Origin of the sequence: Kitasatospora sp. NRRL B-11411 (genome assembly GCF_000721345.1) — a bacterium.
Lineage (GTDB): Bacteria > Actinomycetota > Actinomycetes > Streptomycetales > Streptomycetaceae > Kitasatospora > Kitasatospora cineracea.
In genome coordinates, this window is record NZ_JOGH01000037.1 from 1 (window position 1) to 55,279 (window position 55,279).

Here is a 55,279-nt window from a genome sequence, read left to right on the forward strand (position 1 = left end):
GCCATCGCGTGCAACCGCCTGAAAGCCATACCCGGCGCCTCTGGATCTCTGGACCTTACGACGGCCCGTCCAACCCACCAACAACGTAGGACCGCCTGAAGCCTGAAGCCTGAAGCCCGAAGCCCGAAGCCCGAAGCCTGAACGCCTGAAGCCGCACCCGCGGGAACCGCCAGGGGGCTCACGGCCCGTTGGTGACCGCGTTCTGGATCGCGCCGACCTGCAGCTGGTGGTCGTTCAGCACCTGGTCGTAACTGCCGTCGGTGATCAGCCGGTTCATCGCCCGCATCAGGACGTCGCGCAGCTGCTGGTCGTCCTTGCGCAGCGCGATGCCGAACGGGCGGGGCTGCAGCTGCGGGCCGCCGACCTGCAGGGTGTTGCCGTTGTCGACGGTCTGCGCGGCGTACGTGACCTTCGGGTAGTCGGTGACGAAGGCGTCCGCGCGGCCCTTCAGGTTGTCGACGGCGGCGCCGTCGCTGTCGGTCTCCATGACGGTCAGCGGCTTGTTGTTGTGGTCGCAGACCGTCTTCTGCCGGCTCACCAGGTCGGCGTGGGTGGTGCCCTTCTTGACCGTGACGGTGTGCCCGCACAGGTCGTCGATCTCGTGGATGTTCTGCGGGTTGCCCTTGTCGACGGCGATGCCGATGCCGGCCATGAAGTAGTCGACGAAGTCCACGCCGGGGTTGACCTGCTTGCCGTCCTTGTCGACGCCCTGCTCGCGCTCGCGGGTGTCGGTGATCCCGGACATGGCGATGTCGTACTTGTGGTCGAGCAGCCCGGGCAGCACGTTGGCGAACGGCCCGACGTCCTGGAACTCCATCCGGACCCCGAGCAGCGCGCCCAGCTTCTGCGCCAGGTGCGGGTCCAGCCCGTCCGGTTCGTTGCGGTCGTTGCGGTACACCACCGGCGCGGCCGTGAACGAGGCGCCGACGGTCACCACCCCGGCCTTGCGCACCCGTTCGGGCAGCAGCGCGCGCAGGTCCGCGGGTCTGTGCGGGTCGTCGCCGATCCCGGCGATGCCGCAGCCGCTCAACAGCAGCGTCCCGCCCATCACGGCGGCGAGCGCGGCGCGCCCCCGCCGGTTCCACTGAGCCATGTCGTCTCTCCCCGTGGTCGACGCGGAACACGACAAGCCCAGGGACGACGGACGGCACGGCGGCATGGCCGCGGAACGCGGCATGGCAATACCGAGGAAGACCCCTCGGCCGGCCGCCGTTCCGGCTAGATCGTTCCGACTATAGCCAGCATGGTCACGACAGCCCAACGCCGACCGCCAACTACTCTCCGTCAACCCCGGTTTGACGCCCGATCAGCACCCATCGGCCCCGTTTCGTCCCGCCGCCGCCCCACCGCGGCCCCAGCACGGGGGGTGCGCGGGGTCAGGACCAGGCCGGGTCCTCGAAGGACGGCATGGTGTCGGGGCCGCCGTCCTTCGCGGTGGGCAGCGGGCTCGGGGCGGGCCCGAACGGGGCGGTGGTGCGCGGGTCCTGGACCCAGGCGTCCGCCACCACCGTCACGTTGCCGGGCACGCCGATGGTGACGGTCACCCCGGTGCCGTCGGGGGCGGCGGCGCTGATCTCGTCCGCCGAACCGCCCTCGTTCAGGGTGTAGCCGCGGCCCTTCCAGTACGCCTCGACCTGGTCCAGCAGCCGGGACCGGTTGGCGTCCGAGATCCGGGTCAGCACGTACCGGCGGAGCGTCAGCTGCGCGGTGCCGTCGTTGCCGCGGGCCGCGTTCTCGTGCGGCACCGCCCGGAACGCGTCGTCGGCGTACCGCACCGCGGGGCTGAGCGCCCCGGTGGTCCCGGCCACCAGCTCCTGGAGCCGGGCCCTGGCGGTGTCCAGCGCCACCACCGTGCGGCCCGAGCCGCCCGCCGCCCCGCCACCGCCGGACGACCCGCAGCCCGCCGCGCCCAGGCCCAGCACCAGCACCGCGACGGCACCCGCCACCCGCAGCCTCATCCGACCTCCCGCTCCCCACCGATTCCGGCCCGTACGATCCCTCCGGCCCGTCCGGACCGGCCCGCCCCGCCCTGTCCCCGACCCTAGACCGACCAGAACGGGTCCTGCCGCCGGGGCATGGTGTCCATCGCCCCGTCCGGCCCGATCGGCACCGTGCTGTCGCCGCCGAACGGGTACGAGGTGTCCGGCGCGGTCAGCCCGTCGACCCGGGCCAGCAGCGTGCCGTTGCCCGCGAAGCCGATCCGGAACTCGGCCGTCCCGTGCCCGGACTTCGCCCGCAGCAGCGGCAGCACCGGGTCGTCCTCGCCGTCGACCGTCCAGCCGCGCTCCCGCCAGGCCCGGCCCAGCTGGGCGAGCAGTTCGGGGTAGCGGTGCTCGGCCACCCGGGTCAGCAGGTAGCGCCGCTTCTCCAGGTGCGCGGTGCCGTCCGGCTCGCGGGTGAAGGCGTGCTCGTGGGCGACCGCGACGTACGGGCCGTCCGCCCAGACCGCGGGCGGGGTGAGCGCGGGGGGAGCGGAGTCCAGCAGCTCGTCCACCGCGGACCGCGCGGCGAGCAGCTCGCGCGCCAGGTCGTCGTTCATCGGTACTCCTGTCCGGACACCCGGTCGCCGTGGCCGGAGACGATCAAGCCCATGTTGCGCAGCGAGTGCCCGTCCCGGCCGTCGCCCTGGTTCCAGTAGTCCGAGTGCGACTCGAAGCCCAGCGGGCCGTCCGCGACGTCGAAGCGGTGCGCCCCGAACTCGCTGCTCGCCGGGTCCTGGCCGAACCACAGCTCGTGCGGGTCGTCGTGCCCGGCGATCTTGTCGCCGATGAACCCGCCGGCCACCGCGCCCAGCGGGCCGGCCAGCACCCCGCCGATGCCCGCGCCGATGCCGATGCCCTTCGCCTCGCTGTGGCTGGGCAGGTGCGAGACCGGGTCGTGCTCGGCCGCGCCCACCCACACGTGGTCGGCGCCGACGCCCAGCTGCCCGGCCTGCTGCGCGCCGGTGCCGGGCGAGCCGACCAGCACGATGTCGTCCGCGGGGATGCCGCCGGGGCGCTGCGCGGCCTGCCCGACGGTGAACGAGCCGTACGAGTGGCCCAGCGCGGTCAGGTGCGCGGGCTGGCCCTCGTGCGAGGCGCGCAGGCCCTGCAGGAAGCCCTGGTACGCCTCGCCGCCCTGCTTGGCCCGGTCCTCGCCGGCCACCGCGAACATGTCCGCGCTGATGCCCTTGACCTGCGGGGTGTCGTAGCCGAGCCAGGCGATCGAGGCGGTGGAGCGGCTCGGGTCGGTGTCGTGCGCGGCCTGCCACAGGTCGCGGGCCCGGTTGGCGTCGCCGCCCGCCATGTTCTTGACCTCGGTGTTCAGGCCCGGCACGTACGCCACCACGTCGTCCGCGGTGTCCGGGTTGCCGTACGCGATGGCGGCCCGGCCCTGGCCCTGGTCGCCGATCACCATCAGGTAGGCGGGCGGCTGCTTGCCCTGGTCGTCGCGGAGCCGGCCCTGGATGGCCTTGAAGCCCTCCAGCTTCTTCTTGTCCCAGTCGGAGAGGTCCTGACGGGAGGACAGGTCGGCGACCATCCGGTCCAGGTTGATCCGGTTGGCCTGGTCGCGGGCCGGGGTCGGCATGCCGTCGCGGTTGCCGAGCTCGGCCGGATACTTCTGGATCAGGCGCTGCTGCTCGTCCGGCGGCAGCGACTTCCACCAGGCGTTGACCTCGGTCGGCGGGGCGTCCTTGCCGGGCATGCCCGCGCGGACCAGGTCCTCGTCGCCGCCGAACGGGTTGAGCGCGTCCAGCACGGCGCTGTTCAGGCGCATCGCGGCGGTGCCCGGGTCCAGGCCGGCGCCGGTCCGGGCGTCGTTGGTGTACTGGCGCAGGCGCTGCGCGGTGACCTGGTCGGCGTGCGCGGCCTCGGAGAGCGCGTCGGCGATCCGGTCGCGCAGCTCGGTGCCCTGCCGGGAGCGGTCGGGGGCGTCGGGGTCGTGGCGTTCGGCGGCGCTCGGCGGCGGCCAGGAGATCCCGCCGTCGTCCGAGACGGTGAAGCCGCCCGCGTCGGCGTCGGCGAGCGCGGCCCGGAGCTTGGAGCGGGCCAGCAGGAACGCCTCCGCGCCCTCCCGCAGGACGGGCGCGATCCGCGCCAACTCCAGGTGCGCGGCGGTCAGTTTGCCGGTGGTCCGGGCCAGCGACTGCTGGGCGCTGTCCGCGGCGGTGCCGCGCCAGCCGGAGTTGCGCACCCGGCCGTCCACCCCGTCCCGCCAGGTGTCGGCGTGGCCGGAGAACGCGGCGGCCAGCGAGGCGTACGCGTCGGCGGCGGTGAACAGCCGGTTCGGGTCCGCGTCGCGGAGCGTGGGGATGTCCATGGTCACCGCCCCGCCAGTCCGGTCGCCACGTCCTGCTCGGCGCGCCGGTAGTTCGCGGCGGTCTGCCGCAGGTTGCCGCCCTGCCGGTCCATCTCGGCGGAGAGGCTGTCCAGCAGCCGCTTCCACTCGTCCGTGCAGGAGTTCAACTCACTGCCGGTGGTCCAGCCGCGCAGCCCGGCCTCGGCGTCGTCCGAGGCCCCGAGCACCTGCGAAGTGCTCGGCGGCACCTGCTCGGCGACGTTCCCCGCGGTCTGCCCCGCCCCGTCCAACTCGCCGGGCTCCACCTGGAATCCGCCGCCGCTACCGCCGCTGCCGCCCGGGCCCACACTCAACACGCCATCCCCCACCACCGGTGTCGGTCCGACCACTTGAGCGCGCCATGCTAGCGAACCGGAGGCCCGAAGACCCAGCCGTTCACCACCAGTTGGTGCTCTTCCCGCAATTTCTGCACTTGGCAGTGCCTTTGTTGTTCCATTACCCGATCGGGTGATGGTGGGCTGCTGGACGCTGCGACCCGGCCCGGAGGGCGGTGGGGCGTCCCCGTGGAGTGCCGACGGAGGCGGGCGGGGCCGGAGGGTTCCGGCCGGGGCGGCCGGAACCCGTGCGGTGATTGTGGAGGATACGTGGGCATTTTGGCGGCGTTCCGTCATGTCCGACATTCATCGCATGCGATATTTATGAGTGAAATAGATGTGGGTGGTGCCGGAACTTGTGCTTGACACTCGGCGGTGTGTATCGGGAGGATCCGTCGGCGGGTCGGGGGCGAGTGATCGTTCGGGAGGGGGCGGCGGGGTCGTTGCCCTTTCCTTTACGGATGGGTGGGGCGTGCGTTGCGAAGAGGCCGGGGAATCCCGTCGGGTTTTCGGGCGCCTCTGGCCTTCCGCGTCTGCGTCGATCCCCGTTTCGACGGCCCGGATCCGTTTTCCGAGAGGGTGGCCGATTTTGGGGAGGATGCACGTGCGATATCCGATGGCGCGACGGAGGGTGCTGGGCCCGCGTCCGGTGGCGAGGTGGAGGGCGGTCGCTGCCGCCCTGTTCGCCTTGGTGGCACCTGCGGGACTGGTGGCGTCGGCGGTCCCGGCCGCGGCGGAGGAAGGGTACTGCTGGCAGTCGGACTGCGACGGCAAGTCCCCGGTGAACACGAACTGCGCAAACGACATCATTGTCATCGAAGAGAAGACGTTCTCCACCTCGATCAATATGAAGCTCGTCTACTCCTGGCTCTGCGAGTCCTACTGGGCGCACGTCCAGGTCGATCCCACCTCGATCACCGTTCCGATTTACGGCGGCGTTTTCTACGTGCCGCAGCTCGGTGGTGTCGAGCAGGTCAAGAATTCTTTTGTCACCTGGGAGAACGTGGGTGCCGCCACGCCGATGGTGAGCTCGCTGAATTCCGTGAAGGCCTGCTACACGGATATGGGAAGTAATTTCGACCCACTCCCGGACACCGGTGGGGCGAGCACGCACGCGGGGCAGTGCACCCAATGGCACTGAACGGCGGGACAAGGAGAGGGGAAGTCCACATGAAGCGGAACGGGTCGACCGGCAGGCGGTCGTCCACCTACGCCTGGGCCGCAGTCGCCGCGCTCGCCGCGAGTCTGCTGCCGACCACCGGTTTCGCCGCAGCGGCGGCACCGGTCTCGGACCGGGCTCCGGGCCAGTTGTTCGCGAAGCCCGACGACAGCCTCGGTCGCAACTGGCGCAACGGCTCGGACGTCTCGGTGATCGGCACCGGCGACACCGCAGGCTTCCACATCCTGCGGGCCGACGAGTCCTCGGCGTTCGCGTACAAGGAAGTGGCGCTGCTCGGCGAGGACGCGCTCAGCGGCATCGGCCTGTGGACCGGGTACGTGTGCACCACCGGCTCCGGGCGCTACGCGGCCGCGGTCTACGCGCCGTCGATGGTCACCAACAAGCCCGCCATGATGGGCAAGGACGCGTTCGGCGCTGTGGTGGACCTGGCCACCGGCCGGGTGACCAAGGCCGTCACCGGGGTCGAACTGGCCTACTTCTCTCCGGGGTGCGGCAGCACCGACGACGTGGTGTTCACCCGCAGCGGCGTCGGCGACAACGGCAAGGGCGACACCACCGTCTACGACGTGGCCGCCGCCACCGGCAAGGTGCTCCGCACCACCACCGTGGACGGCCAGTTCACCAACCCGCTGCCCGCTGCCGACGGCAAGGACCTGGGCGTCCTGAACGGGCACCTGGTGAAGCTGAACGGCAAGGAGCGCCCGACCACCCTGGCAGCCCTGTCGGGCCAGGTCTTCGGGTTGGCGCAGTCCTCCGGCGGAGCAATCGACCTGGCCCTGGTGCAGGACGACAAGGACGTTGTGCACCGCTGGGACGGCAAGTCGATGAGGAAGCTCGGCACCGCCCCGCTCGGGTCGCTCGGCCTGTTCCCGCAGGCGGGCGGCGGAGACCTGGTCGCGGGCGCGGTCGACGGCATCGACACCGCCGGAGCCCCGGGCCTGGAGAAGGCCGTTGCCCCGGTCAAGCCCGTCGCTGCCTCCCGGTCAGGCCGGCTGCTGACCACCGCAGCGGCCTCGACCCAGCTCAAGGGCGTGATCTCGAAGGTCGGCCCGGTCGCCGACGACTCCGAAGCCGGCCGGATCGAGGTCACCGCCCTGGCCACCGCCACCGGCGCCACCGGGACCACCCGACTGGCGGCGGCGACCACCGCGACGGCCACCACGGGCAACGACGACCAGGAACCGTTGATCGACGGCACCAAGGAGCGCGACTTCCTGCGGACCACCGGCGTCCAACTGGAGGACCCGAACCCCAACACCCACTACTCGAACTGCATCGTGCCGCGCAACGCCGTCGACGCGCAGGCCCTGCAGCCGAGCACCAACATGGTCGAGTGGGCCGTCGACCAAGCCGTGCACGGCCAGTTGACGGTCTCCCGCCCGGCTGACTACTTGGCCACCGGGCAGCCGGCCTACACCCCCCAGGGCATGTTCCCGCGGGTCGCGCTGGCCGGGGGTGGGACCATCCCGGCACAGGTGATGCTGGGCATCGTGGCGCAGGAGTCGAACCTGAAGCAGGCGTCCTGGCACGCGATGCCGGGTGACGCCGGAAACCCCACGCTGGGCGACTACTTCGGCAACAGCGACAACATCCACACGTACCCGCTCTACGGCCGCGGCGACTGCGGCTACGGCATCGCCCAGGTCACCGCGGGCATGTCGTCGTCCAGCGGCGGCTCCACCTACTCGTCGCCCGAGGCGTACGCCATCGCCACCGACTACGCGGCAAACATCGCAGCCGGCGCCCAGATCCTGTCCCAGAGCTGGAACCAGCTGAAGTCGATCAACATGAACGTCAACAGCGGCGCCTCGAACCACATCGAGAACTGGTACATGGCGCTGTGGGGCTACAACAGCGGCGTGTACACCGACTCCTCGCTCAACGGCGGCCACGTCGGCGTCGGCTGGTTCAACAACCCGGCCAACCCCCGCTACCCGGCTGACCGCAAGCCCTTCCTGCGTGCCACCTACGACGACGCGCGGACGCCCGGCAACTGGACCTACCAGGAGAAGGTGCTGGGCTGGGCGGAGACCCCGCAGCTGACGTACAACGCGGCCCCGTCCTACGTGAAGCCGTACTTCCCGATGGCGCCGCTGCAGAGCACCGTGCTCAACCTGAGCACCAACCGCTTCCTGTTCTGCGGCTCAGACAACGCGTGCAAGCCCAACCAGACCCCGGATCCGTGCCCGGCCGAGGACAGCTCCTGTTGGTGGCACGGTTCGGTCAGCTGGTTCACCGACACCGACACCACGGCGTCCACCGAGAACCTGGCCTTCGCGCTGGGCAGCGGGGAACCGCCGCTGAACCGCAAGTACCCACAGCCGCCCTGCAACACGGCGCCGGGCACCCTCAGCACCATCGTCATCGACGACCTGCCCAATCCCGACCACAACGTGTTCGGCTGCGAGGAGAGCCGCCTCCCCCCGAAGGGCAAGTTCACGTTGCGGCTCGGCGACAACGTCGTGCACACCCGCGAGGACGGCAGCGTCCGGGCGACCGGTGACATCTCGACGATCGACGTACACCAGATCGGTGGCGGCTACGACGGCCACTTCTGGTTCACTCACGGCTACTCGGACGCCAACAGCAACCTGTTTCACAAGGTGACCGCGACTTGGGCGATCGATCCGGACCAACTGCCGAAGTCGAACGAGCCGGGAGAGCGCTTCAACATCTACATCCACTTGCCCGACCACGGCGCCCAGGGCATTGTGCCGTACACCGTCAACCCGGGCGCCAACTCCGCTGGGGAGCCCAGCCGCACCTGCCGCCTCGCACAGACCCACAACAACGGTGCCAACACCTGGTGGGACATGGGCACGGTGCAGCTGTGGGCCGGCGCCAACATTCAGGCCGACAACGTGTCCGAGACCAACTACACCACCAATGAGGACATCGCCTTCGACGCGATCGCCTTTGTACCGGTGACGGCCAAGTCCACGACCGCCGCCTGCTGGAAGTACTGACATACCATCACCTCGCCCGGGTCGGCCTTCGGGCCGACCCGGGCGGCCCCGGGCCCGGGAGGTGCCGACCGCCCCCCGCGACCCTCGCGATCACGATCACGGGAGCACAGCATGAGTCTCGCCGGTGCCGTACGGCGTTCCGTTCCGGCCGTCGCGCTCCTTGCCGTTCTGGCAGGGTGCTCGGCCCCGTCCCACCACGATGCTCCGACCGGAAGCGCCTCCCTGCTCCCGGGGGAGGGGCCGGTCAGTGGGTCGCCGGCGGCCCCGGAGCCCGCGGCATCCGGCTCGGCAGCCGCGAAACCGTTCAACCCGTCGGACTGGCCCACCGAGCCGGCGCCCGTGGCCGGCAGGCAGGGCCCGGTGGCCGTGGCGGTCGAGGCCGGGTACAGCGGGGAGGCGTACCTGCAACGGCTCGCCGCCACCTGGGGCGTGACGATGGAGGAACGGGCGAAGGTCGACTTCCCCGGCCGGCCCGCGGTCTGGCACCGGACCGGCCGCCGCACCGCCGACGGCTCCGCCCTCAGCATCAGCGCGACCTGGACCGAGGGCGGTGACCTCGAACTGGCCGGTTGCACGGCGGCCTTCAGCGCTCCCGGGGCGGCCGAATTCCTCGCGGACTGCGCTCGACTCGACTACCCCGGCGCCGATCCGGCCGCCTCCGCGGACTGGGTGCGGGGCATGCTGCCGCGCCTGCACAGTGCCTTCGAGACGGCGAAGGGCGCCGCGGTGGACAGCCCGCTGCGGCAGTCCGGCCCGGTCGCCCTCCTGCTCCAGGAGAACGCCGACCCGTCGCCCGGCGGGGACAACCGCACGGTCTACCTGATCGGCACCGGCCGGAAGTGACGCCTGCTCGAAGCGTCCGTCCGGTCAGGCCGCCCCGGTCAGCGCCGGGGCCCGGTCGGGGGCCGGGGCGGCGGCGGGGGCGGGGCGCAGCAGGACGGCGACCAGGGCGGCGGTGACGGCGAGGGTCGCGGAGCCGCAGCGCAGGGCGAGGTGCAGGGCGTCGACGAACGAGGCGTCGACGGCGGCCCGGACGGGAGCGGGGGCGGGGGAGGCGCCGGTGGCGGCGGCGCGGCCGGTGAGGGCGGCGACGGCGTGTGCGGCGCCGTCGGCGGGCAGGCCCAGGCGGTGCAGGGCGGTGGTGAGGCTGCCGGTCAGCCGGGCGGTCAGGACGGCGCCGAGGACGGCGATGCCGAGCACGCCGCCGAGTTCGCGCAGCGTGTTGATGGTCGCGGAGGCCATCCCGGTCTGCGCCGGGGCGACCCGGCCGAGCACCGCGATCGACACCGGGGTGAAGGTCAGGCCCATGCCGAAGCCGAGCAGCACCAGCGTCCAGGCGTACGACCAGTAGTGCGCCTGCGCCGGGTACAGCGACAGTCCGCCGAGGCCGACCGCGCACAGGGCGATGCCCAGCACCAGGGGCGGGCGGACCCCGTGACGGGTGGTCAGGCGGCCGGACAGCGGCGCGGCGAACATGATCACGCCGCTCAGCGGCAGCCCCGCGTACCCGGCGGCGGTCGGCGTCCAGCGCATCACGCCCTGCAGCATCAGCGGCAGGAAGAACATCGCGCCGAACATCCCGAAGCTCACCATCAGCCCGCTCAGCAGCGCCCCCGCCAGCACCCGGTCGCGGAACAGCCGCAGCTCCACCATCGGTTCGGCGGACCGCAGTTCGACCGCGGCGAAGAGCGCCAGCAGGACGGCCGCGGCGGCCCCGCAGCCCAGCACCCGGGTGTCCGTCCAGCCCCGGCCCGGGCCCTCGACCAGGGCGTACACCAGCGCGCCCAGTCCGCCGGCGGAGAGCAGCAGGCCGGGCAGGTCGATCCGCCGTTCGCGCGGGGCGATCTCCGGCAGCACCCGGTGGGCCAGCAGCAGGCCGACCGCCCCGACCGGGACGTTGATCCAGAACACGCTGGCCCAGCCGAACGCGTCCACCATCGGGCCGCCGACCACCGGCCCGACCGACAGGCCGAGCGCCGAGACGCCCGACCACAGGCCGATCGCCCGGGCCCGTTCCCGCTCGTCGGTGAACACCTCCCGCAGGATCGCCAGGCTGCCCGGCGTCAGCAGCGCCGCCCCGACGCCCTGCAGCATCCGGGCGGCGACCAGCGCCCCGGTGCCGCCCGCGAGCGCGGCCGCGGCCGAGCCGAGCGTGAACAGCGCCAGCCCGAGCCGGAACACCCGGGTGCGGCCGTACCGGTCGCCGAGCGTGCCGCCGGTCAGCAGCAGCGCCGCGTACACCAGGCTGTAGCCCTCGGCGACCCACTGCAGGCCGCTGATGCCCGCGTCCAGGTCCCGGCCGATCCGGGGGAGGGCGATGTTGACGATGACGTTGTCCAGCATCGCCATGAACATCGTGACGCAGAGCGTGGCGAGCGCCTGCCGCTTGCGCCGGGCGTCCTTGCCGTTTCCCGCTGTCTCCACCGATCCCCCTCCGGGCACGCCGAGTACCCCCTAACGGTGTTAGGGGGCGCGATTGCGCACTCAGCATCGCCCTAACGGTGTTAGATTGCAAGCGCGAACCGTGCCCGCCGCCACCCCGAGGAGCACCCGTGGCCCCGAACCCCGCCACGTCGGACACCGCCACGCCGAACCCCGCCACCCCGCCGGACGCCGCCCTGCCGGACGCCCCCGTGCCGGACGCCCCGGCCCGCGCCCTCACCCGCGCGTGCATCGCCGCCGCCGCGCTGCGGGTCCTCGCCCGCGACGGCCTGGCCGGCCTCTCCATGCGCAAGGTCGCCGCCGAGGTCGGGGTGAAGGCCGCCTCGCTCTACTGGCACGTCCGCAACAAGGAGGAACTCCTCGACCTGCTCAACGACGCGCTCGTCGCGGGCGCCGAAATCCCGCCCCGCACCGGCGACTGGCGCGCCCAGTACCTCGAGTACGGCCGCCGCTACCGCGCCCTGCTGCTCGCCACCCGCGACGCCGCCCGGATCGTGGCCGGCCGCCTCGCCACCGGCCCGCACATCCTGGCCGTGCTGGAGGACCAGCTCGACCGGCTGCGCGGCGCCGGCTTCACCGACGCCGACGCCGCGATGGCCTCCTACCTGCTCTCCGCCTACGTGCAGGGCTTCGTCCTGCAGGAGCAGTCCCCGCTCTCCGCCGCCGAGGCGGCCGGCGCCACCCGCGGCGAGGTCGCCCACGCCGCCGGGGAGGTCTTCCGCACCCTGCCCGCCGAGACCCACCCCAACCTGGTCGCCCTCGCCGCCGACCTCACCGACCCGGACATGGACGCCCGCTTCGAGTTCGGCCTGCACCGCCTCGCCGACGGCCTCGCCACCCTGCTCCCGACACCCCGTCAGACGCCCGGCCGGGAGCCCCGCTAGCCGCCCGGCGCGTCCAGGTACGGGCTGTACAGCGCCGACAGGAAGCGGGTGGCGAGCCGGTCGCGCAGCTGCGGGGGCAGGCCGTCGAGCAGGCGGTTGACGCCCGCCATCCGGGTGCCGGCGCCGGGGGAGAGGTCGAGGCCGGCCGCCGGGAGCAGGGCGGCGAAGGACGCGTCGTCCAGGGTGGTGAAGTCGAGCTGCCCGAGCAGGGCGAGGAGCTCGGCGGGCGGGGCGACCGGCCCGCGGGCGCGGACCGCGGCGACGCTGTCGCGCAGCACCGCGAGCAGCCCGTCGACGCCCTCCCCGCTGACGCCGGTGAGCGTGACGTGCAGGCTGGCGGGCAGCCCGTCGACGCTCAGCTGCGGCTGCAGGAAGAAGCCGCGCCCGCGCGACTCGTCCGCCAACTCCCAGAGGTCCAGCGGGTGTTCGCCCGGGGCGGGATCGGTGCCGATCGCCACCAGCGTGGCGTCCGGCGTGCCGAGCACCCGCAGCCCGTCGATCGCGCCGACGCCCGCGACCAGCCGCCGGGTCGCGTCCAGCGCCGCGCGTCCCAACTCCCGGTAGCCGTCCGCTCCGAGGGCCTGCAGGGTGGCCCAGGCGCCGGCCAGCGGGCCGGCGCCCTTGCTGCTCTGCACGGTGGAGTTGACCACCGGGTAGCCGGGCCACTGCGCGCAGGCGAAGTACGCGGCCAGCCGCAGCGCCTGGTCGCGGAAGAGCAGCACCGACGCCCCCTTGGGCGCGTACCCGAACTTGTGCAGGTCGCAGGAGAGCGAGGTGACGCCGGGCACCGACAGGTCGAACGGCGGCACCTCGGCCCCGGCCTCGGCCAGCCAGGGCAGCAGCCAGCCGCCCACGCAGGCGTCCACGTGGCAGGGCAGCCCGCGCTCGGCCGCCGCCGCGGCGATCGCCGCGACCGGGTCGACCACGCCGTGCGCGTACGAGGGCGCGGAGGCCACCACCAGCACCGTCCGTTCGGTGCAGGCCGCGGCCATCGCCTCGGGGACGGCCCGGAAGGTCTCCGGGTCGACCGGCACCGCGACGACCTTCACCCTCAGGTACGCCCCGGCCTTGAAGAACGCGGCGTGCGCCGTCGCGGGCACCACGATCTCCGGCTCGGCGACCTCCGGCCGGGCGTCCCGGGCGGCCTTGACCGCGAGCAGGATCGACTCGGTGCCGCCGCTGGTGAAGATGCCGGGGGTGCGCTCGTCCCCGCCGAGCCGGGCGGCGACCGCGCCGACCACCTGCCGCTCCAGCGCGACGATGCTCGGGAAGGCCGTCGGGTCCAGCCCGTTGACCTCCAGCATGGCCAGGTACGCGCCCTCCGCGGCGGCCCGCACCCCGGGCCGCCCGGCGTCGTAGGTGTACGCGGTGGTGCGCCCGCCCCGGGTGGGCAGGTCGGCGGCGGTGAGCGCGCGCAGCTCGGCGAGCAGCTCCTCGGCGGGGCGCCCGGAATCCGGGAGCCCGAACTGACGGTCCGTCATGAAACCTCTCCAGCAAGCGAGTCGACGACAACGGCGGGGGCGGCCGCGCGGCGGCGCCCGTACGCGCGCAGGGCGGGCAGCGAGGCCAGCATCAGCAGCGCCGGGACGAGGCTGAAGCCGAGCAGCACGCCCGCCCGGGCGGCCGGGGTCTGCGCGACCGGGTGGTCGGTGGTGGAGGAGGCGAACCCGGCGGCGGCCAGCGCCAGCGAGAACAGCCCCGGACCGGCGGCCAGGCCCGCCGTCTCCCCGGCCGTCCACAGCCCGGTGAACGCCCCGGACTGCAGCCGCCCGGTGCGCGCCGCGTCCGCGTGCACGGTGTCCGGCAGCAGCGACAGCGGCAGCACCTGCAGCGCCGCGTACGCCACGCCCAGCACCGCGCACAGCGCCAGCACCGCGCCGACGCGCACCGCGCCCGCCCCGGCGGCCGGCCACAGCGCGGCCGAGGCCAGCACGAACAGCGCGGTCGCCGCGGTCAGGCAGCGCAGCCGCCCCCACCGGGCGGCGGCCCGGCCCCACAGCGGGACGGCGACCGCGCTCGGCGCGACCAGGCAGACGAACAGCACCGAGGTCAGCCCGTAGCCGCCCAGCCAGTACGTGGCGGTGTACGGGGCGGCCGCCAGCATGATCGCCACCGCGGCGGCCTGCAGCACGAACGCGCCCAGCAGCGCGAAGAACGCCCGGTTCCCGCGCGCGGTGCGCAACGCGGCCCGCAGCCCCAGCGGCTCCGGCCCGGGCCGGGCGGGCACCCGGCGGGCGCCCAGCGCCGGCACCAGCAGCGTCGCCAGCAGCAGGACGGCGACCACGGCGCCCATCACCGCGTACCCGCGCCGCCCGTCCCCGGCCAGCGACACCACGGCCGGGGCGAGCCCGCCCGCGACCAGGATGCCGACGGTCAGGCAGACGATCCGCCACACCATGATCCGGGTGCGCACCTCGGGCCGGTCCGACATCTCCGCGGGCAGCGCCACGTACGGGACCTGGAACAGCGCGAACGCGCTGGAGGCGAGCACGAAGGTGACCGCGACCCAGGCGGCGGCGCCGGAACCGGTCAGCGGCGAGAGGAACATCGCGGCGAACGCGACGGGCAGCGCCAGCGCCCCGGCCAGCAGGATCCGGGTGCGGCGGCCGGTGCGCAGCGCCTCCCGGTCGCTGGCCGCGCCGACGGTCGGGTTGAACAGCGCGTCCCACGCCTTGGGCAGCGCCACCACCAGGCCCGCGACCCCGGCGGGCACGCCCAGCGCGTCGGTCATGAAGTACAGCAGCAGCAGGCCGGGGACGGTCGAGTGGATGCCCGTCCCGACCGAGCCGATCGCGTACCCGGCCAGCTGCCGTCTTCCGATCTCCCCGCCGCTCACCGCCCGCCCCCGATCCCCAGCTCGCGCAGCACCAGTCCGTGCAGGTGCTCCCGGAACCGCGGCACCTGGGCGCGGATCATCGACCGGCAGAAGCCGTGCACCGTCCACAGCACCGTCCACACCGCCAACTCGGCGCGCTCCGGCGGGACTTCCGGCAGCGCGGCGGCCAGCGCGTCGCGCACCGACTCCAGCAGCGGGCGGGTGTACTCCTCCTCCAGCCCGGCGAACTCGGCGGCGTCCGCCAGCCAGCGCCGCATCCACAGCGCGGGGACGTCCGGCCGCTCCAGGCAGAAGTCCAGGTACCGGTCCGCGAACCCGACCGCCGCCCCCGCCGGGTCCGCCCCCGCCCGCGCCCCGAACTCCCGCAGCGCCCCGGCCACCGCCGCCCGCTCCGCCTCGTGCGCCCGCCGCATCACCTCGCGGTACAGGTCGGCCTTCCCGCCCACGTGGTACGCGACCGTGGCCACGTTCAACCCCGCGGCCCCGGCGATCATCCGGGTGGTCGTCCCGTCGTACCCGCGCTCCGCGAACAGCGCGGTCGCCGCCGCGACGATCCGCTCCCGGCTCAGCTCGGCCTGGTTCTGCGCCGCACCCGGCGCCGATGGCTCGGTCATGGCGGGGAGCGTACGCGCGCCGCTTGTCATCAATCAACTGTTTGATTGATGACAGTTGCGTGACATCCGCAGCGGTTCGAACCCATCACCTGAGAACGCCGACAGGCCCGCGACCGCCGACGGGCCCGCGACCGCCGACGGGTCCGCGACCGTCGACGGGCCAGCGAACGCCGACGGGCCCGCGAACGCCGACGGGCCCCGCCGCGCAGTGCGGCGGGGCCCGGACGGGGAGCGCGGGATCGAGCGAGGGGTCAGCAGTGCGCGACGGCCTCGCAGTCCTCCCAGCGGGTGCCGGTGTAGGTGTCCTGGCCGTCGCCCGAGGTCGGGGCGGTCAGCGACTTGACCCGCTGCTGGGCGGTGCCGGCGGGCGCCGCGGCGGGGCCGGTGGCGAGGCGGACGGCGATCGCGTCCAGGAGCGGACGGGGGCTGGTGCCGGCGAAGTCGTTGACCATCACGGCGAAGACCAGCCGGCGCCCGTCGGGGGCGGTGGCGTAGCCGATCAGGTTGTCGACGCCGCCCATCGAGCCGCTCTTGGCGTGCACGTTGTTCTCGGCCTTGGTGCCGCGCATCCGGGCGGCCAGCGTGCCGCCGACCATCCGCTGCGGGTTGCCGGCCACCGGCAGCGCGTTGTACCAGGCGTCGAACCAGGGCTTGCCCTGGACGATCCGGAGCAGGTCGGCCATCTTGGCCGGGGTGATCAGGTCGTAGCGCGACAGGCCGGAGCCGTCGACCTGCCGCCCGGCCGGGGTGCTCAGCCCGTTGGCCTTGAGGAACGCCTGGACCTGGTTGACGCCGGTCGCCCAGTCGCCGCGGCCGCCCTTGACCTTGCCGATCTCCTTGGTCAGGTGCTCGGCGATGCCGTTGTTGCTGATCTTCAGCATCGGGACGATCAGCTCGGCGAGGGTCTGCGACTGGTGCGACACCAGCGGCTGCGAGCTCTCCCGGCCGGTCGCCGCCTGCACGTCGCCGCGCACCACCTGCACGCCGTGCCGGGCCAGCGCGCCCGCGAACACCCGGCCCGCGTAGGTGGACGGGTTCTCGACGGTCACCCAGGAGGTCACCGGCGCGGCCCCGGCCGCGATGCTGCCGGACAGCGCCAGTTCGTTGCTGCCGCGCTTGCGGTCCACGCCGACGGACGAGCCGCTGCCCGCCGCCCCGGTGGCCACCGAGCCGGTGAACGCCATCGGCGCCTCGGCCGGGTTCAGGGTGACCTTCGCGGCCTCCCCGGCCGCCCCCGGGGCCACCGTGACCTGCACGGTGTCCATCATGTACTCGGAGTCGTTGGCGACCGTCAGCCCGGAGATCTGCGGGCTGTACGAGTACGGCTCGTCGTCCCAGGCCCAGCCGGGGCCGAGCGGGGTGGAGTCGTAGCGGCTGCCGTCGGCCAGCACCCGGCCGGTGACGGTGGTGACCCCGGACGCCGCGACCTGGGTGGCCAGGTCGTCGAGGTCCTTCACCAGCAGGCTGGGGTCGCCGCCGCCGCGTAGCACCAGGTCGCCGACCAGGGTGGAGCCGTACCGGGTGCCGGTGGTGCGCACCTCGGTGCTGAACCGGTAGTCCGCGCCGAGCAGGTCGAGCGCGGCGGTGGAGGTCACCGTCTTCATGGTGGACGCCGGGGTGAGCAGCGCCTGCGGCTGGTGCGCGTACAGCACCTGGCCGGTGGCGGCGTCCAGCACCTCGACGCCGGTCTGGGCGTTGGCCAGCCGGGAGTCGGCCAGCAGCGCGTTCAGGTCGGCGGTCAGCGCGGCGTCGGCCGGGGTCGGGTCGTCGGCCTGGGCGGAGCCGGCGAGCAGGGAGGCGGCCAGCACCGCGGCGGCGGCCAGCGGCACGCTGCGGCGGTAGAGGCGGTGGCGGGGCGGACGTCCGGGCAAGGCTGCTCCAGGGTGCGGGTCGGCCGGGGTGCGCGCGTCACCCACGCCCCCGTTTTGCCATGAACATTACCATTTGAGGGGGTATCAGTTGATCTTCCCGAACGCCCGCCCCGACGGCCCCGCCCCGGACCCCGCCCCGGCGGCCCACCCCCTACACACGCACCGGAGCGGCAAAAGGTCGCACCCGCGCCCCGGATAAACTGACCGCCCGCTCGAAGAGCCCCCCGGGGGCTCCCCGCTCGGCCCCCCGCGGGGCTCCCCACCGGACGAGGAACATGGCTGCGCACGCTGGGCTGACGGTCGAACGCATCACCCGCGCCGCCGCCGAACTCGCCGACCGGGTCGGCATCGAGAAGGTCACCGTCTCCGCGCTGGCCCGGCAGTTCGGGGTGAAGGACGCCAGCTTCTACTCGCACGTCAAGAACCTCCAGGAGATCCGGGTCCGGGTCGCCCTGCTGGCCTCCGACGAGCTGAACCAGGCCCTCGCCGCCGCCATCGCCGGCCGCTCCGGCGGCGAGGCGCTCACCGCCTTCGCGGACGCCTACCGGGACTACGCGCTGGCCCACCCCGGCCGCTACGCCGCCACCCAACTGCCGCTCGACCCGGCCGAGTTCACCGACACTGCGGTGTTCGCCCGGAGCGTCGAACTGACCTACGCGGTGATGCGCCACTACCGCCTCGCCGAGCCCGACCTGACCGACGCCGCCCGCCTGCTGCGCAGCACCTTCCACGGCTTCATCGGCATCGAGAGCGCCGGCGGCTTCAACCACCCCCGCGCCGCCGCCGACTCCTGGCGGCGCATCACCACCGGCCTCCACCACCTGCTGGCGAACTGGCCCCCGGCCCCCTGAGCGGCCGTTCCCCGCCGCCGCGGCGCCTTCCGGTCCTCAGTGCGGGGAGCGCCCCCAGCCCGAGCACCAGCGCCGCCCGCACCAGCGCGACCCGCACCACCGCCCGTCGACGGGCGCCCGCACCGGCGGACCACCCGCCCCCGTCCCCGCCCCCGCGCTCGTCCCCGTTCCCGCCCCCGCGCTCACGGCCGCAGCACCCGTTCCAGGAACGCCGCCAGGTTGCCCCTGGCCCGGGCGACCTTCTCCTCGGTGCTCAGGCTCTCCCGCATCCGCACCCCGCCCGCCGAGGCCCGCCGGTGCCCCCGCACGTACAGCGAGCAGGCCAGGTCGCCGCAGAAGTACTCGCCCGCCGAGGCGTACTCGTCCCCGGACGCCCGCCCGGCCTTGCGCGCCGTCAGCAGCGCCACCCCGGACGCGGCGTGCACCGTCAGGCAGATCGAGCACATCGCCCCCTGCCGCGCCCCCGCCCCCGCCCGCTGCGCCCGCCGCAGCGCGACCCCCACCGGCCGCCCCTCGTGCTCGGCCACCAGGTACCCCCGGTCGGGGGCGCCCGGATCCCGCCACCCGAGGAAGTCCAGTTCCTCCCACGGCAGTTCGGCCAGCCCGCGGGGCAGCGCGAGCCGTCCGGCCTCGCCCTTGGTGCAGTTGACGAACGATGCCCGGATCGCCGGTTCGGTCAGTTCCCGCATGGTTCCCGTCCTCGCCTCCACTCGCGCCTAGGACCTCTAGGCTCAAGCCAAGATAGCCTAGGCAGCAGGCCGGGCCAAGCCGGTTTCCCGCCCGCCCCTGCACGCCCCAGCCCACCCCGGAAGCGCCCGAAGCCGCCGCCGGGGCCGGACCGCCGGTGGAAGCCCCCGGCGGTCCGGCCCCGGCGGTCCGGCCCCGGCAGTCGGTCGGGCGGTCAGGACATCGGAACCCGCTCCGGCAGCGCCGCCGCCGAAGCCCCCCGGCCGCCCTCCCGACCGTCCTCCCGGCCCGCCGTCAGCCGCAGCGGCCACCACAGCGCGCGGCCGAGCAGCGCGGCCACCGCCGGGACCACCACCAGCGACAGCAGCAGCGCGGAGAGCAGGATCCCGAGCGTCAGCGCGAAGGCGTTCTGCTCGTTGCCCGGCGTGGTGGCCAGGCTGGCGAACGAACCGCCCAGCACCAGTCCGGCGGTGGCGACGGCGGGCGCGGTGTGCCGCACGGCGCGGGCCACGGCGGCCCGGGCCGGGCCGGGGCGGTGCATCTCCTCGCGGATCCGGTCGGCGATCAGGATGTTGTAGTCGGTGCCGAGCGCCACCACGAACAGGAACAGCAGCAGCGGCAGGGTGAAGGCCACGCCGGGCCGGTCCAGCAGGTGCTGGAACACCAGGACGGAGCTGCCGAGGGTGGCGGCGAACCCCAGCCCGACCGAGAGCAGCAGCGCCACCGGGGCGAGCAGGCTGCGCAGGAGCAGCAGCAGGATCAGCGCGATCAGCCCCGCCGCGACCGGGAACACCACCCGCAGGTCGTGGTCGACCACGTCCGCCACGTCGGCGTACACCGCCGAGGTGCCGCCGACGTGGGCGTGCGTCCCGGCGGGGGAGTGGGCGGCGACGGCGGCCCGCAGCGGGCCGGAGACCAGGGCCCGGGCCTGCTCGCTCTGCGGGTCGACGACGGGGTAGACGTCGATCCGGACGGCCTTGCGGTCCGGGCTGCCCACCGGGTCGGCGACCTGCCCGACGCCCGCGACCTTGCCGAGCTCCCGGGCCAGCCCGGCGAAGGCGGCCGGGTCGACGGCGCCGCCCCCGTCGGCGGTGGCGTACACGGTGGCCGGGTCGGCCGCCCCGGCCGGGAGCGAGCGGGAGATCTCGGCGGCGGTGGCGGCCGAGGGCGTCTTCGAGGGGCCGCCGAGGCCGTAGTCCATCCGCATCCCGACCAGGCCCGCGGCCAGCGCGCCGAGCAGCGCGACGGACGCCAGCAGCGCGGCCGCGGGACGGCGGGCCACCAGCTCGCCGAGGCGGGCGGCGACGCCCGGGCGCGGCTCCCGGCGCAGCGTGCGCGAGGGCCAGAACATGCCCCGCCCGCAGGCGGCGAGCAGCGCCGGCATCAGGGTCAGGCTGCCCAGCAGCATCACCAGCACGGCGACGGCGATCGCCGGGCCGAGCGAGCGGAACAGGCCGAACCCGGCCACGCCCAGGGTGGCGAACGCGGCGACGATGGTCAGCGCGGCCGAGGTGATCGCCGTGCCGACCCGGCCGGACACCTCGGCGGCGACCTGGCGGGCGGGCGCGTCCGGGCGGGCCCGCAGCACCTCGCGGTACCGGAACAGCAGGAACAGCAGGTAGTCGACGCCGATGCCGAGCAGCACCACCGAGATCAGGCCGGGGGTGGAGGCGTCCAGCCGCAGGCCGGTGAGCTCGGCCAGGCCCGCGACCGCGCCGCCCGCCGCACCGCCGACCAGCGCCACCGCGAGCAGCGGCAGCACGGCGGCCAGCACGCTGCGGAACACCAGCACGTTGAGCAGCACGATCAGGCCCACCACCAGGATGCCGCCGACGGTCGCCAGGGTCCGGTTCGCGTCGTTGCTGTCCGCAACCTCGGCCACGCCGCCGGTGAAGCCGGTGCGCATCCCGGCCTCGGCGAACCGCTCCCGGGCGGTGTCCCGGAACGTCCGGTAGACGTCCTGCACGCCCTCGTCGGCGACGCTGCCGGCCAGTTCGACGGCCAGCAGTTCGAAGCCGCCGTCCGGGGCGACCATCGCGGGCGCCACCTTCGGGGTCTGCGAGCGGTCGGTCACCAGGAAGGACGGGTCGTCGGCCTTGCGCGGCATCACCACCCGCTGCCGTCCGAGCCGGTCCGCCTCGGCGTCGATCCGCCGCCGGTCGGCGTCCGTGAGCGGGGCGCCGTCGGCGCGGGCCACCAGCACCGTGACGGTGGTGGCGTCGGGCCGCAGCCCGAAGTGGTCCTCGGCGATCCGCAGCGCCGCCGCCGAGTCGTAGCGGGCGGGCAGGAAGTCCGCGGTGTTGCTCCCGGTGACCTTGGCGAACAGCACCGGCGCCACCCCGGTCAGCGCCACCCCGAGGACCGCCCACACGGCGATCACCTTCCAGGCGTGTCTGGTGGAGAATCCGGTCAGTGCGCGGATCACGGTCGCCCTCCGTCTGCGTTGCTGCTGGTCGGACGACGGTCGCCGTCCGATGAACAGCCCATCAGTCCGGGTGCCCCCGGGGCGTCGGGGCGACGGACGATCCGCACCGGGGCCCGCGGGCCCGCACCGCCCCCGCACCCGGGACCTGGCTCCCAGGACCGCTCGCCCCCGGAGACGACGTCCGCCCCGCCGGGCCGGTGCCAGAATGGAGCATCGGGGCTGGTCAGCGGCAGCGCGGCCCGGAACGAGGCCCAGAACGCGGCCCGGAACGAGGCTCAGAACGCGGCCCGGAGCGAGGCCCGGAACGCGACACGAGCGGGACACCGGCGGAACACGGGGGACGGACATGGGACGACCGCAGCAGCACCCGGACACCGCGGCGGCGCCGGACGGCGCGCCGTGGACCCACACCGACGCCCTGGTCGCCGTGGCCGCGGGCCTGTTCGATGCGCTCGGCGCGCTGCTGTTCGCCGCGCTGGACGGCAACCGGGGGCCGGGCCTGCCCGGCTTCCTGCTCGCGCTGCTGGCCGCCCTGCCGCTGCTGTTCCGGCGCGACCGCCCGGTACCGGCGTTCGCCGCGGTACTGGCGCTCGGCATCGCCGCCGACCTGGCCAGGTCGGGAGCCCCGCACTTCGGGGCGGTCCTGGTGGTCGCGCTGTACTCGGTGGCCCGGGCGAGCACCCTCGCCACGACCGCCGCGGCCGCCCTGGCCGCCTCGGTGACGACCGTCCTCGGCCAGAGCCACTTCCGGACGCCGACCCTGGCCGCGGTGCTGTCCGCCCCGTGCTCCGCGCTGCTGGTGGCCGGGGCCGGCCTCGCGGTCGCCCGCTGGCAGCGCGAGGTGACGGCCAACCGGCAGCTGCTCGCCGACCGCGCGGTGGCCGAGGAACGCCGCCGGATCGCCCGGGAGCTGCACGACGTCGTCGCCCACCACATCACCACCATGCAGCTGATGGCCGGCGGCGCCCGCGCCAACCTCGCCGACCCCGAGGTGGTCCGGGACGCCCTGGTCACCCTGGAGTCCTCCGGCCGCCTCGCGCTGCGCGAGATGCGCCAACTCCTCGACGTGCTGCGGGCCGGCGACGAACCGGACGCCGTCCCGCCCGCCCCGCAGCCCGGCACCGACGACCTGCCCCGCCTGCTGGAGGAGTCCCGCCGGGCCGGCCTGCCCGCCGACCTCACCGTGCACGGCGAGGTCCGCCCGCTGCCGCCCGCCCTCGGCCTGGCGGTGTTCCGGATCGTCCAGGAAGCCCTGACCAACACCCGCAAGCACGCCGGCCCGACCCGCGCCACCGTCCGCCTGACCTACGCCCCGGACCTGCTCACCGTGCACGTCCGCGACCACGGCCCCGGCGCAGGCGCCGGCCCCGGCTCCGGTTTCGCCCGCTCCTCGACCGAGCCCAGCGGCCACGGCCTGATCGGCATGCGCGAACGCGCCGCCCTCCACGGCGGCACCCTCACCGCCACCCCCCACCCCGACGGCGGCTTCGCCGTCCACGCCGAACTGCCGCTCCCCGCCGAGGAACTGACCGACGAGTCCGCCGAACTCCCGCCCCCCGTCGGCGATCCCGCCTCCCCCTCTGCCGAACCACCCTCCCTCGTCGGCGAGTTCGCCTCTCGGCCCGCCGAACCCGCCCGCGCTGCCCGCCCTGCCCGCGAGTTCGCCGAGCCGACCTCCGCCGAGCCGGTCTTCCCCGAGCCGGTCTTCGCCGTCCGCGAGTCCGCCGCGCTCCCCGCGGAGGCCCGCCGATGACCCCGATCCGGATCCTGGTCGCCGACGACCAGCCGCTGGTGCGCCGCGGGCTCTGCCTCATCCTCTCGCCCGACCCGGCCTTCGAGGTGGTCGGCGAGGCCGAGAACGGCGCCGCCGCGGTCGAACTCGCCCGCCGGCTGCGCCCCGACGTGGTGGTGATGGACATCCGGATGCCGGTCCTCGACGGCGTCGACGCGACCCGCGAACTCGCCCGGACGGTCCCCGACTGCCGGGTCCTCGCGCTCAGCACCTTCGACCTCGACGAGTACGTGGTCGCCGCGCTCCGGGCCGGCGCCTGCGGCTTCCTCCCCAAGGACGTCTCGCCGGAGGAACTCGCCGCCGCGATCCGCACGGTCCACACCGGCGAGGCGGTGGTCGCGCCGCGCCTGCTCACCCGTCTGATCTCCACCTACGTCCGCACCACCGCCCCGCAGGCTCCCGCCGCCCCGCGTCCCGTCGCGGCCGAGCTGACCCCCCGGGAGACCGAGGTGTGGCGCCTGATCGCCACCGGCCTCGACAACGACGCCATCGCCGCCGCCCTCGACCTCAGCCGTTCCACCGTCAAGAACCACATCACCTCCCTCTTCGCGAAGCTCGACGTCCGGGACCGGGCCCAGGCCGTCATTGCCGCCTACGAGTCCGGCCTGGTCGCGGCCGGATCCCCGGGCGGCGGGTGAGCGGTGCGCTGCCGTCATCCGACTCCTCGGCGGCACCCTGGTGCTGCTCGGCCTCGGCACCCGCACCACCGCCGCACCCCCGCCCCCGCCCCGGCCGCCACCTGACCGGGGCACCGCCTACCGCCCGCCGCCTACCGCCCGCCGCCTACCGCTCCTCGACCCCGTCGATCCCGTCGAACCCGTCGAGCAGCGCGGGCAACTCGGCCACGCTGTCCAGCACATGGGTGTGCGGGACGGTCGCGAAGTCGGCGTCGCCATGGGTGCCGGTGCGGACCGCGGCGGCGACCCGGGCGCCGGCCCGGTGGGCGGCGAGCAGGTCGCTGGTGGTGTCGCCGACCGCGGCGAGCCGGTGCACGGACTCGGCGCGGGTGCGCAGCAGGGCGGTCAGCAGCAGGTCGGGGGCCGGGCGGCCGCGTCCCGCGTCGGCGGGGGAGAGGGCCAGGGTGACCAGGCCGTCCCAGCCGAGCGCGCGCAGCAGCCGGTCGCGGGTGGCGGGGGAGAAGCCGGTGGTGAGCACCACGTCGCGGCCGGCCGAGCGGAGCCGCTCGATCGCGTCGGCGGCGCCCGGGATCTCGCGGACGCCCGCGCTGTCGACCGTCTCGTCGTACGCGGCCTCGAAGGCCAGGTTGGCGCGTTCGGCCCGGGCCTCGTCGCCCCCGGTGAGGTGGCGGAACACCTCGATCTTCGAGCGCCCCATGGTGTCGAGCGCGTAGCGGACGGCCTCGGCGTGCCCGTCCGAACCGGCGGGGAGGCCGATGGCCGCCAGCGCCCGGTGGAAGGCCGCGAGGACGGCGCCGCCGTCCTCGACGGTGGTGCCGGCCATGTCGAGGCAGACCAGCTGGATCGCGGGGCGGGGTGCGGTGGTCATGAGGTGTCCTGTTCCTGGAACGGGGTCGGTGGGGTGGAGGAAAAGGGGGTACGGCTGCGGTACTTGTCCGGACAAGACGCCGGACGTTCACCCGGAGTACCGCCGGGAGTGGGGGTGGCGACGCGGGGAGGACGGTCTTTCCGCAGTTCACCCGAGTGGCGCAACCTGTCATGACAGGGGCCCGGTCTGCGGCGGACCGGCCACCTGTAGGGTCGGTTCCCGTGAAGGAATCACTGCACGGCGTCGTCGCCGCCCAGCTGCGCCAGCGGATCCGGAGCGGCTCCTTGAAGGTGGGTGAACTCCTGCCCTCGGAGGCCGAGTTGTGCGAGGAGTTCGCCGCCTCCCGGACGCCGGTGCGGCAGGCGCTGGCCACCCTCCGGGAGGAGGGGCTGATCAGCGGGGGCCAGGGCCGCCGCTCGGTGGTGCTGGACGCGGTGCCCTCCCAGCCGTTCGAGTCGCTGCTCTCCTTCACCACCCGGGCCCGGCTGACCGGCCACGTCCCGGGCCAGCGCCTGCAGGAGATCGCCCTGCGCCGCCCGCAGGCGGCCGTCGCCGCGGCCCTGGAGGTCGACCCGGACGCCCTGGTGGTGCAACTGCTGCGGCTGCGCCTGCTGGACGGCCGCCCGGCGATGCTGGAACGGATGACGTACGTCGAGGCGGTGGGCCGCCCGCTGCTGGGCGCGGACCTCGACGCGGGCTCGATCTACGCCCTGCTCACCGCCAACGGGGTGGAACTGGCCGCCGCCCGCCACACCTTCGACGCGGTCGCCGCCGACGAGACCGACGCGCAACTGCTGGAGGTCGAGGTCGGCGCCCCGCTGCTGCGCGAGCGCCGGATCACCACGGACGCCCGCGGCGTGCCCGTCGAGTGGTCGGAGGACCGCTACCGCCCGGACGTGGCCAACGTGACGGTCACCAACACCCGTTCCGCCCGCTCCGCCCAGCTCTAGCCCCACCCGCCGGCCCGTCACCCGCCGACTCCCGTCCGCGCGACCTGCGAGACCTGCGCGGCCGACGAGACCGACGCGGCCCGCGCGGCCGACGAGACCTGCGCGGCCGACGACGCCTGCGGGGCCACTGCCTGCCGGGGCGCCGCGCCGGTGCGGGCCGCCGCGATCGCGTCCTCGATCCGCTCCAGCGGGTGGGCCGCGGCGACCAGCGCGGCGAACGGGAACACCCGGTGACGCTCGCTCAGGAACCGGACGGCGGTGTCCAGGTCGCGCGGCCGGTAGTTGTGCACGCCGACCACGGTGTGCAGGCCGCGGACCAGGCGCTCCGGGTCGAGGGCGACGGCCGGCCCGGGGGAGACCGAGCCGACCAGGACGGCCCGCCCGCCGACGGCCAGCGCGTCCAGGCAGCGCTGGACGGCGGCGGGCCGCCCGGAGAAGTCCAGCGCGACGTCCACCTCCCCGGGCCGAGCCGCGCCCCCGTCCGCCACCCCGTCCCCGTCCGCCTCTCCGCCCGCGTCCAGCGCCTCGGCGGCCCCGAACCGCAGGGCCTGCGCCCGGCGTTCGGGGTCGGGGTCGACGGCGCTCACCCGGGCCCCGGCGGTGGCGGCCATCGCGGCGGCGGTCAGGCCGAGCATGCCCGCCCCGGTGATCAGCACCCGTCGTCCGGCGAGCGGCCCGGCGGCGTCCAGCGCGGCCGCGACGGTGGCGGTGGCGCAGGAGGCGGGGCTGGCGACGGCGTCGGGCAGGCCGGGCGGGACGGCGACCACGGCGGTGCCGGGCAGCACCACGCAGTGGGTGGCGAAGCCGCCGTTCAGCGGGGCCCGCTGGGACCACGGCTCGTGGCCGTACTTGCGCAGCCGCAGGCACTTGTGCGGCAGGCCGCGCCCGCACCGTTCGCACCGGCCGCAGGATGCGGTCACCGACCAGACCACCCGCATGCCCTCGGCGACCGGCGTGCCGTCCACGCACCGCACGCCGCCCGCGCCCACGCCGACCACCGTGCCGACCTGCTCGTGGCCGAGCAGCGAGGGCGCGGGGGAGGGGCGGTGGCCGGTGACGGTGTGCAGGTCGCTGCCGCACACGGTGGCGAGGTCGATGCGCACCAGCAGCTCCCCGGGCCCGGGCGTGCGGGCGGTGGCGGCCTCCAGCAGGGCGAAGGGCTTGTCCACCCCCTCCCAGCGGGCCAGGCGGACCGGAATCGTCTCCGTCGAAACACTCATGCCCCGAACTTGTCATGAAAACCCGCGCCGATCAACCACTTGTCATGACAAGTAGCGCGAAGAGCGGGCGACCAACGGGTGAACCCCCGCTCCCCGCCGGTCGAACAGCGGAGAACGGGGGTCGGCGCCAGCCGGAACCGGGGGCCGGGGCCGGGCCGGAGCCAGGGGCCGGGCCGGAACCGGGGGCCGGAGCCGGGTGCCGGATCTGCCTCCGGCGGCCCTCCGATCAGGCCGGGTGCCCCAACTCGGCCGCCGTGCGCCGGACTTCGAACAGCCGCTTGCCGTCCCGGTCGATCCAGGTGGCGGTGAGCGTGGCCGGCGAGACGGTGGTGTCCGCGACCAGCTTCAGGAAGGTGTACGGCTGGACGGCGCTCGCCACCAGCGCCGGATTGCCCGCGTTCAGGCCGGAGATGGTGCTGCCGTGCAGCGGGCTGACGACGAACTGCCACAGGTCGTAGCCGATCCGCGGCCCGTAGTTCAGCGCCTGCGAGCTGTGGATGTCGCCGCTGACCAGGAAGCAGCCGGGGATCTTCTCGGCGGCCAGGAAGTCGAGGATCGCGTCCTTCTCGTACTGGTAGGTGGCCCAGTCATCGGTCTCCGCGTTGCCCTTGTCGTCCCAGATCATGCCGGAGGCGATGGCCTTGAACGGGGCGGTGCTGGCGCGCAGGGCGGCGCGCAGCCAGTCCCACTGGACCTGCCCGATGCAGGTGGTCTTCGTGGGGTCGGCGAAGCTGGGGGCGGTGGTGCTGAACCAGCGCGGGTCGAGCAGGAAGACCTCGACCGGGCCGCGCCGGAAGGAGGTGTAGACGCCCTGCCCGGCGGTCCTGGTGGTCAGCCGGGTGCCGTCGGCGGCGTGGCCGAAGGAGGCGTTGGCGCGGTAGTCGACGAAGGCGGTGCGGGTGTTGGCCTTCCCGGAGAAGGAGCCGTTGACGCCGTTGGTGCCGAAGTCGTGGTCGTCCCAGGTGAACCAGGTGGGCGTGGTGGCGATCAGGTGGGCCAGCTCCGGCTGGGCGAGGAAGGTGCGGTGCTTGGTGCGGGCCACGGCGAGGTCGCCGGAGTCGATGTAGGGGTTGTCGCCGAGCATGACGAAGCTGTCGCAGCCCTCGTCGACGATCCGCGTCCACACGCTGTTCGGGTCGGACGGGGCGCAGGAGCCCAGCCCCATGGTGACCACCGCGGCCGCGCCCGCCGCGGGCGAGGTGGTGAACGACCCGGCCGGCAGGGCGAACCCGGGCGCGGCCGCCACCGGGGCGATGTCGAACTCGTAGCGGGTGGCGGGCTGCAGGCCCGCGACGTCCACCAGCAGGGTGTTGTCGTTGGCGGTCGAGACCGGGACGTCGACGGCTGTCGACCAGCCGTCGGCCCGGCGCACCGTGCAGCGCCAGGTCGGGTACGCGACCGGGTCCAGGCCCGGCCGGGCCCAGATCCGGGCGCTGCCGGTGTCCACGTGCCCGACCAGCGGGCCGACCGGCGGCTGCGCGGGCATCGGGGTCGGCACCACGGCGGGCGCCGTCCCGGCCCGGACGGCGGCGACGTACCCGGCCAGCGCGGTGAAGAAACCGGTGCTGTCCTGCACCGCGGCGGCGGGCTGGACGGCCGTCCCGGCGCTGTTGAAGCACTTGTCCACGGTCAGGCTGGTCACCAGGAACCGCCCCGTGCCGTGCACGCCCTCCAGCAGCGCCGGGGTCGCCCCGCCGGTGGTGCAGGCCAGCAGCACCCGCATCGAGCGCCAGGAGCCGACGGTCTCCCAGCTGACCCGGATGCTCGTACTGCGCCCGGTCAGCACCCGCCCGCCGACCACCGGCAGCGCCGCGACCAGCGGGTGGTCGGTGGCCACCGGCAGCACCGTGTCGTAGTCGGCGTCGGTGCGCACCGCGGCCAGTTCGGACGGCAGGTAGGTGACCGCGGCCCCGAGCTGGTCGGACTGCGCGAGGTCCAGCACGGTGCCGCCGGCCGCCGCGAAGTCGCGCAGCGAGGCGGCCTGCGCGGTCACGTAACCCGGGTACACCGGGCCGTTGTTGGTGAAGCTGCCGAACGCGATCAGGTCCACGCCCTGGGCGGTCGCGGGCAGCGTCGGATCGAGCGGGACGACGGTGAAACCGGCCCGCCGCAGCAGTTCGGCCAGACCGGTGGCCTTGGTCCACTGGTCCAGGTACTCCAGGACGGCGGCCCGCGGCGCCGCCGCGGTCGCGGCGCGGGCGGTGGCGGTGGTGGCGGCGGTGACCGCGGTGGTGGCGACGGCGGTGGTCAGCGCGGCCGCGCCGCCGACCAGGAAGGACCTCCGGTGGATCCCGTCCGGACTCATGGTGGTGCCCCTCATCTCTGGGTTCTCCTGACGTGTGACGTGCGACCGAAACCGTCGCAGTGTCGAGCACCCGCCAGCAATGACCTGTCACTACAAGTCATGCACTGTTCACCCGGCCCGGCCGCCACCCTCCCACCGGTCCGCCGGCTCCGATCCGTCACCATCGCAGCCCCGATCAGCAGCGATTCCCCACCTCCGGTCGCTCCTCCGCTCCCCTCGCCACCCGCGGCCGAGGCCACCGGGAGATGAACGGCAAATGACTTGTCACAACAAGTGGTTGACCTGGCCCGGCGCAGCTGACAGCGTTCCGGTGCCGGCCCACAGCGGCGCCCCGCCCGGCGATGCCGGGCCGCGCGACCCTGCCCGGCTCCTCCCCGCAGCTCACCCCGGAGCCCACCGTGCGCCTTCGCCCCCTCGCCCTCGCCACCGCCGGCGTCCTCGCCGCCGCCCTCTCCCTCACCGCCTGCGGCAGCGACGGCAGTTCCGCCGGCTCCGCCTCCGGCACCTGTCCCGGCGGGAAGATCCGCTTCGGCGTCGAGCCGTTCGAGGACCCCGCCAAGCTCACCCCGGCGGCCAAGGTCCTCGCCGACGCCCTCGGCGAGCGGCTCAAGTGCCCGGTCCAGCTCACCATCACCGAGGACTACTCAGCCGAGGTCCTCGCCCTGCAGAACGGCAAGCTCGACATCGCCATGTTCGGCCCGCTCGGCTACGTCTTCGCCCACCAGCGGGCCGGCGCCGAGGCCGTCGCCTCCTTCGGCGACAGCACCGGCAAGGTCTCCAGCTACACCGCCGGCATCTGGGTGCCCGCCGACTCCCCCGTCCAGGGCGTCAAGGACCTCGCCGGGCACTCCCTCGCGCTCTCCTCGGTCGGCTCCACCTCCGGCGACGCCCTGCCCCGCAAGGCCGTTGTCGACGCCGGGCTCAAGCCCGAGGACGTCAAGGTCAACTACGCGGGCGGACACGCCGAATCGCTGCTCGCCCTGGCCAAGGGCACCGCCGACGCCGCCGAGATCAACTCCCAGCAGCTCGCCAGCGCCACCGCGTCCAAGACCTTCGACCCCGCCAAGTTCCGCAAGATCTGGTCCTCCGACGCCATCCCCAACGACCCGATCACCGTCCGCGGCAGCCTCGACCCGGCGTTCAAGCAGGCCGTCACCGACGCCCTGCTGCACCTGCCCGGCGACAAGGTCGGCGAGATCGGCGCCCTGCTCGCGGTCAAGCCCGCCGCCCCCCTGGTCGCCGTCGACAAGTCCACCTACCAGCCGCTGTTCGACCTCGCCGACACCCTCCACCTGACCGACAAGGACCTCTGATGCTGGTGCTCTCCGACATCACCGTGCGGTACGGCGACCGGCAGGTCCTGGACGGGGTCCACCTCACCGTCCCGCGCGGCGAGTTCCTCGCGGTGCTCGGCGCCAACGGGTGCGGCAAGTCCACCCTGCTGCGCGCGGCCGCCGGGCTCGAACCGGTGGCGGAGGGCACGGTGAGCGTCGACGGCAGGGCGGGCGACCCGCTCGCCCTCGCCATGGTCTTCCAGCAGATCCACCTGGTGCACCGCCGCAGCGTCCTCGACAACGTCTGCGCCGGCGCCCTCGGCCGGCTCCCGCTGCGCCACTCCCTGCACCCGCTGCTCTTCCCGCGCGAACTGCGCGAGGAGGCGATGGCCTGCCTGGACCGGGTCGGCCTCGCCGACCGCGCCCACGACCGGGCCGGCCGGCTCTCCGGCGGCCAGCAGCAGCGCGTCGCGGTCGCCCGCGCGCTGTGCCAGCGCCCCGCCGTCCTGCTCGCCGACGAACCGGTCTCCGCCCTCGACCCGGCGGCCTCCGAACAGGTCCTCGCCCTGCTCGCCGAACTCGCCCACCAGGAAGGGCTCGCCGTCGTCGCCGTGCTGCACCAGCCCGCACTCGCCGCCCGGCACGCCGACCGGGTGATCGGCCTGCGCGAGGGCCGCATCGTCCTGGACGGCGCCCCCGACCGCGACGTCGACCACCTCTACCAGCCCGCACTCGCCGAGAGCCTGTCATGACAACCGCGCCCCGCGGCCTGCGCCGCCTCCCCGTCCCGCCCCGCCCCCGGCGCCCCCGCACCCTCGCCGCGGCGGCCGCCGTCCTGGTCCTCCTCGCCGTCCTGCACGTGATCGCGTGGAACACCACCGAGATGTCGCTCACCGCCCTCGCCGAGGGCTGGCACGGCATGGCCTCCTTCCTCGACGAGGCGTTCCCGCCCCGCCTCGACTGGTCCGTCCTCAAGCCCAGCATCGACGCCGCCCTGGTCACCCTCTGGATCGGCCTGCTCGGCACCACCCTGTCGATCCCGCCGTCCCTGCTCCTGGCCCTGCTCGCCGCCCGCAACGTCGCCCCGTCCCGCCCGGTCCAGCAGGCCGCCCGCTCCCTGCTCTCCTTCCTCCGCTCCGTCCCCGACGTGGTCTTCGCCCTGGTCTTCGTCACCGCCGTCGGCCTCGGCCCCTTCCCCGGCGTCCTCGCCCTGGTCGTCCACAACATCGGCGTGATGGGCAAACTCTGGGCCGAAGCCCTCGAAGACACCGACCCCGGCCCCGCCCAAGCCCTCCGCTCCGCCGGCGCCACCCGCACCCAGACCGCCCTCCACGCCCTCCTCCCCACCGCCACCCCCCGCCTCGCCGGCCTCCTCCTCTACCGCCTCGACGTCAACGTCCGCGCCTCCCTCATCCTCGGCCTGGTCGGCGCCGGCGGCATCGGCTTCCTCATCAACCAGTCCATCAAGCTCTTCCGCTTCGACGAAATGCTCACCCACATCCTCGTCGTCCTCACCCTGATCATCGCCGTCGACCTCCTCTCCGCCACCACCCGCCGCCGCCTCACCTGACCCCCCGTCACCACTCCGGGCAGTCCAACCCCCGGGGCACCTCCGAGAGGTCGACCCCACCCAGCAACGCCGCCGCGCGGGCCGCTCCGTCCTCCACGTCGTCCGGGTGGACGAGGGCGTCGGAGATGCCCAGCCCCCGCATGAAGGCGCGCACCGAAATGCGGTACGCCCGCCCCACACTGGTCACCGGACAGGGAAACGACCCGTCCCTGATCGCCCGCCGGACGGCAGCCTCGGTGATCCCCATCGCCACCGCTGCCTCCGGCACCCCGATGAACGCGGGCAGGAGGTCGGAGATCCGGTAACAGCCCTTCCGACCCGGTCCGATCCCCCGAACCGCCCCCTCCTCACCCGGAGCCGGAAGGCGCCCGCCGGAGGACACCCCGGCCCGGACACCTTCGTGGAAGGTCCTCGTACGGTTCATGCAGTTGTGCTCGTAGAGCCAGGACCCGTACTGCTCGCCGCGGATGATCGCAGCAATTTCCGGCGATTGCGGATCCGAAACCCTGATGAACGGAGCCCTGCTCCGCGCCGAGAGCCTGCCCGGTGCGGCCGGCAGACGCAGCACCTCCGGGGCTGACTTGGAAGTCTCGCGCACATTGACCCGTGCCCGGCCGTAGGCGGTGGAGAAAGCGGATTTCACCATGACACCCCGGACCTCCTTGGGCGGAAAACCCCGCGAAGTCTCCAGCCACGCGGCGATCGCCGCTTCCACCATGTCCGACTGAACCTCTTCCCGGTCGGCGTAGAGCTCCCGGGAGATCCTCCGGGACCTCGCCCGGAGGACGGGGGAGATGCAGTCCAGGACCACCATCCTCCACTTGTCGTCATCGTCCATGTCGCAGAGCCTTCCCAGCGCGACCATGGATTCCCAGAGGTGGGACCTGCTCTTCGCCGACGACGACTTGATGCCGGAAGCCACGGCGGTTTTCCGGAAGGCGCCGTAGTCCGGATGCTGTTTCACCGAGCAGTCCCGAATGTCCTGGGCATGGACGCAGACAGGCCTTCCTCCCATGAGCTTCTCGACGTAACGGTGGACCCGCTCGAGGACGTCAGGCACGCGCCACACTCCACATTCGGAACCGCTGGTTCGGAAAAAGCATGGCGGCAGAGAATCGGCAAACATCCGACTCCTGGCCCCGGTTGGCCTGATCGGGTGAACGATGTTTGGCGCCAATTTCCCGGCGAACGAGGTCGGCACGGCATTCGAGGGGCCAGTATCCGACCTTTTGCCGAGACGTTTCTCCCGGAAGGAACAACCCGAACGGGAACGGCCCGCCGAGGCGCACCAGCAGCGCGCCCCGACGGGCCGGAAGGTTCCTCTTCAGAGAGGTTCCTACAGGTCGTAGTACAGCTCGAACTCGTGCGGGTGCGGCCGCAGCGCGATCGGGGCGATCTCGTTCGTGCGCTTGTAGTCGATCCAGGTCTCGATCAGGTCGGTGGTGAAGACGCCGCCCGCGAGGAGGTACTCGTGGTCGGCCTCCAGGGCGTCGAGGACGGCGCCGAGGGAGGCGGGGACCTGGGGGACGGCGGCGTGCTCGTCGGGGGCGAGCTCGTAGAGGTCCTTGTCGACGGGCTCGAGCGGTTCGATCTTGTTCTTGATGCCGTCGAGGCCGGCCATCAGCATGGCGGCGAAGGCGAGGTAGGGGTTGGAGGCCGGGTCGGGGGCGCGGAACTCGATGCGCTTGGCCTTGGCGTTGGAGCCGGTGATCGGGATGCGGATCGCGGCGGAGCGGTTGCGCTGCGAGTAGACCAGGTTCACCGGGGCCTCGAAGCCGGGCACCAGGCGGTGGTAGGAGTTGACCGAGGGGTTGGTGAAGGCGAGCAGCGAGGGGGCGTGCTTGAGGATGCCGCCGATGTAGTAGCGGGCGGTGTCGGACAGGCCCGCGTAGCCCTGCTCGTCGTAGAAGAGCGGGGAGCCGCCGGTCCACAGCGACTGGTGGACGTGCATGCCGGAGCCGTTGTCGCCGAAGATCGGCTTGGGCATGAAGGTGGCGGTCTTGCCGGCCCGCCAGGCGACGTTCTTGATGATGTACTTGAACAGCATCAGGTCGTCGGCGGCGTGCAGCAGGGTGTTGAACTTGTAGTTGATCTCGGCCTGTCCGGCGGTGCCGACCTCGTGGTGCTGGCGCTCCACCTCCAGTCCGGCCTTGGCGAGTTCGAGGGACATCTCGGCGCGCAGGTCGGCGAAGTGGTCGACGGGCGGGACGGGGAAGTAGCCGCCCTTGTACTTGACCTTGTAGCCGCGCGCGTCGCCCTCCGCGGAGCCGCTGTTCCAGGCGCCGGCCACCGAGTCGATGTGGTAGTAGGACGCGTTGGCGGAGGTGTCGAAGCGCACCGAGTCGAAGACGTAGAACTCGGCCTCGGGCCCGAAGTAGGCGGTCTCGGCGATGCCGGAGGAGGCCAGGTAGGCCTCGGCCTTGCGGGCGACGTTGCGCGGGTCGCGGCTGTAGGCCTCGCCGGTGATCGGGTCCTGGATGAAGAAGTTGATGTTGAGGTGCTTCTCGGTCCGGAACGGGTCCAGCCGGGCGGTGGCGAGGTCGGGCACCAGGGCCATGTCGGACTCGTGGATGGCCTGGAAGCCGCGGATCGAGGAGCCGTCGAACATCAGGGTCTCGGACGGGTCGAAGGTGTCGGCCGGAACCGCGAAGTGCTGCAGCACGCCCGGCAGGTCGCAGAACCGGACGTCGACGAACTTGATGTCGTTGTCCGCGATGTACTGCTTCACCTCGTCGGCGTTGGTGAACATCCGTACTCCTCCTCGGCGTGCACGGTCTGAGTCTCCGTCAGGGGCGACTGGAGCCCCGGTGCAGGGGGCTCACGATAGGAACGGCCCGTTTCCGGCTCGTGACTCGCTTGTTTCCCACATGTTAACCGGGCCATTCGAACGGACGGCAAAGCGGTACGCTTCCGGGCAAATTCCCGGCCCCGCCGCGCCGCTGATCCGCCACTGGTCCAGACCACTTGCGGCAGCCGGCCGAACGGGGTTCACCCCGACGGGAAACCCGGACGGCGCGCCGCCGCCGGGGCCGCCACCGGGCCCGGCCGTAAGCCCGGTTAGGGTGGATTCGTGGACACCAGAGAAGCACTCGGATCGTGGATCGACGGCCCGAAGGCGGCCGCCGAGAAGATGGGCGCCGAATTCGGCTACCGCGGCGAGCGCCTCGGCCTCCCGCGGACCGGTCCCGGCTCGATGGCCGGCCCCGGCCGCCGGATCGGCGCGCTGTTCGTCGACGGCTGGCTGGTCAGCCTGGTCGCGTACGGCCTGCTGGCGCGCGGCGAGCAGAGCTCCGCGAACCTGTGGACCACCCCGCTGTTCTACGCGGTGACGGTCCTGTTCCTGGCCACCACCGGCACCACCATCGGCAAGCGCCTGTTCGGCCTGCGGGTGGTCCGGCTGGACGGCACCCGCGCCACCATCCCGCAGGTGCTGCTGCGCACCCTGCTGCTCTGCCTGGTCATCCCGGCCGCCGTCTGGGACCGCGACACCCGCGGCCTGCACGACAAGGCCGTCGGCACCGTCGAGGTCCGGATCTGAACCACCCGGCAGCACTGAGCAGCACCAAGCAGCGCCGAGCAGCGCCGAGCAGCACCCGGGAACGCCCGGCAGCATCCGGGAGACATCGAACGGCCCCGCTCGCGGAGGGAAACCTCGCGGGCGGGGCCGTGGTGTGGTGTGGGGGGAGTCGCGCCTCAGCGCATGCCGCCCTTGGGCATCCGGGCGCCCTTCGGCATCGGACCCTTGGGGATCGGCGCCTTGGAGAGCAGGTCGCCGAGCGCGCGCAGCCGGTCGTTGGTCTCGGTGACCTGGGCGGCGCTGATCGCCCGGGGCAGGCGCATCAGGTGGATCTGCAGCTTCTTGAGCGGGATCTCGCCCTCGCCGTTGCCGACCATGATGTCGTGCACCGGGATGTCGCCGACGACCCGGGCCATCTTCTTCTTCTCGGACGCCAGCAGCGGCCGCACCCGGTTCGGGTTGCCCTCGCCGATCAGCGCGATGCCGGCCCGGCCGACCGCCCGGTAGACCGCGTCCTGGCTGCGGGTGACCGCGACCGGGGTCTGGTTCGAGCTCCAGCCGCGCCGGATGTTGCCCAGCACCGCCGCGACCGCGCCCGGCTGGCCCTCCATCTGCCCGAACGCGGCCCGCTCGGCCCGGCGGCCGAACACGATCGCAACCGCCAGCACGGCCACCACGAAACCGAGGATGCCCAGGTAGATCGGGTGGTCCAGTGCGAAGCCGATGGCGAGGAACACGCCGAAGGTCAGCAGGCCGACGCCGGCGATGATCAGGCCGATCTTGGTGTCGACCTGCTTGGTCATGACATATGCCTGGCGGATCTGTGCGAGCCGCCCAGGGGTATCGGATTTTTGCCTCGCCATATTGCTCATGGTACGTGGCGGCACACGCGATCATCCAAGGCGGTGCCGGTTCGTGACCCTGGTCTTTCCCCGAGGGGACCCCGCCGCGGGCCCGGCCCCCACCAGGGGTTCAGGCGCTGCGCCCGAACACCTGCACGGCCTGCTCGCGTTCGCCCGCCAGCCGCCGGTTCTCGCACACCGCCGCCCACGCGTTGCGGCGCGCGCCGCGGATCAACAACAGCTGCTCGGCCCGCCGAAGCGCGGTCCGGATTCCGGTACGCATGACCCCACCAACTCCTCGACCCGGGTACCGCTCCAGCGTCCCGGACGTCCGTTACCGTACGGTGACCCGGCCGTCAATGCCACGTGAAACGTCGACGCCTAGCCCGGACAGCCCCGCACCGGACAGGGCCGCCCCGCACCGCCTGCCGGTACGCGGAAGGGCGGGCCCGTGCGGACCCGCCCTCACCGAGAACGAAACCAAGGCGCAGACTGCCGCCGGCCGCCCTCAGACCGCCGCCGCCCGCTCCCGGTGCTCCAGCGCCTGCCGGTACAGCCGCCCGGCCCGGTACGAGGAGCGCACCAGCGGACCGGACATCACCCCGGCGAAGCCCAGCTCCTCGGCCTCCTGCTGGAGCTCGACGAACTCCTGCGGCTTCACCCAGCGCTCCACCGGGTGGTGGCGCAGCGAGGGCCGCAGGTACTGGGTGATGGTGATCAGCTCGCAGCCGGCGTCCACCAGGTCGGCCAGCGCCTCGCTGACCTCCTCGCGGGTCTCGCCCATGCCCAGGATCAGGTTGGACTTGGTGACCAGCCCGGCCGCCCGGGCCTGGGTGATCACGTCCAGCGAGCGCTCGTAGCGGAAGGCCGGACGGATCCGCTTGAAGATCCGCGGCACCGTCTCGACGTTGTGCGCGAGCACCTCGGGACGGGAGGAGAAGACCTCGGCGAGCTGCTCCGGGACGGCGTTGAAGTCCGGGATCAGCAGCTCGACGCCCGTCCGCCCGGCCTCGCGGGCGGCGGTCATCGCGTGCACCTGGCGCACGGTCTCGGCGTACAGCCAGGAGCCGCCGTCCTCCAGGTCGTCACGGGCGACGCCGGTGATGGTGGCGTAGTTGAGGTCCATCGTGACGATGGACTCGGCGACCCGGCGCGGCTCGTCCCGGTCGAACTCGGCGGGCTTGCCGGTGTCGATCTGGCAGAAGTCGCAGCGGCGGGTGCACTGGTCGCCGCCGATCAGGAAGGTCGCCTCGCGGTCCTCCCAGCACTCGAAGATGTTGGGACACCCGGCCTCCTGGCAGACCGTGTGCAGCCCTTCCTTCTTCACCAGGGACTGCAGGGCGTTGTACTCCGGCCCCATCTTCGCCCTGGTCTTGATCCACTCGGGCTTCCGCTCGATGGGGGTCTCGCTGTTGCGGACCTCCAGCCGGAGGAGCTTCCTGCCGTCGGGTGCGACAGCGGACACGTGCGACTCCTAGAACTAGACGGGGTACCCCTCAGGGTACGCCTGCACTTCAATGGCCTTCGACCGGCCCCGGGCTTGCCTTCGAAAGGCAACGCTCGGCGTGCCGCGCCGATTCCGCTACCGGACGGCGGCGACCGGTCCGCTACTGGACGGCGGTGACCGGTCCGCTACCGGACGGCGGCGACCGGCTCGGGCAGTTCGGCGAACACCTCGGCCAGCTTCCGTTCCACCGCGTCCACCGCGTCCGGCACCGCGAACGGCCGGCCCAGCTCGCCGCTGAGCGAGGCCACCCCGGCGTCCCGGATGCCGCACGGGACGATCTTGTCGAAGTACGTCATGTCGGGGTCGCAGTTCAGCGCGAAGCCGTGCATGGTCACGCCGCGGGCCACCCGCACGCCGATCGCGGCGAGCTTGCGGTCGTCGCCGCGCTGGCCCGCGTTGGACGGCGCGTACTCGGGGCCGGCCAGCCGCGGGTCGATGCCGAGCGGCAGGCCCATCCGCAGGGTCAGCTTGCCGATCTCCACCACCTGGGAGGGGTCGACCACCGCGCCGGGGATGTCCGCGCCCAGCTTCCACACCCCGCTGCGGCCCTCGATCCGGGTGGTGTCCACCCCGAACCCGGCGCAGGCCCGGATCAGCGCCTCCTCCAGCCGCCGCACGTACGCGACCACGTCGATCGGGTCGGGCAGCTTCACGATCGGGTAGCCGACCAGCTGGCCGGGGCCGTGCCAGGTGATCTCGCCGCCGCGGTTGACCTCGACCACCGGGGTGCCGTCCAGCGGCAGGTCCTCGGGGTTGGTGCGCTTGCCCATCGTGTACACCGGGTCGTGCTCCAGCAGCAGCACGGTGTCCGGTATCTCGTCCGCGACCCGCAGCGCGTGCAGCCGCTGCTGCTCCGCCCACGCCTCCTGGTAGGGGACGGTCCGCTCGCCGATCCCCATCCGCACGAACCGCACGTTCTCGCTCACCACGCCACTCCCTGCCGGCCGACCAGCCCAACCTCGCCACTGTACGCCCGCCGCGGGCACGAGCCGCAGGGCCGCCTCGGCCGCCCGCCGCTCCGGGCCGCGGAGCCGCTCCGGCAGTTCCTCAGCCGCCCGCCAACAGCTGCAGCCGCAGCGCGAGTTGCAGCTCCAGCGCCCGCTCCGGCTGGTTCCAGTCGCGGCCCAGCAGCACCTCCACCCGGTCCAGGCGCTGCACTACCGTGTTCACGTGGACGTGCAGCAGGTCCTTGGCCCGGGTCAGGCCGCCGCCGCAGTCGAAGTAGGCGCGCAGGGTGCGCACCAGCTCGGTGCCGCGCTTGGCGTCGTAGTCGAGCAGCGGGCCGAGGGTGGCCCGGACGAAGCCGTCCACGTCGTGCCCGTCGCCCAGCAGCACGCCCAGGAAGCCCAGGTCGGCCGCGCACGCCCCGTCCCCGTCCCGGCCCAGCACCCGCAGGGCGCGCACGCAGCGCACCCCCTCCGCGTACGCGGCGGCCAGCGCGACCGGGCCGCTGGCGGCGCGCCCGGTGCCGACCGTGACCGGGCCGCCCGCCAGCCGGGCCAGCCGTTCCGCGGCAAGCGCGGCCACCGCGCCGTCGCCGCCGCCCTCGTGCGGGACGAGCAGCACCGCGCCCTCGCCGAACTCGGCGCTGATGCCCCGGGAGCCGAACAGGTAGCGGGCCGCGGCCCCGGCCAGCCGGTCCCGGGCGACGGCGTCCTCGGCGACGGCGACCAGGACCAGGTGCGGCCGGTTCAGGTCGACGCCCAGGCGGCGGCCGCGCGCGGTCAGGCCGGCCGGGTCGCGGTCGGGCGCGGTGAGCAGGTCGGCCAGCAGTTCGCCGCGGACCCGGTTCTCGGTCTCGGCGACCGAGCGGCGCAGCAGGAGCAGCAGCGCGGTGACGACGCCGGCCCGTTCGAACACCCGCCGGTCGGCGTCGTCCAGTTCGGGCCGCCCGTGCAGCACCAGCGCGCCCAGCAGCTCCTGCCCGGCGAGCACCGCGCACACCCACTCGGCGCCGTGCCGCACCGCGTGGCCCTCGGCGCGGGAGGCGGCCACCGCGTCGGCCAGGCCGTCGGGGGCGCCGCCGGGGCCGGTGAGCGGGGCGCCCTCGGCGTCGTGCACGGAGGCCCCGCCGTCCAGCAGCGCGGCCACCTCGGCGGCCACGTCGGCCACCTCCGCGCCGCGCAGCACCAGGTCGGTGAGCCGGTCGTGGGCCTGCTCGGCGCGCTGGACGGCCGCGGCGTGGGCCCGGATGACGGCGTTGGCGGCGGCCAGGTCGGCGAGCGCGGCCCGGGTGTCGGCCAGCGACTTGGCGGTGTCCAGGGCGATCGCGGCGTGCGCGGCCAGCGTGCACAGCAGCGCGACCTCGTCGGGGGAGAAGGCCCGCGGCGAGCGGTCGGCGGCGAACAGCACGCCGATCACGCTGCCGCCCAGCAGCAGCGGCACCCCGATGATCGCCACCAGCCCCTCGTCCAGCACGCCCGCGTCGATCTGCCCGGTGTGCCGGAACCGCTCGTCGACCCGGTAGTCGTGGCTGGCGTAGGGGCGGGCGGTCTGCGCGACCAGGCCGCCCAGGCCGTCGCCCAGGCTGAGCCGCAGGGTCTGGAAGATCGGCGAGACCGAGCCGTCGGTGACCCGCATGTACGTGTCGCCGGCCCGCTCGTCGGGGAGGGTCAGGTACGCGGTGTCGGTGCCCAGCAGCATCCGGGCCCGCCGGACGATGGCCTGCAGCACCGCGTCCAGGTCCCGGGAGGCGGCCAGGTCGCCCGCGGTGTCGAACAGCGCGGTCAGCTCGGCCTCGCGTCTGCGGTGCTGGCGCATCGTGCGGTGCACCCGCAGGGCCTGCCAGGTGGCGTCGTCGATCTCGCGCAGCACCTCGGCGGGCGCGCCCCGGCGGCGGGCGTCGGCGAGCACCTCGCCGAAGTCCTCGGTGGCGGCCCCGGTGGCCAGCAGGTCGAGGAGTCTGCGCAGCGCCGGCGCGGCGGTGGTGTGGCGGTCCATGCGGTCTTCCCTTGTCGCTCGTGCCCCCGTGGCCCCCGTGCCCCCGGCCCGCCGCTGGAGAACCGGAGAACGGGCCGGGGCCGCGCCGCCGGATGCCCGGTGGCGCGGCCCTGATCCTGCCGAAGTGCTCAGAGGCTAGCGGGCGCCTTCACGGAGTCCCCCCGAGCGTCCGCCCCGGTGTCCTCCAGGTCGGTGCCGCGGGTCTCCCGGCCGCACAGCACGGCCACCACGGTGATCACCGCGGCGATCGCCACGTACACCGCGATCGGGGTGGCGCTGCCGTAGTCCTTCAGCAGCGCGGTGGCGATCAGCGGGGCGGGCGCGCCGGCCGCCACCGAGGAGAACTGGGCGCCGATCGAGGCCCCCGAGTAGCGGGTGCGGGTGGCGAACAGCTCGGAGAAGAACGCCGCCTGCGGGGCGTACATCATGCTGTGGAAGAACAGGCCGACGGTGACGGCGACGGTCAGTTGGACGAAGCTCCCGGTGTCGGCCATCCGGAAGAACACGAACGCCCAGACGCCGACGCCGACCGCGCCGACCAGGTAGACCGGCCTGCGGCCGACCCGGTCGGAGAGCGCCCCGAAGGCCGGGATCAGCGCGAACTGCACCGCCGAGCCGATCAGCACGGCGTTCAGCGCGGTCTGCTTGGGCAGGTGGGTCTGGGTGACGGCGTACGCCAGCACGAAGGTGGTCAGCACGTAGTACGAGATGTTCTCCGCCATCCGGGCGCCCATCGCCACCAGCACGTCCCGCCAGTGGTCGCGCAGCACCGCCACCAGCGGCGGCCGCTCCGGCTCGGTGCGCTGCTCGGCGGCCGCCAGCGCGGCCTTGAACAGCGGCGACTCGTCCACCGCGAGCCGGATCCACAGGCCGACCATCACCAGCACCGCGGAGAGCAGGAACGGCACCCGCCAGCCCCAGGACAGGAACGCGGCGTCGGACTGGACGGCCGTCATCAGCGAGAGCACGCCCGCCGCCAGCAGGTTGCCGGCCGGCGCACCGCCCTGCGGCCAGGACGCCCAGAAGCCGCGCCGCCGGCGGTCGCCGTGCTCGGAGACCAGCAGCACCGCCCCGCCCCACTCGCCGCCCAGCGCGAAGCCCTGCACCAGCCGCAGGACGGTCAGCAGGACCGGCGCCGCCACGCCGACCTGGTCGTAGGTGGGCAGGCAGCCGATCAGCGTGGTCGCCCCGCCCATCAGCAGCAGGCTCAGCACCAGCAGCTTCTTGCGGCCGATCCGGTCGCCGAAGTGCCCGAACACCAGCGCGCCCAGCGGCCGGGCGGCGAACCCGATCGCGTAGGTCAGGAAGGACAGCAGGGTGCCGGTCAGCGGGTCGGCCTTCGGGAAGAACACGTGCCCGAAGACCAGCGCCGCCGCCGATCCGTACAGGAAGTAGTCGTACCACTCGATGGTCGTACCGATCAGCGAGGCGGCGACCACCCTGGGCAGGGAGGCGGGTCTCGGACCACCGGAGGATGAGGAGAGGAGGGCAGCCATGGCGGATTCCCTTGCAGGTGACGGGAGTTGAGGGGAGTTGAGCGAAGGTCGGGAACTCAGTGCGCGGTCCAGCCGCCGTCCACCGGCAGGCTCGCCCCGGTGATGTACGAGGCACCCGGCGAGCACAGCCACACGGCCAGCTGCGCCACTTCGTCCGGCTCGATCAGCCGCTTCACGGCGGTGCGGTCGAGCATGATCCGCTCCACCACCTCGTCCTCGTGGATGCCGTGCGCCAGCGCCTGCGCGGCGATCTGCTTCTCCACCAGCGCGGTCCGCACGTACGCCGGGTTCACGCAGTTGCTGGTCACCCCGTACGGGGCGCCCTCCAGGGCCACCGTCTTGCTCAGGCCCTCCAGGGCGTGCTTGGCCGTCACGTACGCCGACTTGAAGGCGCTCGCCCGCAGGCCGTGCACCGAGGAGATGTTGACCACCCGGCCCCACTCGCGCTCGTACATGTGCGGCAGGGTGCGGCGCAGGATCCGGAACGGGGCCTCCACCATGACCCGCTGGATCAGCGTGAACCGCTCCACCGGGAACTCGTGCACCGGCGCGACGTGCTGCAGGCCCGCGTTGTTGACCACGATGTCCGCGTCCGCCGGCAGCGCCTCCACCGCGTCCGGGTCCGACAGGTCCGCGACGTGCGCGGTCCCGCCGATCCGGGCCGCCAGCTCCTCGGCGGGGCCGGCCGCCAGGTCGACGACGTACACGTGCGCGCCCGCCGCGGCGAACGCCTCCGCGCAGGCCCGGCCGATGCCGGAGGCGGCCCCGGTGACCAGGGCGGTGCGGCCGAGCAGCGGGGGTTCGGCGGGCGGGGCAGAAGTGGTGTCCATGGCCGAGAACGGTAGGAATCCGCGCGCCCCGCAACGATGTGGGCGGACACCACAGCACGGCCCGCCCTCATGGTTCCCGGCACCATGCGCCCGGAACGCGGGCAGCGGCTCTCGAACTCAAACACGCGACGCCCGTGCTTCCTCACAACGGGCGGGGCTGGTTCACCCGTTCGGAGGATGGGTGGTCCGAATCCACCCATAGCGTCCCAATGCTCGCTACATTCGCGCCGATTCCCGATCAGGGGGCGCCGTCCCGGGCAGGAGGGGCCGGAACGGCGCCTGAGAGGTGTGGACTGCTATGCCCCAACGGCCAGTGATCGACAGCCCCGCGTACCGACCGCTCGACCCGCTCGACCCGCGCCCGACCGGAGCGGCCGAGACTCCTCCGCGCGCGCCCGAGCAACCCGACCCACCGGCCCCCGCGGCCGGGCGCGCCCAGAACCCGCAACTCGCCGCGCTCATCGAGGAGTCCGGCTTCTCGCACGCCGGCCTCGCCCGCCGGGTCGACCAACTCGGCCTGGAGCACGGCCTCGACCTGCGCTACGACAAGACCTCGGTCACCCGCTGGCTGCGCGGCCAGCAACCCCGCGGCGCGACCCCCGCGCTGATCGCCGAGGTCTTCACCCGCCGTCTAGGCCGCCGCCTCACCGCCCAGGACGTCGGCCTCGACGCCTGCGCCCCGGTCTACGCGGGCCTGGAGTTCGCCGAGACCCCGCAGGAGGCCGTCGACATCGTCGCCTCCATGTGGCGCAAGGACAACGGCCCCTACGCCGAACTCCGCAAGATCGCCTTCACCCCCGCCGGACTCGTCGTCCCCAGCCGCGACTGGCTGATCGGCCGCACCGACGAACGCGTCGCCCGCGACGGCACCACCCTCACCCCCGAGGAGCTCCGCACGCCCCCGCAGGGCGCCCGCGTCCCCCCGCAGGGCCCGCGCCGCCCGGCCGGGACCGAACCCGCCGCCGAGAGCCGGGAGACCAGGCCCCCGGTCCGGGTCGGCCGCGGCGACATCGCCGCGATCCGCGCCGTCGGCGACCTGTTCCGCGCCCTCGACCACGCCTACGGCGGCGGCCACGCCCGGCAGGCCCTGGTCCGCTACCTGGAGAGCGAAGCCGAACCCATGCTCCGCGGCCGGTACGGCGAACAGATCGGCCGCGCCCTGTTCGGCGCCGTCTCCGACCTGACCCGGCTGGCCGGCTGGACCTCCTTCGACATCGCCGCGCACGGCCTCGCCCAGCGCTACTTCGTCCAGGCCCTGCGGCTCTCCCAGGCCGCTGGCGACCGCGTCCTCGGCGGCTTCATCCTCACCACCATGAGCCAGCAGGCCGTCCACCTCGGCCACGCCCGCGAGGCCATCCAGCTCGCCCGGGTCGCCCAGCAGGGCGTCGGCACCACCGCCGCCCCCGTCGTCCAGGCCCTCATGCACGCCGCCGAGGCCCGCGGCCACGCCCTGGCCGGCGACGTCCGCGCCTGCACCACCGCCCTGGTCCGCTGCGAACGCGCCCTGGCCACCGCCCGCAGCGCCGACGAAGTCCCGTCCTGGGCCCGGTACTTCGACGACGCCCAGCTCGCCGACGAGTTCGCCCACTGCTACCGCGACCTCCAGCAGTGGCGCCCCGCCGCCCAGCACGCCGAGAAGTCCCTCCGGCTGCGCGCCCCCGCCTACGCCCGCAGCCGCATCCTCTGCCGACTCGTCCTCGCCTCCGCCCGCCTCGGCATGGGCGACGTCGACGAGGCCTGCTCGATGGCCACCGACTCCCTCCGCGCCGCCGGCGAGATGCGCTCCGCCCGCACCGTCGAGTACCTCCGCGACTTCCACCGCCGCCTCACCCCCTACCGCACCACCCCCGCCGCCCGCGCCTTCGAAGAGGCCTCCCGCCAGGCGGGGGTGATCTGACCCTCGCCGCAGGCCCCGCCAAGGTCCCACCCGGGGCCTGCCAAGGTCCCGTCAAGGCCCCGCCCGGGGCCCGTCATGGCCCCGGGGGACGGTGGGCCGATGCTGCTGCCGGTCGGAGCCCATCGAGAAGCCCGTGCTGCCGAGGGCCTTGACCGGCACCCCCGCAGAACCGGACCCCGCCGTCCCCCGGTTCCCGCCCTACGCCGCCTCCGCGACCTCCGCCCCGGCCCGCACCCCGAGGTCGCGCAGCACCGCCTCCGCGGCCCGCCGGCCGGAGACCAGCGCGCCCTGGACCGTCCCGGTGTCCCGGTGGTCGCCGCAGACGTACAGCCCGGCGAGCAGCCGGACGGAGCGGCGGAAGTGGTGCGGCGGCGGCATCGAGACGACCGCGTCGGCGGCGTGGCGGACGGTCAGGAACTCCCACCCCGCGGTGGAGGTCCCGTACAGCTCCGCCAGCCGCCGCCGCACGGCGCCCTCGTCGCCGGCCGGCCCGCCGGAGTCGAAGGCGCGGCGGCCGAGCACCGTGGTGGCGATCAGCGCCCGCCCGTCGGCGGCGTACGAGGGGTCGGCGTCGCTGAGCACCAGCGAGTGCGAGATCCCGGAGCGCTCGGCGTCCAGCAGCAGTACGGCCTCGCCCAGCGGCGAGCGCTCCGCCGCGTGGTAGTAGGTGGTGACGGGGTGGAAGCCGGGCTGCCGCAGGCCCGGCAGCAGGGCGGCCGCCGTCGCGGCGTCGGTGGCGACGACCACCGCCCGGGAGCGGATCCGGCCGTGCCCGGCGGTCTCCACGCCGTCCGTGCCGACCGAGGTGACCTCGACGCCCAGCCGCAGGGCGCCCTCCGGCAGCCGGGCGGCGAGCTGCGCGGGGACGGCCCCGATGCCCGCCGCCGGGACGCAGAGCCGGCCCCGGGCGTACGCGCGCAGCACCAGGTCGGCGACCCGGCTGGAGGTGCCCAGCGCGGGGTCGGACAGCAGCGCGCCGAGCAGCGGGCGCAGGAAGCCGTCGACGGTGCGGGCGGGCAGGCCGCGCTCGGCCAGGGCCCGGGCGGCGGTGGTCTCGGGACGGGCGTGGATCCGGGCCGGGGGCGTCGCGGCGAGCCGGGCCAGGGCGGCGGCCAGCCGGGCCTTCTCGAGCGGGGTGCCGAGCGGCCCGCGGGTGGCGGCCTGCCGGGCGGGGGTGAGCTGCGGGTCGCCGGTCCGGTAGGTGCGGCCGCCGCTGTGCACCAGGACGCCGGGGGCGAGCGGACGCAGCTGCAGCCGGTCGAGGTCGAGGCGGCGGGCGAGTTCGGGGTAGGCGGTGTTGAGCAGGTGGCTGCCGTGGTCGAGCCGGAAGCCGTCGAGTTCGCGGGCGGCCGCCCGGCCGCCGATGCGTTCGGTGGCTTCCAGGACCTGGACGTCCAGGCCCTGGGCGGCGAGCGCGTCGGCGGCGGTCAGTCCGGCTATGCCGGCGCCGACGACGATCGCGTCGGGGTCGCCGGACCGGCCGTGCCGGGCGCGGCCGATGAAGTCCTGTGCGGGCACGAGTGGGTGCTCCCTCCCTGGCGGAGCCCCCCGGCGGCCGCCGCGCGCGGCAGGGCCCGCGGGCGAGCGGGCGGGTGCCGGGGCGGGCAGTGGGGGGCGGACGTGGTCCGCACTGGTGATGCCCCGTCATCCGCGGGTCCAGACCGGTGGGTTCCGCCCAATCGGGTCATCACACCGGGCACGGGCACGCAGCGGGTCCGGACGGTCACCCACCGTGCGCCAAACGGGGCGCGCGGGGCGGGAGCGGGCGCGCACCGTCACCGCCCGCACCCCGCGCGCCGCCCGCTTGCACCCGTGCGCCCCCCGCCGACGCCCCGTCAACTCCCGTAGGCCGCACCGCCCCCGCGCTTACCCGCGGAGCCGCCCGCACCTACTCCCGGCGCCGCTCGCCGCGCCCGCCGACCGCGCCCGCCCGCCGCACCGTCCCCGCCGCAGCGCCGCCCGCCGCGCCCCTACCGCAGCCCGAGCGCCGCCGCCACGACCGCCCCCGCGTCGGGGTCGCGGAACTCGAACCCGGCCTCCAGCAGCGCCTTCGGCACCACCCGGTGACTGCCCACCACCTCCACCGCCATCTCCCCGAGCACGGCGCGCAGCGCCCACTCCGGCACCGCGAACACCGCCGGCCGCCCGAGCTGCCGGGACAGCTCCGCGGTCAGCTCGCGGTTGGTGACGGGGTCGGGCCCGACCAGGTTGACCGGCCCGGAGAGGTCCTGACGCTCGATCAGGAAGCGCAGCGCGGCGACCTCGTCGGCCAGCGAGATCACCGACCAGTACTGCCCGCCGCTGCCCAGCCGCCCGCCCAGCGCCAGCCGGAACAGCGGCAGCAGCCGCGCCCCGGCGCCGCCCTTCGGGTCGAGCACCAGCCCGGTGCGCGGGTGCACCACCCGGATCCCGGCGTCCGCGGCGGGCCGCGCGGCGCGCTCCCACTCCTCGCAGACCCCGGCCAGGAAGTCGCCGCCGGCCGGCGCGTCCTCGTCGATCACCCGGTCGCCGGTCTGCCCGTAGTAGCCGACCGCGGAGGCGCTGACCAGCACCTGCGGCGGCTCCTTCAGCCGGGACAGCGCGGCGGCCAGCGTCTCGGTGCCGAGCACCCGGCTGTCCCGGATCTCCCGCCGGTAGGCGTCCGTCCAGCGCCGGTCGCCGACGCCCGCCCCGGCCAGGTGCACCACGGCCCGCACGCCCTCCAGCGCGGCCGCGTCGATCTGCATCAGCTGCGGGTTCCAGCCGACCCCGACAGTCCCGTCCGGCTGCGGCCCGGTGCGCGAGCGCCGCCGCACCAGCCGCAGCACCTCGTACCCGTCCGCCAGCAGGGAGTCCACCAGCGCGGACCCGATCAACCCCGTGGAACCTGTCACCGCGATTCGCATACCGGCCATCCTCGCAGCCCGCCCCCGCCCACCCGTCCAGAAACCCCGTCCCGGATCGGCCCACCTCCCGCTCCTCGACGGCCGGGGCCGTCGGACGCGGCACTAGCATGACCGCCATGCCCTCCAACGATGTGATCATCAGGCCGGCGCGGGACGAGGACGAGCGCGCGATCCGCGCCGTCGACCACGCCATCTGGTCCCCGCTCAGCGAGGTCGCCCCGCGCGGCCCCGAGGACGCGCCGGTCTTCGACCGGGACCACCGCCCCGACCAGTACCTGCTGGCCGAACTCGGCGGCCGCGTGGTCGGCTACGTCCGCCAGATCCGGGAGATCCCGCTCCCCTCCAACGCCCACGTCCGCCAGATCCAGGGCCTCGGCGTCCTCCCCGAGGCCCGCGGCCGCCGCATCGGCGACGCCCTGCTCACCGCCGCCTGCGAAGCCGCCCGCGCCGCCGGGGCCCGCCGGATGACCCTGCGCGTGCTCGGCCACAACACCCCGGCCCGCCGCCTCTACGAGCGCAACGGCTTCCAGGTCCTCGGCGTCCTGCCCGAGCACTTCCTCCTGGAGGACAGCTACGTCGACGACGTCTGGATGGGCCGCACCCTCGCCTGACCCGGCCGCCCTGCCCCGCCCGTCCGGACGGGGCCGGCCACCGGAGCTGACGCCCCGTCCTGGGCACCGCCCCGCACAGCACCCGGACGGCCGCCACCCGAAAGGCCCGGCCCCGCCCCGGCCCCGCTCAGTCCCCGTACAGCTCCCACAGCCGCGGGTAGCGGGCGGCCATCACCGCCCCGTCCGCGAAGTCGAAGAAGACGCCCTCGGCGGCCGGCGGCTGACGCACCCCCAGCTCCGGCAGCGGCAGCCCGGTCAGCCGCTCGTACGCCTCGTCGGCGGCGTAGCCGAGCTCCTCCGCGTCGCCGTCCTCCGCCTCGTCGAAGTCCGGCACCAGCTCGGCCAGCGCGTCCGGATCGTGCACCGCGCCCTCGAAGACCTCCCGGCCCTGGCCGATCAGCCAGCACCGGAAGTAGTCGAAGCCGTCCTCGGAGGCCCCGCCGAGCAGCAGGTAGGCGGCGCCCCACAGCTCCACCGTGTACGCCCGCTGGAAGCGCGCCTCGAACTGCCGGGCGAAGTCCAGCACGTCGTCCGGGGTGAGCCGCAGCAGTTGCTCGACCAGCGCCTCGGCCTGCTCGTCCGGGTCGCCCTCGGCCGCGTCCCGGGCGTCGTCGACCAGTTGCCAGAATCCCGTCTCGTCCATCACCGCTCCAGCCTCCACGATCGCCGCCCCGTTTGCACCCGATCGGCGGGCCGGTCGGGCCGGAACGCACGGGAGCCCCGCACCGTCCGGGGACGGTGCGGGGCTCCCGCGGAGTGCTTCGCAGCACGGGGCCTTACAGGCCGAGCTCGACCTCGAACTCGCCGGCCTCCAGGATCTCCTTGACCGCGACCAGGTAGCGGGCGGCGTCCGCGCCGTCCACCAGGCGGTGGTCGTAGGAGAGCGACAGGTAGGTCATGTCGCGGATGCCGATGGCGGTGCCGCCGTCGGACTCGATGACCACCGGGCGCTTCACGGTCGCGCCGATGCCCAGGATGGCGACCTGGTTCGGCGGGACGATGACGGTGTCGAACAGCGCACCGCGCGAACCGGTGTTGGAGATGGTGAAGGTCGCGCCGGACAGCTCGTCCGGGGTGATCTTGCTGTCGCGGACCTTCGAGGCCAGCTCCGCGGTCTTCTTCGAGATGCCGGCGATGTTGAGGTCGCCCGCGCCCTTGATGACCGGGGTCATCAGACCCTTCTCGGAGTCCACCGCGATACCGATGTTCTCGGTGTCGAAGTAGGTGATGGTGCCCTCGGCCTCGTTGATCCGGGCGTTGATGACCGCGTGGGCCTTCAGCGCCTGGGCGGCGGCCTTCACGAAGAACGGCATCGGGGACAGCTTCACGCCCTCGCGGGCCAGGAAGGAGTCCTTCGCCTTCGCGCGCAGCGACATGATCCGGGTGACGTCCACCTCGACCACGCTGGTCAGCTGGGCCTGCTCGTGCAGGGCCTTCAGCATGTTGTCGCCGATGACCTTGCGCATGCGGGTCATCTTGACGGTCTGGCCGCGCAGCGCGGACGGCGCGGCGGCGGCCTTCGCCGGGGCGGCGGCAGCGGGAGCGGCGGCGACCGGGGCCGGCGCGGCCTTGGCGGCCTCGGCCGCGGCGATCACGTCCTGCTTGCGGATGCGGCCGCCGACGCCGGTGCCGGCGACGGAGGCGAGCGCGACACCGTGCTCGGCGGCGAGCTTGCGCACCAGCGGGGTGACGTAGGCGTCACCGGCGTCCGCGGCCGGCGCGGCGGCGACCGGCGCGGCCGGAGCAGCCACCGGGGCCGGGGCGGCCGGAGCAGCGGGGGCGGCCGGGGCCGGAGCGGCCACCGGAGCCGGAGCGGCGGCAGCGGGCGCCGGAGCAGCCGGGGCGGCCGGAGCCGGGGCCGGGGCGGCCGGGGCAGCGGGAGCCGGGGCCGGGGCGGCGGGAGCAGCCGGAGCGGCGGCCGGGGCCGGAGCGGCCGGAGCCGAGCCCGCGGCGCCGATCAGCGCGAGCTGGCCGCCGACCTCGGCGGTCTCGTCCTCGCCGACCAGGATCTTCACCAGGGTGCCCGCCACGGGGGAGGGGATCTCGGTGTCGACCTTGTCGGTGGAGACCTCCAGCAGCGGCTCGTCGACCTCGACGGTGTCGCCCTCGGCCTTCAGCCAGCGGGTGACGGTGCCCTCGGTGACCGACTCGCCCAGCGCGGGCAGCAGCACCGGGGTGGCGTCGCCGGCCGGAGCGGCGGCGGCCGGAGCCGGAGCCGCCGGGGCCTCGGCGGCCGGGGCGGGGGCAGCGGGGGCCTCCGCCACCGGAGCGGCCGGGGCGGCGGCCGGGGCCGGAGCGGCCTCGGCGGCGGGCGCCGGGGCGGCGGCGGGGGCGCCGGAGCCGTCGTCGATGATCGCCAGCTCGGCGCCCACCTCGACGGTCTCGTCCTCGCCGACCTTGATCGAGGCCAGGACGCCGGAGGCCGGCGCCGGGATCTCGGTGTCGACCTTGTCGGTGGAGACCTCGAGCAGCGGCTCGTCGATCTCCACGCGCTCACCCTCGGCCTTCAGCCAGCGGGTGACGGTGCCTTCGGTCACGCTCTCGCCCAGCGCGGGCAGTGTTACTGAGACCGCCATGGTTCCAGCGACTCCTATCAAGTCTTGCGTACAGGAATGAACGGGGACGGGGGCGCGATCAGTCGTGCGCGTGCAGCGGCTTGCCGGCCAGCGCGAGGTGGGCCTCGCCGAGGGCCTCGGACTGGCTCGGGTGCGCGTGGATGAGCTGCGCGACCTCGGCGGGCAGGGCCTCCCAGTTGTAGATCAGCTGGGCCTCGCCGACCTGCTCGCCCATGCGGGCGCCGACCATGTGGACACCCACGACGGCGCCGTCCTTGACCTGGACCAGCTTGATCTCGCCGGCAGTCTTGAGGATCTTGCTCTTGCCGTTGCCGGCGAGGTTGTACTTGAGCGTGACGACCTTCTCCTTGCCGTACTGCTCGACGGCCTTGGCCTCGGTCAGGCCGACGGAGGCGACCTCCGGGTTGGAGTACGTCACCCGCGGGATGCCGTCGTAGTCGATCGGGACGACCTTCAGGCCGGCGATCCGCTCGGCCACCAGGATGCCCTCGGCGAAGCCGACGTGGGCCAGCTGCAGGGTCGGGACCAGGTCGCCGACGGCGGAGATGGTCGGCACGTTGGTGCGCAGGTACTCGTCGACCAGGACGTAGCCGCGGTCCATCGCGACGCCCTGCTCCTCGTAGCCCAGGCCGGCCGAGACCGGGCCGCGGCCGATCGCGACCAGCAGCACGTCGGCCTCGATGGACTTGCCGTTCTCGGTGGAGACCCGGACGCCGTTCTCGGTGTACTCCACGCCGGAGAAGCGGGACTTCAGCTCGAACTTGATGCCGCGCTTGCGGAAGGCGCGCTCCAACAGCTTGGAGGAGTTCTCGTCCTCCAGCGGCACCAGGTGCGGCAGGCCCTCGACGATGGTGACGTCGACGCCGAAGGACTTCCAGACCGAGGCGAACTCGCAGCCGATCACGCCGCCGCCGAGGATGATCGCCGACTTCGGGATGTAGTCGAGCTTCAGCGCGTGGTCGGAGGAGATGATCCGGTTGCCGTCGATGTCCAGGCCCGGGATCGAGCGCGGCACCGAGCCGGTGGCCAGGACGATGTGGCGGCCCTCGATGCGCTGGCCGTTGACGTCCACCGAGGTCTGCGAGGAGAGCTTGCCCTCGCCCTGGATGAAGGTGACCTTGCGCGAGGCGACCAGGCCCTGCAGGCCCTTGTACAGGCCGGCGACGACGTCGTCCTTGTACTTGTGGACGCCGTTGATGTCGATGCCCTGGAAGGTGGCGAGGACACCGAACTCGGCGGCTTCCTTGGTCTCGTCCGCGACCTCGGCGGCGTGCAGCAGCGCCTTGGTCGGGATGCAGCCGCGGTGCAGGCAGGTGCCGCCCAGCTCGCCCTTCTCGATCAGCGCGACGCTCAGGCCGAGCTGGGCGCCACGGAGCGCCGCGGCGTAACCGCCGCTTCCGCCTCCGAGAATGACTACGTCGAAAACGGTGCTGGCGTCGTTCGCCACGTCACGTCCTCCATGCAAAAGGTGCGGATCGCCGGGCCGGTCGCGGTCCGGTGGGTGAGTGCCCTCGTAAGGCGCCCAGTCGTGCCGGAAATACATCTTTGCACTTGTTGGCGGCAGGTGGCGTCGGCGGGTGCCCCGGGGCGCCCCCGGTGCGGCCCGCGCGTCGGCGGTATGACCCGTTCTCGGAGGTATCGTCGCAGCTCACGGCCGGGAAAACGGCAAGCGGAGGTACTCCGTCCGGGGGTCTTCGCCAGGCTGGTTCCGCCCTGCGGAATCAATTTTCGCCGGAGGCGAACACAGCCTCGAATTGGTATCGAGTGCTACCGGCTGGTAATGCGCGTGGGGCCCGGCACCCACCGGTGCCGGGCCCCACGCGTCGGATCACTTGCCCGCGGCGGTGTCCTCCGCGAAGCGGACCAGGGTGCGCACCGCGCTCGCGGTGCCGCCCTTCGGGGTGTAGCCGGACGCGCCGCCCTCGTTGAACGCCGGGCCGGCGATGTCCAGGTGCGCCCAGGAGATGCCCTCGGCGACGAACTCCTGCAGGAACAGGCCGGCCACCAGGCCGCCGCCCATCCGCTCGCCCATGTTCGCCAGGTCCGCGACGGTCGACTCGACCATGCCCTTGCGCAGGTCGGCCGGCAGCGGCATCGGCCAGGACGCCTCGCCCACCGCGCCCGCGGTCTCGTGCAGACGGGTGCGCAGCGCCTCGTCGTTGGCCATCACGCCGAAGGTGCGGGTGCCCAGCGCCAGCACCATCGCGCCGGTCAGGGTCGCCACGTCGACGATCACGTCGGGCTGCTCCTCGCCGGCCCGGACGATCGCGTCGGCCAGCACCAGCCGGCCCTCGGCGTCGGTGTTCAGCACCTCGACGGTCTTGCCGCCGTACATCCGCAGCACGTCGCCCGGACGGGTCGCCGAGCCGGACGGCATGTTCTCCGCCAGCGCCAGCCACGCCGTCACGTTGACCTGCAGGCCCAGCCGCTTGGCGGCGACCACGGCGGCGAACACCGCGGCGGCGCCCGCCATGTCGCACTTCATGGTCTCGTTGTGGCCGGCCGGCTTCAGCGAGATGCCGCCCGAGTCGTAGGTGATGCCCTTGCCGACGAAGGCCAGCGAGGCCTTCGCCTTCGGGTGGGTGTACGCCACCTTCACCAGCCGCGGCGGGTTCGCCGAGCCGACGCCCACGCCCAGGATGCCGCCGAAGCCGCCCTTGGCCAGCGCCTTCTCGTCCAGCACCTCGACCTTGAGGCCGTGCTCCTTGCCGGCCGCCTGGGCGATCGCGGCGAAGGACTTCGGGTTCAGGTCGTTCGGGGCGGTGTTGACCAGGTCGCGGGCCCGGTTCATCTCCTCGCCGATCGCCGCGGCGCGCTCCACCGCGACCTTGGCGTCCTTCGAGCCCTTGCGCTCCACCAGCAGCACCAGCTCGGCGACCGGGGCCTTGGCGACCTCGGCCTTGTAGCTGCCGAAGGAGTAGGTGCCGAGCAGGCCGCCCAGCGCGACCGCCTCGACCTCGTCGGCCGAGACCGCCGGCAGCGCCAGCGCGACCTTCTTCGAACCGGCCAGCGTGCGGGCGGCGGTGCCGGCCGCCTTGCGCAGCTCCTCGGCACCGTACGCGCCCTCGGCGGCCGCGCCCAGGCCCACGGCCAGCACCAGCGGCGCCTTGGCGCCGGCCGGAGCGGGAAGCTTGACCGCCTCACCCTCGGCACCGGTGGCGCCCAGGGTGGTGAGGACCTCGGCCAGCTTGCCCTCGAACGCCTCGACGACCGCCTCGGCGCCCGGAGCGACGACCAGGCCCTTGGGCCCCTTCGCCACACCGATCACCAGGGCATCCGCACGCAGGCTCACGGCGGAGGAGGTGCTCACAGACAGTGCAGTCACGACAAATGCGTCCTGTTCTTTTCGCGGTCCACAGCCGGTGACGGCTCCGTTGCCGACCGGCAAAACCCAGGCAGACTCCGCGGCGAAACGGGGCGCAGGGCCAGGGTGCTCACCGCATGGTAGTCCGCATATTGGGATCGCGCCGCCCCGCCTGCCCCGTGCACGAACCGCCGCGAACCGTGACGGTGCGTGAGTTCGCGTACGGGAACAGGGCGGACGCCCGCTCACACCAGCGCGAGCGCCACCAGCGCCGCGGTCGCCGAGGTCTCCACCAGCGCACCCAGCACGTCCCCGGTCACCCCGCCGAACCGCCGCACGCACCGCCGCAGCAGGGCCCCCGCGGCGAGCACCCCGCACAGCACCGCCACCCCCGACTGCCAGCGCACCGCCGCCGCCACCGCGGCCACCAGCACCGTCACCGCCACCGCCACCGCCGGCCGCACGGTGGCCGCCACCATCGCCCCCAGCCCGCCCGGCCGGGCCGCCGGCACCGACCGCAGGCACCCCCACGCCAACGCCGCCCGCCCCGCCACCGCGGCCACCACCGCCGCCAGCGCACCGCGCACCGGCGACACCGCGAACTGCCCGGCCAGTGCCGCGACCTGGGCGAGCATCAGCAGCAGCAGCGTCAGCACGCCGAACGGGCCGATGTCCGACTGCTTCATGATCCGCAACGCGTCCCCGGCCGGCTTCCCGCTGCCCAGCCCGTCCGCGACGTCCGCCACCCCGTCCAGGTGCAGCCCCCGGGTCAGCACCGCACCCACCGCGACCACCGCCACCCCGCTGAGCAACGCCCCGCCCCGCCACGCGACCAGCGCCCCCGCGCCC

The 55,279-nt window shown here is 74.0% G+C and carries 45 protein-coding genes; 14 read left to right on the plus strand and 31 right to left on the minus strand.

Annotated features, from left to right (window positions below; all coding sequences use genetic code 11):
• Window positions 1-178: 178 nt before the first annotated feature.
• The 5 genes from IH44_RS0118635 to IH44_RS41170 form a co-directional block, all read right to left on the minus strand.
• Window positions 179-1,093, minus strand: a complete 915-nt coding sequence (locus IH44_RS0118635; RefSeq protein ID WP_030460738.1) for an ABC transporter substrate-binding protein — start codon at window positions 1,091-1,093, stop codon at window positions 179-181.
• Between the two features lie 283 nt (window positions 1,094-1,376).
• Window positions 1,377-1,958 (minus strand): hypothetical protein, encoded by a 582-nt coding sequence (locus IH44_RS0118640; RefSeq protein WP_030460739.1) that lies wholly within the window; start codon window positions 1,956-1,958, stop codon window positions 1,377-1,379.
• 83 nt (window positions 1,959-2,041) lie between these two features.
• On the minus strand, window positions 2,042-2,539 hold the full coding sequence (locus tag IH44_RS0118645) for a hypothetical protein (RefSeq protein WP_030460740.1): 498 nt from the start codon (window positions 2,537-2,539) through the stop codon (window positions 2,042-2,044).
• Window positions 2,536-4,299, minus strand: coding sequence for an alpha/beta hydrolase (locus IH44_RS0118650; protein ID WP_051817047.1), 1,764 nt, complete (start codon window positions 4,297-4,299; stop codon window positions 2,536-2,538). Before IH44_RS0118650 ends, IH44_RS0118645 begins: the two co-directional genes overlap by 4 nt.
• A gap of 2 nt (window positions 4,300-4,301) precedes the next feature.
• The gene (locus IH44_RS41170) at window positions 4,302-4,631 is read right to left on the minus strand and encodes a type VII secretion target (RefSeq protein ID WP_157852383.1); all 330 of its coding nucleotides are present in this window, start codon (window positions 4,629-4,631) and stop codon (window positions 4,302-4,304) included.
• A 625-nt stretch (window positions 4,632-5,256) separates the two neighbouring features.
• Here IH44_RS41170 and IH44_RS44325 point away from each other — a divergent pair.
• The 3 genes from IH44_RS44325 to IH44_RS0118670 all read left to right on the plus strand — a co-directional run bounded on the left by IH44_RS44325 (window position 5,257) and on the right by IH44_RS0118670 (window position 9,641).
• Window positions 5,257-5,793 carry a DUF2690 domain-containing protein gene (locus IH44_RS44325; RefSeq protein WP_157852385.1) on the plus strand — a complete coding sequence of 179 codons (537 nt, stop codon included), beginning with the start codon at window positions 5,257-5,259 and terminating at the stop codon, window positions 5,791-5,793.
• A gap of 29 nt (window positions 5,794-5,822) precedes the next feature.
• Window positions 5,823-8,798, plus strand: coding sequence for a hypothetical protein (locus tag IH44_RS0118665; protein ID WP_030460743.1), 2,976 nt, complete (start codon window positions 5,823-5,825; stop codon window positions 8,796-8,798).
• A gap of 339 nt (window positions 8,799-9,137) precedes the next feature.
• Complete coding sequence (locus IH44_RS0118670; protein ID WP_030460744.1) at window positions 9,138-9,641, plus strand: hypothetical protein; 504 nt, start codon at window positions 9,138-9,140, stop codon at window positions 9,639-9,641.
• Between the two features lie 24 nt (window positions 9,642-9,665).
• Here the strand turns inward: IH44_RS0118670 and IH44_RS0118675 are convergent, their stop codons facing one another.
• On the minus strand, window positions 9,666-11,222 hold the full coding sequence (locus IH44_RS0118675; RefSeq protein ID WP_030460745.1) for an MFS transporter: 1,557 nt from the start codon (window positions 11,220-11,222) through the stop codon (window positions 9,666-9,668).
• Between the two features lie 128 nt (window positions 11,223-11,350).
• Between IH44_RS0118675 and IH44_RS0118680 the strand changes: the two genes are divergently transcribed.
• Entirely contained in the window at window positions 11,351-12,124 is a 774-nt protein-coding gene (locus IH44_RS0118680; RefSeq protein WP_051817049.1) for a TetR/AcrR family transcriptional regulator, read from the plus strand.
• On the opposite strand, the gene IH44_RS0118685 is transcribed toward IH44_RS0118680, so the two are convergent.
• The 4 genes from IH44_RS0118685 to dacB form a co-directional block, all read right to left on the minus strand.
• The gene (locus IH44_RS0118685; RefSeq protein WP_030460747.1) at window positions 12,121-13,605 is read right to left on the minus strand and encodes an aspartate aminotransferase family protein; all 1,485 of its coding nucleotides are present in this window, start codon (window positions 13,603-13,605) and stop codon (window positions 12,121-12,123) included. The two genes, IH44_RS0118680 and IH44_RS0118685, sit on opposite strands and share 4 nt — an antisense overlap.
• The gene (locus tag IH44_RS0118690; protein ID WP_030460748.1) at window positions 13,602-14,960 is read right to left on the minus strand and encodes an MFS transporter; all 1,359 of its coding nucleotides are present in this window, start codon (window positions 14,958-14,960) and stop codon (window positions 13,602-13,604) included. The genes IH44_RS0118685 and IH44_RS0118690 overlap by 4 nt, the downstream gene beginning before the upstream one ends.
• A complete protein-coding gene (locus IH44_RS42890) occupies window positions 14,957-15,574 on the minus strand; it encodes a TetR/AcrR family transcriptional regulator (RefSeq protein ID WP_051817050.1) in 618 nt (205 codons plus the stop codon). The genes IH44_RS0118690 and IH44_RS42890 overlap by 4 nt, the downstream gene beginning before the upstream one ends.
• A 251-nt stretch (window positions 15,575-15,825) precedes the next feature.
• Window positions 15,826-17,445, minus strand: a complete 1,620-nt coding sequence (gene dacB / locus IH44_RS0118700) for a D-alanyl-D-alanine carboxypeptidase/D-alanyl-D-alanine-endopeptidase (protein ID WP_063759640.1) — start codon at window positions 17,443-17,445, stop codon at window positions 15,826-15,828.
• A 275-nt stretch (window positions 17,446-17,720) separates the two neighbouring features.
• On the opposite strand from dacB, the gene IH44_RS0118705 reads away from it, so the two are divergent.
• Window positions 17,721-18,296 carry a TetR/AcrR family transcriptional regulator gene (locus IH44_RS0118705; protein ID WP_030460751.1) on the plus strand — a complete coding sequence of 192 codons (576 nt, stop codon included), beginning with the start codon at window positions 17,721-17,723 and terminating at the stop codon, window positions 18,294-18,296.
• A gap of 182 nt (window positions 18,297-18,478) precedes the next feature.
• Here the strand turns inward: IH44_RS0118705 and IH44_RS0118710 are convergent, their stop codons facing one another.
• Both IH44_RS0118710 and IH44_RS0118715 read right to left on the minus strand, forming a co-directional pair.
• Window positions 18,479-18,985 (minus strand): FBP domain-containing protein, encoded by a 507-nt coding sequence (locus tag IH44_RS0118710; RefSeq protein ID WP_030460752.1) that lies wholly within the window; start codon window positions 18,983-18,985, stop codon window positions 18,479-18,481.
• 212 nt (window positions 18,986-19,197) lie between these two features.
• Window positions 19,198-21,408: an MMPL family transporter gene (locus IH44_RS0118715; protein WP_081966967.1), complete on the minus strand. Its 2,211-nt coding sequence runs from the start codon at window positions 21,406-21,408 to the stop codon at window positions 19,198-19,200.
• A 346-nt stretch (window positions 21,409-21,754) separates the two neighbouring features.
• On the opposite strand from IH44_RS0118715, the gene IH44_RS0118720 reads away from it, so the two are divergent.
• On the plus strand, window positions 21,755-23,161 hold the full coding sequence (locus IH44_RS0118720; RefSeq protein WP_107066574.1) for a sensor histidine kinase: 1,407 nt from the start codon (window positions 21,755-21,757) through the stop codon (window positions 23,159-23,161).
• The gene (locus IH44_RS0118725) at window positions 23,158-23,838 is read left to right on the plus strand and encodes a response regulator transcription factor (protein ID WP_030460755.1); all 681 of its coding nucleotides are present in this window, start codon (window positions 23,158-23,160) and stop codon (window positions 23,836-23,838) included. Before IH44_RS0118720 ends, IH44_RS0118725 begins: the two co-directional genes overlap by 4 nt.
• 145 nt (window positions 23,839-23,983) lie before the next feature.
• Here the strand turns inward: IH44_RS0118725 and IH44_RS0118730 are convergent, their stop codons facing one another.
• Window positions 23,984-24,706: an HAD family hydrolase gene (locus IH44_RS0118730; RefSeq protein ID WP_030460756.1), complete on the minus strand. Its 723-nt coding sequence runs from the start codon at window positions 24,704-24,706 to the stop codon at window positions 23,984-23,986.
• Between the two features lie 221 nt (window positions 24,707-24,927).
• Between IH44_RS0118730 and IH44_RS0118735 the strand changes: the two genes are divergently transcribed.
• A complete protein-coding gene (locus IH44_RS0118735) occupies window positions 24,928-25,656 on the plus strand; it encodes a GntR family transcriptional regulator (RefSeq protein ID WP_030460757.1) in 729 nt (242 codons plus the stop codon).
• Window positions 25,657-25,673: 17 nt separating this feature from the next.
• Here the strand turns inward: IH44_RS0118735 and IH44_RS0118740 are convergent, their stop codons facing one another.
• Window positions 25,674-26,876: a zinc-binding dehydrogenase gene (locus IH44_RS0118740; RefSeq protein ID WP_081966969.1), complete on the minus strand. Its 1,203-nt coding sequence runs from the start codon at window positions 26,874-26,876 to the stop codon at window positions 25,674-25,676.
• A 226-nt stretch (window positions 26,877-27,102) separates the two neighbouring features.
• The gene (locus IH44_RS0118745) at window positions 27,103-29,196 is read right to left on the minus strand and encodes an alkaline phosphatase (protein WP_051817052.1); all 2,094 of its coding nucleotides are present in this window, start codon (window positions 29,194-29,196) and stop codon (window positions 27,103-27,105) included.
• 383 nt (window positions 29,197-29,579) lie between these two features.
• Here IH44_RS0118745 and IH44_RS0118750 point away from each other — a divergent pair, with 383 nt between their 5' ends.
• Genes IH44_RS0118750 through phnE form a run of 3 tightly spaced genes read left to right on the plus strand, consistent with a single transcriptional unit; the run spans window position 29,580 to window position 32,025 of the window.
• On the plus strand, window positions 29,580-30,494 hold the full coding sequence (locus IH44_RS0118750; RefSeq protein WP_030460760.1) for a phosphate/phosphite/phosphonate ABC transporter substrate-binding protein: 915 nt from the start codon (window positions 29,580-29,582) through the stop codon (window positions 30,492-30,494).
• Window positions 30,494-31,207, plus strand: coding sequence for a phosphonate ABC transporter ATP-binding protein (locus IH44_RS0118755; protein ID WP_030460761.1), 714 nt, complete (start codon window positions 30,494-30,496; stop codon window positions 31,205-31,207). The genes IH44_RS0118750 and IH44_RS0118755 overlap by 1 nt, the downstream gene beginning before the upstream one ends.
• Window positions 31,204-32,025, plus strand: a complete 822-nt coding sequence (phnE, locus tag IH44_RS0118760; protein WP_030460762.1) for a phosphonate ABC transporter, permease protein PhnE — start codon at window positions 31,204-31,206, stop codon at window positions 32,023-32,025. The genes IH44_RS0118755 and phnE overlap by 4 nt, the downstream gene beginning before the upstream one ends.
• Window positions 32,026-32,032: 7 nt before the next feature.
• Here the strand turns inward: phnE and IH44_RS47310 are convergent, their stop codons facing one another.
• The gene (locus IH44_RS47310; protein WP_051817053.1) at window positions 32,033-33,085 is read right to left on the minus strand and encodes a hypothetical protein; all 1,053 of its coding nucleotides are present in this window, start codon (window positions 33,083-33,085) and stop codon (window positions 32,033-32,035) included.
• 276 nt (window positions 33,086-33,361) lie between these two features.
• Window positions 33,362-34,774 carry a type I glutamate--ammonia ligase gene (gene glnA / locus IH44_RS0118770; protein ID WP_030460764.1) on the minus strand — a complete coding sequence of 471 codons (1,413 nt, stop codon included), beginning with the start codon at window positions 34,772-34,774 and terminating at the stop codon, window positions 33,362-33,364.
• A 321-nt stretch (window positions 34,775-35,095) separates the two neighbouring features.
• Between glnA and IH44_RS0118775 the strand changes: the two genes are divergently transcribed.
• Window positions 35,096-35,563, plus strand: coding sequence for an RDD family protein (locus tag IH44_RS0118775; protein ID WP_030460765.1), 468 nt, complete (start codon window positions 35,096-35,098; stop codon window positions 35,561-35,563).
• Between the two features lie 155 nt (window positions 35,564-35,718).
• Here the strand turns inward: IH44_RS0118775 and IH44_RS0118780 are convergent, their stop codons facing one another.
• The 7 genes from IH44_RS0118780 to IH44_RS0118810 form a co-directional block, all read right to left on the minus strand.
• Window positions 35,719-36,405, minus strand: coding sequence for a DUF4191 domain-containing protein (locus IH44_RS0118780; RefSeq protein WP_030460766.1), 687 nt, complete (start codon window positions 36,403-36,405; stop codon window positions 35,719-35,721).
• A gap of 109 nt (window positions 36,406-36,514) precedes the next feature.
• Window positions 36,515-36,667, minus strand: coding sequence for a hypothetical protein (locus IH44_RS47315; protein ID WP_162870027.1), 153 nt, complete (start codon window positions 36,665-36,667; stop codon window positions 36,515-36,517).
• Window positions 36,668-36,892: 225 nt separating this feature from the next.
• Entirely contained in the window at window positions 36,893-37,849 is a 957-nt protein-coding gene (gene lipA, locus IH44_RS0118790) for a lipoyl synthase (protein WP_030460767.1), read from the minus strand.
• A 167-nt stretch (window positions 37,850-38,016) separates the two neighbouring features.
• A complete protein-coding gene (gene lipB, locus IH44_RS0118795; protein WP_030460768.1) occupies window positions 38,017-38,790 on the minus strand; it encodes a lipoyl(octanoyl) transferase LipB in 774 nt (257 codons plus the stop codon).
• A 148-nt stretch (window positions 38,791-38,938) separates the two neighbouring features.
• Entirely contained in the window at window positions 38,939-40,831 is a 1,893-nt protein-coding gene (locus tag IH44_RS0118800; RefSeq protein WP_030460769.1) for a GAF domain-containing protein, read from the minus strand.
• A gap of 128 nt (window positions 40,832-40,959) precedes the next feature.
• Complete coding sequence (locus IH44_RS0118805; protein WP_030460770.1) at window positions 40,960-42,327, minus strand: MFS transporter; 1,368 nt, start codon at window positions 42,325-42,327, stop codon at window positions 40,960-40,962.
• Between the two features lie 56 nt (window positions 42,328-42,383).
• A complete protein-coding gene (locus IH44_RS0118810) occupies window positions 42,384-43,157 on the minus strand; it encodes a 3-hydroxybutyrate dehydrogenase (protein WP_030460771.1) in 774 nt (257 codons plus the stop codon).
• A 298-nt stretch (window positions 43,158-43,455) separates the two neighbouring features.
• Here IH44_RS0118810 and IH44_RS0118815 point away from each other — a divergent pair, with 298 nt between their 5' ends.
• Window positions 43,456-45,054, plus strand: coding sequence for a regulator (locus IH44_RS0118815; protein ID WP_232795003.1), 1,599 nt, complete (start codon window positions 43,456-43,458; stop codon window positions 45,052-45,054).
• 198 nt (window positions 45,055-45,252) lie between these two features.
• Here the strand turns inward: IH44_RS0118815 and IH44_RS0118820 are convergent, their stop codons facing one another.
• Both IH44_RS0118820 and IH44_RS0118825 read right to left on the minus strand, forming a co-directional pair.
• The gene (locus IH44_RS0118820) at window positions 45,253-46,572 is read right to left on the minus strand and encodes an NAD(P)/FAD-dependent oxidoreductase (protein ID WP_081966970.1); all 1,320 of its coding nucleotides are present in this window, start codon (window positions 46,570-46,572) and stop codon (window positions 45,253-45,255) included.
• A gap of 452 nt (window positions 46,573-47,024) precedes the next feature.
• On the minus strand, window positions 47,025-47,948 hold the full coding sequence (locus IH44_RS0118825; protein ID WP_030460774.1) for a TIGR01777 family oxidoreductase: 924 nt from the start codon (window positions 47,946-47,948) through the stop codon (window positions 47,025-47,027).
• Window positions 47,949-48,046: 98 nt separating this feature from the next.
• Between IH44_RS0118825 and IH44_RS0118830 the strand changes: the two genes are divergently transcribed.
• Window positions 48,047-48,550 carry a GNAT family N-acetyltransferase gene (locus IH44_RS0118830; RefSeq protein ID WP_030460775.1) on the plus strand — a complete coding sequence of 168 codons (504 nt, stop codon included), beginning with the start codon at window positions 48,047-48,049 and terminating at the stop codon, window positions 48,548-48,550.
• 127 nt (window positions 48,551-48,677) lie between these two features.
• Here the strand turns inward: IH44_RS0118830 and IH44_RS0118835 are convergent, their stop codons facing one another.
• From IH44_RS0118835 to IH44_RS0118855, 5 genes are all read right to left on the minus strand, one after another.
• Window positions 48,678-49,193 carry a DUF4240 domain-containing protein gene (locus tag IH44_RS0118835; RefSeq protein ID WP_030460776.1) on the minus strand — a complete coding sequence of 172 codons (516 nt, stop codon included), beginning with the start codon at window positions 49,191-49,193 and terminating at the stop codon, window positions 48,678-48,680.
• Between the two features lie 133 nt (window positions 49,194-49,326).
• Window positions 49,327-51,126: a 2-oxoglutarate dehydrogenase, E2 component, dihydrolipoamide succinyltransferase gene (sucB, locus tag IH44_RS0118840; RefSeq protein WP_030460777.1), complete on the minus strand. Its 1,800-nt coding sequence runs from the start codon at window positions 51,124-51,126 to the stop codon at window positions 49,327-49,329.
• A 58-nt stretch (window positions 51,127-51,184) separates the two neighbouring features.
• Complete coding sequence (lpdA, locus tag IH44_RS0118845; protein WP_106973967.1) at window positions 51,185-52,591, minus strand: dihydrolipoyl dehydrogenase; 1,407 nt, start codon at window positions 52,589-52,591, stop codon at window positions 51,185-51,187.
• A 363-nt stretch (window positions 52,592-52,954) separates the two neighbouring features.
• Window positions 52,955-54,451: a leucyl aminopeptidase gene (locus tag IH44_RS0118850; protein ID WP_030460779.1), complete on the minus strand. Its 1,497-nt coding sequence runs from the start codon at window positions 54,449-54,451 to the stop codon at window positions 52,955-52,957.
• 224 nt (window positions 54,452-54,675) lie between these two features.
• Window positions 54,676-55,279, minus strand: a 604-nt coding sequence (locus IH44_RS0118855) for an adenosylcobinamide-GDP ribazoletransferase (RefSeq protein WP_030460780.1), incomplete at its 5' end; no start/stop codon positions are given.

Bases quoted from the DNA above. Each gene is read 5' to 3' on its own strand.
- IH44_RS0118725 (WP_030460755.1), top strand. From the start codon at position 23,158: ATGACCCCGATCCGGATCCTGGTCGCCGACGACCAGCCGCTGGTGCGC.
- IH44_RS0118805 (WP_030460770.1), bottom strand. From the start codon at position 42,327: ATGGCTGCCCTCCTCTCCTCATCCTCCGGTGGTCCGAGACCCGCCTCC.
- IH44_RS0118815 (WP_232795003.1), top strand. From the start codon at position 43,456: ATGCCCCAACGGCCAGTGATCGACAGCCCCGCGTACCGACCGCTCGAC.
- sucB (WP_030460777.1), bottom strand. From the start codon at position 51,126: ATGGCGGTCTCAGTAACACTGCCCGCGCTGGGCGAGAGCGTGACCGAA.
- IH44_RS0118635 (WP_030460738.1), bottom strand. From the start codon at position 1,093: ATGGCTCAGTGGAACCGGCGGGGGCGCGCCGCGCTCGCCGCCGTGATG.
- IH44_RS0118825 (WP_030460774.1), bottom strand. From the start codon at position 47,948: ATGGCCGGTATGCGAATCGCGGTGACAGGTTCCACGGGGTTGATCGGG.
- glnA (WP_030460764.1), bottom strand. From the start codon at position 34,774: ATGTTCACCAACGCCGACGAGGTGAAGCAGTACATCGCGGACAACGAC.
- IH44_RS0118835 (WP_030460776.1), bottom strand. From the start codon at position 49,193: ATGGACGAGACGGGATTCTGGCAACTGGTCGACGACGCCCGGGACGCG.
- IH44_RS0118650 (WP_051817047.1), bottom strand. From the start codon at position 4,299: ATGGACATCCCCACGCTCCGCGACGCGGACCCGAACCGGCTGTTCACC.
- IH44_RS0118755 (WP_030460761.1), top strand. From the start codon at position 30,494: ATGCTGGTGCTCTCCGACATCACCGTGCGGTACGGCGACCGGCAGGTC.
- IH44_RS0118685 (WP_030460747.1), bottom strand. From the start codon at position 13,605: ATGACGGACCGTCAGTTCGGGCTCCCGGATTCCGGGCGCCCCGCCGAG.
- IH44_RS0118830 (WP_030460775.1), top strand. From the start codon at position 48,047: ATGACCGCCATGCCCTCCAACGATGTGATCATCAGGCCGGCGCGGGAC.
- IH44_RS0118705 (WP_030460751.1), top strand. From the start codon at position 17,721: ATGGCTGCGCACGCTGGGCTGACGGTCGAACGCATCACCCGCGCCGCC.
- IH44_RS0118645 (WP_030460740.1), bottom strand. From the start codon at position 2,539: ATGAACGACGACCTGGCGCGCGAGCTGCTCGCCGCGCGGTCCGCGGTG.
- IH44_RS0118780 (WP_030460766.1), bottom strand. From the start codon at position 36,405: ATGGCGAGGCAAAAATCCGATACCCCTGGGCGGCTCGCACAGATCCGC.
- IH44_RS0118710 (WP_030460752.1), bottom strand. From the start codon at position 18,985: ATGCGGGAACTGACCGAACCGGCGATCCGGGCATCGTTCGTCAACTGC.
- lipB (WP_030460768.1), bottom strand. From the start codon at position 38,790: ATGGGGATCGGCGAGCGGACCGTCCCCTACCAGGAGGCGTGGGCGGAG.
- IH44_RS42890 (WP_051817050.1), bottom strand. From the start codon at position 15,574: ATGACCGAGCCATCGGCGCCGGGTGCGGCGCAGAACCAGGCCGAGCTG.
- IH44_RS0118745 (WP_051817052.1), bottom strand. From the start codon at position 29,196: ATGAGGGGCACCACCATGAGTCCGGACGGGATCCACCGGAGGTCCTTC.
- IH44_RS0118720 (WP_107066574.1), top strand. From the start codon at position 21,755: ATGGGACGACCGCAGCAGCACCCGGACACCGCGGCGGCGCCGGACGGC.
- IH44_RS47315 (WP_162870027.1), bottom strand. From the start codon at position 36,667: ATGCGTACCGGAATCCGGACCGCGCTTCGGCGGGCCGAGCAGCTGTTG.
- IH44_RS0118800 (WP_030460769.1), bottom strand. From the start codon at position 40,831: ATGGACCGCCACACCACCGCCGCGCCGGCGCTGCGCAGACTCCTCGAC.
- IH44_RS0118740 (WP_081966969.1), bottom strand. From the start codon at position 26,876: ATGAGTGTTTCGACGGAGACGATTCCGGTCCGCCTGGCCCGCTGGGAG.
- IH44_RS0118665 (WP_030460743.1), top strand. From the start codon at position 5,823: ATGAAGCGGAACGGGTCGACCGGCAGGCGGTCGTCCACCTACGCCTGG.
- phnE (WP_030460762.1), top strand. From the start codon at position 31,204: ATGACAACCGCGCCCCGCGGCCTGCGCCGCCTCCCCGTCCCGCCCCGC.
- IH44_RS0118810 (WP_030460771.1), bottom strand. From the start codon at position 43,157: ATGGACACCACTTCTGCCCCGCCCGCCGAACCCCCGCTGCTCGGCCGC.
- IH44_RS0118730 (WP_030460756.1), bottom strand. From the start codon at position 24,706: ATGACCACCGCACCCCGCCCCGCGATCCAGCTGGTCTGCCTCGACATG.
- IH44_RS0118640 (WP_030460739.1), bottom strand. From the start codon at position 1,958: ATGAGGCTGCGGGTGGCGGGTGCCGTCGCGGTGCTGGTGCTGGGCCTG.